Source organism: Kitasatospora sp. NEAU-69 (assembly GCF_057158765.1).
Genome location: NZ_JBWXUE010000028.1, coordinates 55466 through 102626, shown reverse-complemented (window position 1 = coordinate 102626; position 47161 = coordinate 55466). Strand labels below are relative to the sequence as shown.

Below are 47161 nucleotides of genomic sequence, written 5' to 3'. Positions count from 1 at the left end.
TCTACATCGCCCTGGCTACGGCCATCGTCACCATCCGCAGCCTGATACGACGAGCATGGTTCACCCACCGCTGGGACACACGCCCCCACAGCCCCCGCATCCGATGACCTACTGGCGGACGCTCTTAAAACTGCTTGGCCGCGAGGCCGTGCCGGTTCGAGTCCGGCTCCGGGCACCAGCTCCTCCCTGCTCTTCGCACCCCTGCACCGCACCCCTTCGCACCACCTCTGCGCACCGCGCGGGCAGCTGCCCGCGCGGTGCCGACGGCTGTCCGCATCCGGGGCCGGGAACGGGTCCGCAGGCCACGGCGTTTCCTTTACCAACGCATTACCATTGGCGCTGCGGGCGGTGTGGCACCGCCCTGGGAGGAAAAGCATGAGGAGCAGCAACCCGGTCTTCTCGCGGGACGGGTCCTTCACCCGCCGGACCGGCGGCAGCGGCGGCGCCGGGTACGCGGGCTTCGGCGCGGCGCCGCAGTCGGGCGCCCGGTACGGCAGCCCGTACGACCGGCCGGTCGGCGCCGAGGAGTTGGAGGAGCTGTACCGTGCGCCGTCGGCCGGCCCGGCCGCGACCGGCCGGATGACGATGGACGACGTGGTCGCCAGCACCGCGCTGACGCTGCTCACCGTGGTCGCGGCCGGTGCCGTCGCGTGGTTCGCGCTGCCGACGGCCGATTACGGGATCGCGCTGGGGGCCGCGCTGGCGGCCTTCGTGGTCGGCCTGGTGGTGAGCTTCCGACGCAGCGTCAATCCGGCCCTGGTGCTGCTCTACGCGGGCCTGGAGGGGTTCTTCCTCGGTGCGGTCACGAAGCTCTTCAACGAGCTGTGGCCGGGCATCGCGATCCAGGCCGTGCTCGGCACGGCGGCCGTCTTCGCCGGCATGCTGATCGCGTACCGGAGCGGCCGGATCCGGGTCACCGCGCGGTCCACCCGGATCGGACTGGCCGTCGCGGTCGGCTTTCTGCTGCTGATGGCGGTCAACCTGATCGCGACGGCGTTCGGCGCCTCGATGGGCCTGAACTCCGGGCCGCTCGGCGTGCTGGTCGGCCTGGTCGGGATCGGGCTCGGCGCGTTCTTCCTGTCGCTGGACTTCGCGGCGGTGGAGGAGGCGATCCGCGGCGGTGCGCCGCGCCGGGAGTCCTGGCGGGCGGCGTTCGGGCTGACGCTCTCGCTGGTCTGGATCTACCTGGAGATGCTGCGGCTGATCGCGATCCTGCGCGGCGACGACTGAGCCGCTGGACGGCCTGCCCGGGCAGCGGAGCCCGCGGCGGCGCGGCGATAGGCTCGCGCCATGGCTGAACTGTCTTCCCTGGTGGACCCCTCTTCCTTGGTGGAACGCGTCGAGGAGCTGGCGGATCGTTTCCGCGCGATGCCGCAGAGCAAGCTGCTCGGCGGCGTTCCCGGCCACGCCTCGCGGGCGGCGGCCGGGCTGGCGCTGGCCCGCCGACTGGCCGGGCAGGCGCAGCTGTTGGAGGAGGGGCCGCAGGCCGTGATCCGCGAGATCCCCGAGGCCGGGGTGTTCGCGGTCGGCGACCAGCTGGTGGTGGCCGTCCACGACCTCGCGGCCGCGCTGGTTCTCGCCACGCCGGCCGGGCGGCGGGCGGCTGCCGCACCCGGGGCCGAAGACGCGGACACCGCCGCGGCCGGCCTCCTGGCGGAGATGACCACGGCGGTGTCCGCCGTCGCGAAGCTCTGTTCCTGAGCTGTCTTCCTGAGTTGTCTTCCTGAGCCGCTGTTCCCCAACCCCCAGCTCCCCGACCCCGCAGCTCAGGGGCTCTGACGAGCCGGCGTCAGATGCTCGCCACCACGCGGTCGGCCAGCACGTAGACGACCTCCTCGTCGGTCGAGAAGGAGAGCGAGTACGAGCCGGAGAACCGCGAGCCACCGAGCAGTCGCACGTCCTCGTCGGCCCGGACCGCGTCGATCAGGCGGTAGGCGGCCTCGCGGTCGCCGGGGGCCACGCAGAGCGTGGTGCCGTCGGCGAACGCGTAGACGTCCAGCGTGCCGAGCGGGCCCGGGCGGACGTCGGTCAGCGCGATCCGGTCCTCGGCGAGTGCGGTGAGCCGGGCGTCGGTCCACTCGCGGGACGGGGTCTGGCTCGGCACGAAGTCGGGGTGCGAGGGGTGGCGGCGCGGGTCCGGCGCGGCGGCCGGGGCCTCGGCCGGAGCGGCGGCCTGGTCCGGGTCGAGCAGGCCCGCCTCCAGAGCGGTGGCGAGCAGGTCGGCCTCGCGCGGGGCCCGGTGGTTCTCACCGACGCCGGCCGGTTCGCCGGGGGCGCCGGCGCCGCCGGTACCGCCCGCGGCCGGGTGCCCGCCGGCCTGCGGACCGGCGTGCGGACCGGTCAGCGGACCGCTCTCGGTGATCATCTCCTCCAGCGCCGCGCGCAGCGCCTCGCCGAACTCCGGGTCCATCGTGCCCGCGCTGTCGGCGGCGTCCTCCGGGCCGGTCGGCCGGGGGAAGAAGACCGGCCAGCCGTCGGCCGGGCCCAGGCTCGCCAGGCCGCTCAGATCGAGACCGCCCAGCTCCGACTCGGGGAACGGGCCGGCGAACGGCGTGTCCAGCAGCGTCTCGTCCTCGGCGGCCCGGGCCTCCTGCTCGGCCCAGAACGCGCGCGCCTCGCTGATCTCCCGCTCGCGGTCGGCGGCCAGCGCCTCGGTCACCGCGCGCCGTATCGCGTCCTCGTCCACGGGTGCCGTGGCGGGTGGGGCGGTGCGCAGTTCGGCGACCCGGCGGGAGAGGCCGCGTACATGGAACAGCACGGCTGACGACACGGCGATCAGGATCAGCAGAAGCGGGATGTACACGGCGCTCACGGAACGTACTCCTTGCGCGGAGTGGAACAGGGGAACATCTCCACAGTGCCGTATGGGTGGGTGGTGCTGCAGAGGAAGATGTCCGAAATGCCGGTGATGTTCCTCATTGTCCAAAAATCTAAAGGTGTGCTTGTTGTACGCTGCGCAGTTGACTGGTTTCACCATGTGGTCAAAATGCGTCCGAAGCGAATATTTGAGGGCCGGATCGCACCCTGGGTGTGATCCGGCCCTCAATTACGCTCAGTGACGCCAAACGGGTGACTCCCCGTTTGAACGGGCCCGGGGCCTGACGGCAGACCCGGGGCCCACCGCCTCAGCTCAGGCGCTCGATCACCATCGCCATGCCCTGGCCGCCGCCCACGCACATGGTCTCCAGGCCGAACTGCTTGTCGTGCCACTGCAGCGAGTTGATCAGCGTGGTGGTGATCCGGGCGCCGGTCATGCCGAACGGGTGGCCGATCGCGATCGCGCCGCCGTTCACGTTCAGCTTGTCCTCGTCGATGCCCAGGTCCCGGTAGGACGGGATCACCTGGGCCGCGAAGGCCTCGTTGATCTCGACCAGGTCGATGTCGCCGATGCTCAGCCCGGCCCGCTTGAGCGCCTGGCGGGAGGCCTCCACCGGGCCGTAGCCCATGATCTCGGGGGAGAGCGCGGAGACGCCGGTGGAGACGACCCGGGCCAGCGGCGTGATGCCGAGCTCACGGGCCTTGGTGTCGGACATGATCACCAGCGCGGCGGCGCCGTCGTTCAGCGGGCAGCAGTTGCCGGCCGTGACCGTGCCGTCCGGGCGGAAGACCGGCTTGAGGCCCTGCACGCCCTCCAGCGTGACGCCGGCGCGCGGGCCGTCGTCGGCCGAGACGACGGTGCCGTCCGGCGTGGTGACCGGGGTGATCTCGCGCTGCCAGAAGCCGGCCTTGATCGCGGCCTCGGCGAGGTTCTGCGAGCGCACGCCGAACGCGTCCTGGTCGGCCCGGGTGACGCCCTTGAGTGCGGCCAGGTTCTCGGCGGTCTGGCCCATCGCGATGTAGGCGTCCGGCAGCAGGCCGTCCTCGCGCGGGTCGTGCCACTCGCCGCCGCCCTTCGCGGCCCGCTCGGCGGTGCGCGCGATCGCGTCGTCGAAGAGCGGGTTGGTGGTGCCCGGCATGCCGTCCGAGGTGCCGTTGACCGAGCGCGAGACGGTCTCCACGCCGGCCGAGATGAAGACGTCGCCCTCGCCCGCCTTGATCGCGTGCAGCGCCATCCGGGTGGTCTGCAGCGAGGAGGAGCAGTACCGGGTGATGGTGGTGCCGGGCAGGTAGTCCATGCCCATCTGGACGGCGATGATCCGGGCCAGGTTGTGGCCCTGCTCGCCGCCGGGCAGGCCGCAGCCGAGCATCAGGTCGTCGATCTGGCGCGGGTCCAGCTGCGGCACCTTGGCCAGTGCGGCGCCGATGATCTGCGCCGTCAGGTCGTCCGGGCGGACGTCCTTCAGTGACCCCTTGAAGGCCCGGCCGATCGGCGAACGGGCGGCGCTGACGATGACGGCTTCGGGCATGACGGCTCCTCGGTAGTGTCCGGCTGCTACGCAGAGGAAAGTTACTCCCAAGTAGCGCGTGCGTCACCTGTGGTCGCGTGTGAGCTCGCCGACTCGCCCCCGGCAGCCGCCGGCTCGCCCGGCGCTCCCGGCAGTCCGAGCCGCAACCGGTGCTTGACCAGCGCCCACCGGCCGCCGCCGGCGCCGGCCGTCGCGGAGGTGACCTCGGTGCCGGACTGCCCGGCCGCGTGCGCCGCCGCGACCGCCATCGGCAGCATCGCCTCGCGGCGGGCCGGCGGCTCCTGCTCGGCCGCCTCCGGCCAGAGCCCGATCACCGCGCAGAGCGAGGGCAGCACGGCCATCGCGGCCGTCGCGTAGCCCTGCGCGGACGGGTGGAACCGGTCCGAGGCGAACATCTCCGGCCGGGCCGCGAACTCCGGCCCGAGCAGCGAGCCGAGCGAGACGGTCCGCCCGCCGGCCTCCACCACCGCTATGGTCTGCGCCGCCGCGAGCTGGCGGCTGGCCCGCCGGGCCAGCCAGCGCAGCGGCGGGCGCACCGGCTTGATGGTGCCCAGATCCGGGCAGGTGCCGACCACCACCTCGCAGCCGAGCGCGCGCAGGTCGCGGACCGCGTCGCCGAGCTGGCGGACGGCCTGCGCGGCCGGCGTGTGCCCGGTGACGTCATTGGCCCCGATGATCACCACCGCGATGTCCGGCCGGGCCGCCACCGCGAGCCGCACCTGGCGCGCCAGGTCGGTCGAGCGGGCTCCGGAGACCGCCACGTTCACCAGCTGCACCCGCCGCTCGGCGACCGAGGCGAGTCCGGCGGCCAGCAGCGCCCCCGGCGTCTCCCGGCTGCGCCGCACGCCGAGCCCGGCAGCCGTCGAGTCGCCGAGGAAGGCCAGCACCAGCGGCTCCTGGTCCTCGGCCGCCGGATCGGCGAAGCCGTCCCCGTAGATGCCGTCGGCCTTCGGCGGCGCGCCGTCCAGGATTCCGACCGCGCGGACCGCGAGCCGGCTCTCGGTGATCAGCACGCCGGCCAGGCCCACCCCGAGCAGGCCGAGCCCGCCGCCGCCGTACGCCGCCGCTGTGGCGATCCGCCGGGCCGCTCGTGCCCTCGACTGCTGCGCCCCTGGCATCCGGCTGCCCCCTTCGCGTTCATCCGGTCTCCCGCAGGCTGCGGGCCCGTTCCACAGCGTCCATACCAGCGTGCATACCCCTTGACACCTTTGCGCTATCGGGAGGCGTAGGCCATCCGGAGCCATAGGCTGGGGCCACCGAGGAACACCAAGGCCACAGACCGGGAGGACCCCCGTGCGGTACCACAATTCGATCATCGAGCTGGTCGGAAACACACCACTGGTGAAGCTGACCAAGGTCACCGAGGGGATTTCCGCCACGGTGCTGGCCAAGGTCGAGTACTTCAACCCCGGCGGCTCGGTCAAGGACCGCATCGCGATGCGGATGATCGAGGCGGCCGAGGCCTCCGGCGCACTCAAGCCGGGCGGCACCATCGTCGAGCCCACCTCGGGCAACACCGGCGTCGGGCTCGCCATCGTGGCCCAGCAGAAGGGCTACAAGTGCATCTTCGTCTGTCCGGACAAGGTCTCGACTGACAAGATCAACACGCTGCGGGCCTACGGCGCCGAGGTCGTGGTCTGCCCGACCGCGGTCGCGCCCGAGCACCCGGACTCGTACTACAACGTCTCCGACCGCCTGGTCCGGGAGACCCCGAACGCCTGGAAGCCGGACCAGTACTCCAACCCGGAGAACCCCGCCTCGCACTACCACTCGACCGGTCCCGAGCTCTGGGAGCAGACCGAGGGCCGGATCACCCACTTCGTCGCGGGTGTCGGCACCGGCGGCACCATCTCCGGCACCGGCCGCTACCTGAAGGACGCCTCCGCGGGCAAGGTCCAGGTCATCGGCGCCGACCCGGAGGGCTCGGTCTACTCCGGCGGCACCGGCCGCCCGTACCTGGTCGAGGGCGTCGGCGAGGACTTCTGGCCGACCGCCTACGACCGCACGGTGGCCGACGAGATCGTCGCGGTCTCCGACAAGGACTCGTTCCGGATGACCCGCCGCCTCGCCAAGGAGGAGGGCCTGCTGGTCGGCGGCTCCTGCGGGATGGCCGTGGTGGCCGCGCTGGAGGTCGCCAAGCGGCTCGGCCCGGACGACGTGGTCGTCGTGCTGCTGCCGGACGGCGGCCGCGGCTACCTGTCGAAGATCTTCAACGACGACTGGATGGCCGACTACGGCTTCCTGCCGACCGCCGAGGACGAGGCGCACATCGGCGAGGTGCTGGCCCGCAAGGACGCGCTGGAGCACGAGGGCATCCCGCAGTTCGTCCACATGCACCCGAGCGAGACGGTCGGCGAGGCGGTGCAGGTGCTGCGCGACTTCGGCGTCTCGCAGATGCCGGTGGTCTCGCCCGGCGCCGGGCACCCGGACATCATGGCCGGCGAGGTGATCGGCTCGGTCGCCGAGCGCGACCTGCTCTCGGCGCTGTTCACCGGGCGGGCGCAGCTCACCGACCGGCTGGAGCAGCACATGTCGCGCCCGCTGCCGGTGGTCGGCTCCGGTGAGTCGGTGACCGGTCTGATGACCGTGCTGGAGCAGCACGACGCGGCCGTGGTGCTGGTGGAGGGCAAGCCGCAGGGCATCGTCACCCGCCAGGACCTGCTCGCCTTCATGGCCGGCCGGGTCGCGCACTGACGGGTCATGTGCTGAGGAGCCGCGCCCTGAGGGGCTGCGCACTGAGGGACCCCGCGCTGACAGATCCTCAGAGGTTGGTACACCCACGTCACGTGCCCGCATCACCTGGTTAACAACGGTCGGGCACTGTAGTGGTCACGGCAAGACGCCGAGCGAGACGGCAGCGGTGACCGGGAGCGGCTCCCCGGGCGCCGGAACCGTCTGGGACACAGGAGGCCGGCCTTGACCCGGCCCGGTGTCTCCCTCCGGATCCTCACGGGCCGGAGGGGCCCCACGTGGGGGCCGCCGTCGTCCCGCCCCTGTGCCGGCTCAGGCCGGTGCTCAGGGTGCGGCGGCACCCACGGCACCTCGCGCCCCTGGTGGCGCGGCTCCGCAGCTCCCGGGTGGGGGAGCCGGGCGGAGCGGGCAGGGCCGGTCCCGGATCACCGGGGCCGGCCCTTCGCCTGTCGTCGGCCCTTCGCCTGTCGTCGCCGTTGGGTCAGGTCGCTTTTGTCGCCTACCCTCGGCAGCATGACCAGCACCGAGATCAGCGCCGAAGCTTCCGACGCTCCCCGCTACGTCCGCCTCAGCATCGAGCTGATCGCGGAGATCACCGACGAGAACGCCCTGAAGGCCGCCGCCCTGGCCCAGGTCGCCGATGACGAGTACCTGGACGACGAGGAGCGCGCCCAGTCCGTCGAGGCGATCGAGGTGGACCCCTCGGGTTCGCTCGCCCACTTCATCGACCCGGTCGCGCTGCTCGGCGACGTGCCCGGCATCGAGCTGGCCCAGGCCACCTGGGAGTCGGCGCAGACCGAGTTCGACCCCGAAGAGGACAGCTACGAATTCGAGATCGAGTAGGGGCTTCGGCTCTTCGGCTCTTCTGCTCTTCGCAGTACCGCATACCGCCCGCCGCTTGTCGGTTGGGCGGTATGTCCATTTTTGGCACTATCTTTCATCATCTCGTACGATCTGAATCCCTTCGGGGGGAACCCGTTCGCCCGGAAAAGCGTCGCTATATCCGATTTGATACAGCGAAGCCGACAGCAGGGAGACGAGATCGTGACGGCACAGCACGAGCAGCGGCGGCGCGGTGCGGGCGGCAGCATCGGTGGCAGTGGCAGCGGCGGCACCCTGGGCCGGCGCGGCGTGCTCGCCGGCCTGCTGGGCGCCCCGATCCTGTTCGTCGCGGCCTGCAACGGCGGTGGCGGCGGTGGCGGCGGCAAGGGCGCCAGTGACACCGCCACCGCCGACGGCACGGGCGGTCCGGCTGCCGGCGCCACCCCGACGCCGAAGGCCTCCGCCGCCCGAATAACCGTCAGCCCGGCCGACGGCAGCACCGGCGCCCCGTTCAACGCCCCGGTCACCGTCACCGTGGCCGCCGGCACGCTCGGCGCGGTCACCGTCACCGACGCCGCCGGGCAGCAGATCGCCGGCCGGCTCGCGCCCGACGCGCTGAGCTGGACCAGCACTGCACCACTGAGCAGCGGCACCGCCTACACCGTCACGACCGAGGCCGTCGACCGGGACAAGCTGCCGGCGCACGCGGCGGCCTCGTTCCGCACCGCGAGCCCCGCCGCCACCTTCGTCGGCTACTTCACGCCGGAGGACGGCTCCACGGTCGGCGTCGGGATGCCCGTCTCGATCACCTTCAGCAAGCCGGTCACCAACCGCAAGGCCGTCCAGCAGGCGATCAGTGTGGTCGCAGACCCGGGCGTCGAGGTCGCCGGTCACTGGTACTCCAGCACCCGGCTGGACTTCCGCCCGCAGCAGTACTGGGCGGCGGGCACCAAGGTGACGCTGAAGCTGCGGCTGAAGGACGTCGAGGGCGCGAGCGGCGTCTTCGGCACCCAGAACAAGGACGTCGGCTTCACCATCGGCCGGGCCCAGACTTCGGTGGTCGACCTCGCTGCCGGCACCCTCACCGTGACGACCGACGGCCGGACCGGCGCGGTCTACAAGGTGATCGGCGGATCGCCCCAACACCGCACCTGGGCAGGCAAGATGGTGATCTTCGAGCGCTTCCAGCAGACCAGGATGGACTCGTCCACGGTCGGCCTCGGCGACGAGTACGACATCGCGGACGTGCCGCACGCGCAGCGGCTGACCGCCTCCGGCACGTTCATCCATGGCAACTACTGGTCGCCCGCCTCGGCCTACGGCCACGCCAACCTGAGCCACGGCTGCATCGCGCTGCGCGACGTCAAGGGCGCCGGCGACCCGGGCACGGACGGCGCGAGGTTCTACGCGGGCTCGATGGTCGGCGACGTCGTCGAGGTGGTCAACTCCGGTGACCGCACGGTGGATCCGGCCAACGGCCTGAGCGACTGGAACCTGTCCTGGGCGGACTGGAAGGCCGGCAGCGCCTTCTAGGCTTGAGTCTCCACTGAGGGGAGGCCGCAAGGTGGCGGACATGGACGGCGACACCCGTGACACTCACGAAACCCTGCGCACGATCGGCGAACTGGCCCGGCTGACCGGCCTGTCGGTCAAGACGATCCGGTTCTGGTCCGACGCGGGCGTGGTGCCGCCGACCGACCGAACCCCCGCCGGCTACCGGCTCTACGGCACCGATGCCCTCGCCCGCCTCGACCTGGTGCGCACGCTGCGCGAGCTCGGCGTCGACCTCGCCACGATCCAGCGCGTGCTGGACCGCGAGGTCACCGTCGCCGAGGTCGCGACCGCGCACGCCGAGGCACTGGACGTGCAGATCCGCACGCTCCGGCTGCGCCGGGCCGTACTGCGGGCCGTGGCCCGGCGGGGATCCACCCCGGAGGAGATGGAACTCATGCACAAGCTCGCCAAGCTCACCGACCAGGAACGCCGCCGCCTGATCAACGACTTCATCGACGAGGCCTTCGAAGGGCTCGACGTCGGCCCCGAGTTCGTGGCCAAGATGCGCGGTGCGATGCCCGAACTGCCCGACGACCCGACCCCGCAGCAGGCCGACGCCTGGGTCGAGTTGGCCGAACTCGTGCAGGACCCGGACTTCCGCGCCGGGATCCGGCGGGCCGCCGCCTACCAGGCGCAGGAGCGCGCATCGGGCGTGCAGACCGGCACCGGGGCCGACCGGGCGGTGGTGGACCTGGTGCTGCTGCGCACCGGCGAGGCGCGCGGCGCGGGCGTCGAGCCCGCCGCACCGGCCGCCCGGCCGGTCCTGGACGAGCTGGCCGGCGCGTTCGCCGAGCTGTTCCAGCGCGAGGACGGCCCGGAGTTCCGCGGCTGGCTGCTGGAGCGGATGGTGACCGGCAACGACCCGCGCTACGAGCGGTACTGGCAGCTGATCGGGGTGATCAACGGCTGGCCGGCGGCGCCGAGCCTGGCACCGGCCTTCGACTGGCTGATCGCCGCCCTGCGGGCGGGCGGGCCGGCCGCTTGATCGCCACTGACCGCCACTGACCACCGCTGATCGCCACGTCCGAATAGCGCCAGCCGGTCCGCTCGCCGAGCGGCAGGCTGGCGCTATGACCACTTCGCTTTCCGTGCAGACCTACGAGATCCGCCCGATCGCCCCCGAGGTGCTGGCCGAGCTGCGCCGCCTCGACGACTCCGGCCACCGGCCGCGCCCGGTCCGCGCCACCACCGGCGGTGACCCGCTGCGCTGCTGCCTCGCGAAGTCCCACCCGGGTGAGGCGCTGCTGCTGCTCGGCTACGCCCCGCTGCGCCGCTGGGCCGCCGAGACCGGCGCCGACCCGGGCCCGTACGACGAGACCGGCCCGGTCTTCGTCCACGCCGACCCGGCCGACTGCCCGGGCGCCGGCCCCGACTACCCCGTCGCGATGCACGGCAGCGAGCGCGTCTTCCGCGCCTACCACCGCGAGGGCCACATCCTGCGCGGCGTCCTGGTCGCCGAACCCGGCTTCGACCTGGCCGACGAGGTGCTCGCGGCCCTGTTCAGCGACCCCGAGGTCGCGATCGTGCACGTCCGTGCACTGGGCTTCGGCTGCTTCCAGCACGAGGTACGCCGGGCGGGGTGAGGCTTGTCGTCCCGACTCGGCAGACGTACAGTTTCTTGTACGTCGATGGGAGGAAGCCCGTGAGGATAATGAGCTACTCCGAGTCCCGCGCGAAGTATGCCGAGACCCTCGACTCCGTCGCCAACGACCGCGAGGAGGTCGTGATCACCCGAGCCGGCCACGAGCCGGTGGTGATCGTCTCGCTCGCCGACTACGAGTCGTTGAAGGAGACCGCCTACCTGCTCCGGAGTCCGGAGAACGCGCGGCGGCTGGTCACGGCCATCGAGCGCCTGGAGTCAGGTGGCGGGGTCCAGCGCGAGCTCGCCGAATGAAACTCGTCTGGGACGAGCTCGCCTGGGGCGACTACGTCTGGTGGCAGACCGAGGACCGGAAGGTCCTCAAGCGCATCAACGAGTTGATCAAGGACATCGGGCGCAACGGCAACGAGGGGATCGGCAAGCCGGAACCGCTCAAGCACGGGTTCCAGGGCTACTGGTCGCGTCGTATCACCGACGAGCACCGGCTGGTCTACAAGATCGCGGCCGACGAGATCCGCATCGCGGCCTGCCGCTACCACTACGGCAAGTAGCGGCAGCGGCGGCGGCAGGCCGGGTGCTACGTCACCCGTTCGTCCTCGCGACGCCGATCGGGCAGCTGGCGCCGGTGCCGCCGAGGCCGCAGTAGCCGTTCGGGTTCTTGGCGTCGGAGAGGTACTGCTGGTGGTACGGCTCGGCCGGGTAGAACGGGCCGGCGGGGGCGATCTCGGTGGTGATCTCGCCCAGGCCGATCGCCGACAGGTTCGGCTGGAACGCGGTCCGGGAGGCCTCGGCGGTGGCGAGCTGGGCGGCGGAGTGGGTGTAGACGGCGGAGCGGTACTGGGTGCCGACGTCGTTGCCCTGGCGGAAGCCCTGGGTCGGGTCGTGCGCCTCCCAGAACGTCTTCAGCAGCGTCTCGTACGAGATCAGCGCGGGGTCGTAGACGACCCGGACCGCCTCGGTGTGCCCGGTCCGGCCGCTGCACACCTCCTCGTACGTCGGGTTCGGGGTGTGGCCGCCCTGGTAGCCGACCAGCGTGGTCCAGACGCCGGGCAGGCGCCAGAACGTGCGCTCGGCGCCCCAGAAGCAGCCGAGGCCGAAGTCGGCGATCTCCAGGCCGGCGGGGTAGGGGCCGGCCAGCGGGTGGCCGAGCACGGTGTGCGGCTCGGTCAGCGTGAAGGCGGCGGCCGCGCGGCCGGGCAGCGCGGCGTCGGAGGAAACGAGCTCGGTCTTGGCGCGGTGGAAGAGCATGACCAGCACAACGCGCGGCTGGGTTCGTGGATTCCTGACGGGTATTACGCTCGGCGTTATGACTGAGCACGAGCACCCTCAGGGCTTCGAGACCCTCGCCATCCACGCGGGGCAGGAAGCAGACCCCCGGACCGGGGCCGTCGTCCCTCCCATTTACCAGGTGTCCACCTACAAGCAGGACGGTGTTGGCGGCCTGCGCGGCGGCTACGAGTACAGCCGCTCCGCGAACCCGACGCGCACCGCGCTGGAGGAGTGCCTGGCGGCACTGGAGGGCGGGCAGCGAGGCCTGGCCTTCGCCTCCGGCCTGGCCGCCGAGGACACCCTGCTGCGCACCATCCTGCAGCCGGGCGATCACATCGTGATCCCGAACGACGCGTACGGCGGCACCTTCCGGCTCTTCCACAAGGTGCTCAGCCGGTGGGGCGTGCAGTACGACGTCGCCGACACCCAGCACCCGGAGAACGTGCGGGCGGCGCTGAAGCCGAACACCAAGGCGGTCTGGGTCGAGACCCCGAGCAACCCGATGCTCGGCATCACCGACATCGCCGCCGTCGCGCAGATCGCGCACGAGGCGGGTGCGCTGCTCGTCGTGGACAACACCTTCGCCAGCCCGTACCTCCAGCAGCCGCTGGCGCTCGGCGCGGACGTGGTCGTGCACTCGACCACCAAGTACATGGGCGGGCACTCGGACGTGGTCGGCGGCGCGCTGGTCGCCGCCGACGCCGGCCTCGGCGAGGAGCTGGCCTACCACCAGAACGCGATGGGCGCGGTCTCCGGCCCGTTCGACGCCTGGCTGGTGCTGCGCGGGATCAAGACGCTGGGGGTCCGGATGGACCGTCACACCGCCAACGCCGAGCAGATCGTGGCGCTGCTGGCCCGGCACCCGAAGGTCACCGAGATCTTCTACCCGGGTCTGGCCTCGCACGCCAACCACGAGGTGGCCGCGAAGCAGATGAAGGCCTTCGGCGGCATGGTCTCGTTCCGGGTGGCCGGCGGCGAGCAGGCGGCGGTCGAGGTCTGCAACCGGGCGAAGCTGTTCACGCTCGGTGAGTCGCTGGGCGGCGTGGAGTCGCTGATCGAGCACCCGGGCCGGATGACGCACGCCTCGGTCGCGGGCTCGCTGCTGGAGGTGCCCGCCGACCTGGTGCGCGTCTCGGTCGGCATCGAGTCGGCCGACGACCTGGTTGCCGACCTGGCCCAGGCGCTCGACTGATCGAGCCGTCCTGCAGTGCCGCTGAAGTGCTGCTGCAGTGCCGCTGCGGTGGCGCTGAAGTGAGACGGGGCGCTCCGGTCCACCGGAGCGCCCTACGCTTGGCCCCATGCAGAGCCAGAGCTGGCCGATCACCCTTGACGACGTCCGTGGCGCGCAGAAGATGCTCGCCGGGATCGCCCGGGTCACGCCGATGGAGACCAGCCGCCACCTCTCGGCGCTGATCGGCGCGCCGGTCCACCTCAAGTGCGAGAACCTGCAGCGCACCGGGTCGTTCAAGCTGCGCGGCGCGTACGTGCGGATCGCCGGGCTCTCCCCGGTGCAGCGGGCCGGCGGGGTGGTCGCCGCCAGTGCCGGCAACCACGCGCAGGGCGTCGCGCTGGCGGCCGCGCTGCTCGGCGTGCGCTCCACCGTCTTCATGCCGCGCGCCGCACCGCTGCCCAAGGTCGCGGCCACCCGGGACTACGGCGCCGAGGTCCGGCTGCACGGCGCGACGGTGGACGAGGCGCTGGAGGCGGCGCAGCGGTTCGCCGAGCAGAGCGGGGCGGTCTTCATCCACCCCTTCGACCACTGGGACGTCGTGACCGGGCAGGCCACCGTCGGGCTGGAGATCCTGGAGCAGTGCCCCGAGGTGCGCACCATCCTGGTCGGGGTCGGCGGTGGCGGGCTGCTGGCGGGGATCGCGGCCGCCGTGAAACCGCTGCGCCCGGACGTCCGGGTGATCGGCGTGCAGGCGGCCGGCGCCGCCGCGTACGTCCCCTCGCTGGCGGCCGGGCGGCCGGTGTCGCTGCCGTCCTTCCACACCATGGCCGACGGGATCATGGTCGGCCGGCCCGGGGACATCCCGTTCGAGCTGGTCAACACGCTCGCCGACGGGGTGCGCACGGTGACCGAGGACTCGCTGTCGCGGGCCCTGCTGCTCGGCCTGGAGCGGCTCAAGCTGGTGGTCGAGCCGGCCGGTGCGAGCCCGATCGCGGCGCTGCTGGAGCATCCGCCGGAGAGCTTCGAGGGCCCGGTGGTCGCGGTGCTCTCCGGTGGCAACATCGACCCGCAGCTGATGCAGCGGGTGCTGCGGCACGGCCTGGCGGCCGCCGGGCGCTACCTCTCGCTGCGGATCCGGCTGACCGACCGCCCCGGCGCGCTGGCCACGCTGCTCGGCGTGCTCTCGGCGGCGGACGCCAACGTGCTGGACGTCGCGCACGTGCGGACCGATCCCGCGCTCGGGCTGGCCGAGGTCGAGGTGGACCTGCACCTGGAGACCAAGGGGCCGGAGCACTGCCTGGCGGTGGTCGGGGAGTTGGGCGAGGCGGGGTACGTGGTGTCGCGCTAGGGCTTGTCGCCCTGGGTTCACGTAATTCCAGTGGCTGGCCGGCGCGAATGAGGACAGAGTGGGAGCTGCGAAGTGTCCTGATTCCGTTCGCATTCGACCCCGGGAGATGAGGCAGGCCCATGCCGCCAGCCATCCAAGCCGAGAACCTGGTCAAGACGTTCGGCGACGTCAGAGCTCTGGACGGGGTGAGCCTGGACGTCCCCGAGGGCACGGTGCTGGGGCTGCTCGGCCCGAACGGCGCCGGCAAGACCACCACCGTGCGGGTGCTGACCACGCTGCTGCGCCCGGACTCGGGCAGCGCCGTGGTCGCCGGAGTGGACGTGCTGAAGCACCCGAACCGGGTGCGCAGCCTGATCGGTCTGTCCGGTCAGTACGCGGCGGTGGACGAGTACCTGACGGGCCGTGAGAATCTCCAAATGGTCGGCGAGCTCTACCAGATGAGCCCGCGGGACGCCAAGGCGCGGGCCCGCGAGCTGCTGGAGTGGTTCAACCTGACCGAGGCCGCCGACCGCACCGCCAAGACGTACTCCGGTGGCATGCGGCGCCGGCTCGACCTGGCCGCCGCGCTGGTCGTCCGCCCGCCGGTGATGTTCCTGGACGAGCCGACCACCGGCCTCGACCCGCGCAACCGGCTCGCGCTCTGGGAGGTCATCGAGACGCTGGTCGAGCAGGGCACCACGCTGCTGCTCACCACGCAGTACCTGGAGGAGGCGGACCGGCTCGCGCACGACATCGCCGTGGTGGACCACGGCAAGGTGATCGCGCGCGGCACCGCCGACCAGCTCAAGGCGCAGATCGGCGGCGAGCGGGTCGAGGTCGTGGTGCAGGACCGCGAGCTGATCGCGTCCGCCGTCGAGGCGCTGAAGGCGTACGCCGTCGGCGAGCCGAGCGTGGAGAAGAACACCCGCAAGATCACCATCCCGGTCTCCGGCGGCGCCAAGGTGCTGGCGGACGTGATCCGGGAGCTGGACGCGCGGGAGATCGAGATCGACGACATAGGCCTGCGCAGGCCGACCCTGGACGACGTCTTCCTGTCGCTGACCGGCCACGCCACCTTCGACGAGAACGGCTCGGGGGACGGCGCCGGCCCGGGCGCAGGCGAGGACGCGGACCCGGACGCCGATGCGAAGAGCGCGAAGAGCGCGAAGAAGGGGGCTGCCCGATGAGCGCCGGCACCGCTACCGAGCACGCGATCGGCGCCGCGGTACCGCGCCAGCGACACGGGATCGCCGCGACCGTGCACGACTCCTGGGTCGTGGCCAAGCGCAATCTGCGCCGGATGACCCGGATCCCCGAGATCGTCGTCTTCGGGCTGATGCAGCCCGTGATGTTCGTGCTGCTCTTCTCGTACGTGATGGGCGGCGCGATCAAGATCCCGGGCGCCGGGTCCAGCTCGTCCGTCTACACGCAGTTCCTGATGGCGGGCATCTTCGCGCAGACCGTCACCTTCGCGGTGGCGGGTGCCTCGGCGGGGATCGCGGAGGACATGACCAAGGGGCTGGTCGACCGGTTCCGCTCGCTGCCGATGACCCGCTCGGCCGTGCTGGTCGGGCGGACCGTCGCCGACCTGGTGCAGACCGCGTTCACGCTGCTGGTGCTCGCCCTGGTCGCGCTGGCGGTGGGCTGGCGGATCCACAACGGCGTCCCCAAGGCGCTCGGGGCGTTCCTGCTGCTCCTGCTGCTCGGCTACGCGTTCTCCTGGATCGGCGCGCTGATCGGGCTCTCGGTGCGCAGTCCGGAGGCGGCCACCTCGGCCGGGCTGATCTGGCTCTTCCCGCTGACCTTCATCTCCAACGCGTTCGTGCCGGTCAGCAGCATGCCGGGCTGGCTGCAGGGGATCGCGTACTGGAACCCGTTCAGCTCGACGGTGCAGGCCTGCCGCAGCCTGTTCGGCAACCAGGTCGGGCCGGTCGCGGACGTCTGGCCGATGCAGCACGCGGTGCTGGCCTCGGTGGGCTCCTCGCTGATCGTGATGGCGGTCTTCTCCTGGCTGTCGGTGCGCAAGTACCGGTCGGCCGTCGGGTAGCTCGTACGGCCGGGTGAGACGGACGGGGCCCCGGTGACGCCTGGTGCCGTGCCGGTCAGTCCTCGTACGGCTTGACCTCGAGGATCCGGACGCTGGCCTTCTTGCCGTTCGGCAGCTCGTACTGCGCGTCCTCGCCGATCTTGCGGCCGTCGATCGCGCGGCCGAGCGGCGACTGCGGCGAGTACACGTCGAGGCTGCCGTCGGCCACCTCGCGGGAGCCGAGCAGGAAGACCATCTTGTCGTCGGCGTCGCCGTCGAACGCCACGGTCACCACCATGCCGGGGGCCACCACGCCGGAGTCCTCGGGGGCCTCGCCGACCTTGGCGCGCTCGAGCAGCTGGGTGAGCTGGCGGATCCGCAGCTCCATCTTGCCCTGCTCCTCGCGGGCGGCGTGGTAGCCGGCGTTCTCCTTGAGGTCACCCTCCTCGCGCGCGGCCTCGATCTTCTGCGTGATCTCGGCGCGCATGGGGCCGGTCAGGTTCGCCAGCTCGTCCTTGAGCTTGTCATAGCCGGACTGAGTGAGCCAGGTCACGTTCTCGCTGGTCTGGGTCACAGGGGGCTCCTCGTCGGTGCTGGGTGCTGCAGAGGGTGGGTCACTGCTGGTCATCAAAGCTGGACATCAAAGAAATGCCCGCAACCGAGCCGTCCGGCGCGGGAGGGGCGAAACCACGAGCCTAACAATGTCCGGCCGTGGACGGGAGTCTCGTTGGTGGCGCGTTAACGGCCCGTTTGATGAGGACTGCCCGCTCAGCGGCCCGGTCATGCCTGCGGAGCTCGGCCGGGCGGGTGGCGAACGGCTGCCCGAACGGGTTACTTCGTGGGCGTACAGCCCAGCAGCTCGGCCGTGGTGCCGAGGGCGGTGGTGTGGATCGTGACGATCTTGATGAAGCTGCTGCCCGCGGTCGGCACCTGGACGTCCAGCTGGCCGACCACCGAGCCGTCGGCGGCCTGCGAGCGGATCGTGCAGACGCCGCCGGTGCCGGAGTCCTTGGTGACCGAGAGCTCCGCCTGCACCTCGCTGGCCGAGACGGGCTGGAAGGTCGGGACGGTGCCGTTCAGCTTGGTCTCGCGCAGCAGGTACGAGCCGCCGAGCCAGGCGATCAGGCCGATCACCACGGCCGCGCACGCGGCACCGATGATCTTGAGCCGGCGGTCCGCCTCGCGGTCGGTGCGGCCGCCGTAGCGCCCCTCGGGGAGCGTACGGGTCTCGGCGGGCGTGCTGCCGGTGGCGGTCATCGCTGGATCAGTCCTTCCCGAAAGGCCGCCGCGGTGGCTGTGCCGGTCCGCCCGCTGGAGCGGGGAATGCGCGGGCCTTCCAGTCCGTCACTATAGGGGGACGATGCTGTGCCCATGCTGAGCCCTGACATTCCCGGAAGGAACCAGGCGTTGACTGAGCAGTTGCGACTGATGGCGGTGCACGCGCACCCGGACGACGAGTCCAGCAAGGGTGCCGCCACCATGGCCATGTACGTCGCCCAGGGCGTGGAGGTGCTGGTTGCGACCTGCACCGGCGGGGAGCGCGGCTCTGTGCTCAACCCGAAGCTCCAGGGCGACCCGTTTATCGAGGCGAACATCCACCAGGTCCGCACCAAGGAGATGGACGCGGCGCGGGCGATCCTCGGTGTCGAGCAGGCCTGGCTCGGCTTCGTCGACTCCGGCCTGCCGGAGGGCGACCCACTGCCGCCGCTGCCCGAGGGCTGCTTCGCGCTGGAGGACCCGGAGGCGGCCGCCGAGCCACTGGTCCGGCTGATCCGCGAGTTCAAGCCGCAGGTGATCACCACCTACGACGAGAACGGCGGCTACCCGCACCCCGACCACATCATGACGCACAAGATCACCATGATCGCCTTCGACGCCGCCGGGGACCCGGACCGGTACCCGGAGTCGGGCGAGCCATGGCAGCCGTCGAAGCTCTACTACAACCACGGCTTCCCGATGGGCCGGATCCGCGCCCTGCACGCCTACCTCACCGAGAACGGGCAGGAGTCCCCGTACGGCGAGTGGATCGCGGGCTGGGAGAAGAGCGGCCGCAAGGAGCGCGAGATCACCACCCGGGTGGAGTGCGCCGACTGGTTCGAGACCCGGGACCGCGCGCTGATCGCGCACGCCACCCAGATCGACCCGGACGGCCCGTGGTTCCGGGTGCCGCTGGACATCCAGCGCGAGGTCTGGCCGACCGAGGACTACGAGCTGGCCCGCTCGCTGGTCGGCACCGACCTCCCGGAGGACGACCTGTTCGCCGGTCTGCGCGCGGCCAGCATGGCGGGCGACGCCGCGAAGTAGCCGCCGGTGTCGGCCCGGCTCCGTCCGGGCCGCACAACCGCTGGTGGGGCGGGTCGTGCGCGACACGCCCCACCCCGGGTCCCCGGTCCGAACGGAGCCGGGTCACCATGGGGGGATGAGCACTTCTGTGAACCTCACCCACGCCGCCGCCAGCCTGGCCCTGGACGAGAGCAAGGTCACCCCCGGCCTGCTGGGATTCGTCGTCTTCGCCGTCCTCGGCGTGGCCACCTGGTTCCTGCTGAAGTCGATGAACTCGCGGTTCAAGCGGATCGACTTCGCCGAGGAGCCCGAGAGCCCCAAGGAGTAGCGTCCCGGCGGGAGCTGAGTGAGCTACGCCATCCGGGGGTCCGTTTCGCATACTGGGCGGCTAAGCTGCGCGCCTGGGAACCGACGCTCGATTCGCTGACGTCCCGTACAGGAGCACGACCGAATCACCAGCATCGGCGCCCATCACGAGCGACTGATGCGGGTCCGGACGGCCACCGGGCTCGCGAAACCGGACAGGACGGTTGCGCGGCGCCTCAGGGTCCGGACTGGCGGACCGATGGCGGAATGAGGACAGGCGACGTGAGCGACATGCAGGCGGACACCCCCGGGCCCCGGCGGAGCGCTCGTGGCGCCGCGAACCAGGCCCCGGCGAGCGGTGGCCGGGCGGCGAACCGCGGCCGGGCCGCGGTGCCGGGCCCGCGCGACGCCGCGCCGGGTGGCCGGCGTGCCGCCAGTGCCGCGGGTGCCACCGGTTCGGCCTCGGGTCCGGTCACGGGTGGGCGGGCCGCGGCTCGCAAGGGCGCGAAGAAGCCGAAGCGCAAGGGTCTGCGGATCCTGGGCTACACGACGGCCGGTGCGGTGCTGCTGACCGCCGGCGTCGGCGGCTACTTCTACTCGGAGCTCTCCGGCAACATCAAGAGCTCGGCGCTGTTCGCCGGCACCAGCGGTGACGCGGGCCACGAGAAGCCGGACGCGTTCGGCCGCACGCCGATCAACATCATGATCATCGGATCGGACCAGCGCGACAATCCGCAGGACTGCCAGATCGGCGGTGACTGCGGTCCGGGCGCGAACGCGGACGTCGAGATGGTGATGCACGTCTCGGCCGACCGCAGCAACGCGACCGTGATGAGCATCCCGCGCGACGTCATGGCCGAACTGCCCGGCTGCGTGGACTCGGTGCACCACACCTCGATGAAGCCGCAGCGCGGCCAGATCAACAGCACCCTGGACTACGGCCCGGGCTGCACCGTGGCGGCCGTCCACCAGCTGACCGGCATACCCCTCGACCACTTCATGATGGTCGACTTCTCCGGCGTGGTGAAGATGTCGGACGCGATCGGCGGCGTGCCGATCTGCGTCTCCAACGACGTCTACGACCCGTACTCGCACCTGAAGCTGAAGAAGGGCACGCACACCCTCAAGGGCATGGCGGCGCTCCAGTTCGTCCGCACCCGGCACGGCTTCGGTGACGGCAGCGACCTGGGCCGCGCGGTCGCCCAGCACATGTTCATCGGCTCGATGGTCCGTCAGCTCAAGAGCGCCGGCACCCTGACCAACCCGGCCGCCGTCCTCGGGCTGGCGAACGCGGCCACCCAGGCGCTGACGGTGGACAACACCCTGAACAGCGTGCCGCAGCTGGTCGGCCTGGCCGATGACCTGAACAAGGTCAAGCCGGACCGGATCACCTTCACCACGATGCAGAACACCCCGGACACGCTCAAGGGCGAGGACGGACGCGTGCTGGTCGCGCCGGCTGCGAAGAACCTGTTCAACGCGATCATCAACGACCAGTCGCTGACCACCGACAGCGGCGACAAGTCCTCCGCGGCGGCCTCGGCCACCTCGACCAGCGACCCGAACGGCGGGGCCCCCGCCCCGGCCGCCCCGACCACGGCCGCCGCCGCACCCGCCGCGGGCGCCGGCGCCGGTGCGCCGAAGGCGGACATCGTGGTCCACGTCGAGAACGGCAGCGGCACCCCGGGCCGGGCCGGCGAGATCGCCACCGCGCTCAAGGCCGCCGGCTACAACCCGGGCACCGCCGCCGGCAACGCCACCGCCTCGGCCGCCACCAGCGAGGTCACCTACACCGCCGGCCGCCAAGCCGACGCGCAGGAGGTCGCCGCCTCGGTCGGCCTGCCCGCCAGCGCCGTCGTCCCCGGCCGCGGCACCGGCATCACGCTCGTCATCGGCAGCGACTGGACCAGCGGCACCACCTTCGGCGCCGCCGCTGCCGGATCGCCCGCCGCGGGCGGCTCCCCGGCCGCCCCCGCGCCGGTCAACACCCAGGCCGCGCTCAGCAACACCGACGCGCAGACCGCCAACGACGACAGCAAGTGCGCCCAGGTCAGCACCGACCGCACCGTCGAGCTCAACGGCGTCGGCATGAACCCGACCCAGGCCTACGCCAAGAGCCCCGACGTCCCCGACTCGGCGCAGTAGCAAGGCGATTCCGCACGCGGAACGACAGCACCGGGGTGGGCCGCTCGGCCCACCCCGGTGCTGTCGTTCTGTTCTGAGGAGTACTCAGGTGTTCTCAGGTGCGGTAGGTCAGGAGACGTTGACCGCGGTGTCGTCGATCACGAAGCTGGTCTGCGCCGAGGAGGAGTCCTCGGCGCCGGTGAACGTGAGGGTGACGGCCTGGCCGGCGAACGAGGAGATGTCGAACGACTCCTGGACGTAGCCGGTGTTGGCGTTCAGGTTGGAGTAGGTGGCCAGGGTGGTGCCGTTGGCCGTCACCTTGAGGGTGTCGGCAGCGGTGGTGCCGGTCTTGGCGGTGTCGATGTGCAGCCAGAAGCTGGCCGTTCCCTTGCAGCCGGCCGGGATGGTGACGGTCTGCGACAGGGTGTCGGTGTGGGCGGCGCCGTAGCCGTCCAGCCAGGCGTCCCAGCTGCCGGAGTGGGCGGGCTCGGACGAGGTGTCACTGTTGATGACGCCGGTGCTGGCGGTCCAGGGGGCCGCGTTGCCGGTCTCGAAGCCGGGGTTGCCGAGCAGTTGGGCCGATGTGCAGCCGGTGTTCCCGCCGGTGCCGCCGTTGCTGAACACCTCGTTGTACGGGGTGGCCCACTTGTCGTTGTCGGTCATCGTCGTGGTCAGCCCGAGCGCGCCCTCGATGACCCGGGCGGTGCTGTAGTGGTCGTACCGGTTCGGGTCCTGGTACCCGGCCTTGACGGTGCCCTGTGATCCGATCAGGACGGTGGCGACCTGGTTGGTCTGTCCGGGGCCGAAGCCGCCGGGGGAGTTGGCGCCGTCCTCGTCCCAGGTGAGGACGAGCAGCGACTTCTGCTGCGTCCACGCGGGGGACTTGAAGAGCGTGGGAAGGGTCTGGCTCAGCCAGGTGTCTCCGGACGCGATGCCGCAGCCTTCCATGTCATTGCAGGAGTCGGCGTCGGCCCAGACGAACGCGGGGGTCGTCGCCGTCGAGGTCAGGTCGGTGTCGAGCAGTTGCGGCAGCGGCTGCCAGTGCGCCTGGCAGTAGGCGTTGTCGCTCTGCATCTTGGGGTCGTAGTAGAACGGGACGTCGTCGCTCTCGTAGTTGCCGCTGTTGCTGGTCTGGCAGTTGCTGGTCTGGCTCTGGACGTACTGCTTCCAGCTCTTGCCGGCCGCGTCGAGGTTGTCGTTCAGCCCGTTGTTCGTCGCGGCGCAGGCCGGGGTGGTGATGCAGTCGGCTCCCGGCGTGCTCTTGCTGCTGCGCCCGAAGGAGTTGCCGAACGCGATCGCCTCGTAGTTCGGGTCTGAACTGTGCGTGTTGGCGTGGTAGTTCGTGAGCAGCGAGCCCATCGGGAGCAGCGTGTTGTTGACGTACGGGGCTGCGGAGTTGCCGATGATGCCGGCGCCGCCGTCGACGGTGTTCGAGCTCGCGGAGTAGTTGTTGTTCTCCATCATGACGACGAAGACGTGGTCGTACCCGGGCACCGTGGAGGTCGGGACGGTCAGGGCCGGGGCGGTGGCCGCGGTGTCGAGGGTCAGCGAGAGGTCGTCGGCCATGCCGTCGTTCTGCGTCCCGGTCATGGTGAAGTCGACCGCGGTCAGGATCGAGCGGGTGCCGGCCGGAACCGTGGCGGTCGCGCTGCGCTGCAGGAACTCGGTGGTGTTCGAGCGGTCGGCGGCCAGCACCGGGCCGATGGACGAGGTGCCCAGCGAGGTGCCGGACGCGCCGAGGTAGGTGATCTTCACCGCGGCCGCGTCGTTGTAGCTGCCGACGCCGCCGAGCCAGCCCGAGACGGTGGAGTGCACGCCGCCCGCGTCGATCGCGGTGGCTGCCGAGGAGACGTCCGTGGTCTGCGTCATCTCCGAGGAACCGCGCGAGCCGCCCTGGAAGTAAGCGGCGCCCTTGGTCGGCGAGCCGGGGGTGGTCGTGTTGGCGCCGTTCGTCGCGTTGTAGCAGTTGATCACCGGGTCGCCGGAGGTGATCTGCCAGCCCGGCAGGGTGGTCTCCTCCCAGCCGCCGGGGCTGCACTGGGAGGTCTCCGCGCCGGAGTTGAGCAGGAGGTTGGCGCTGGTGGTGGCGGCGCCGGCGGTGGCGCCGGTGGTCGCGGCGCCGGCCGGGGCGATGGCCGGGGCGGACAGCGCCGCGCCCAGCAGCACGGCCGTCACCGCCCGGCTCGTCCAAGGGGTGACTGATCTGAGCCTGCCGTACATCGAGTTCCTCCGAGGAAGCGGGATCCGAACCACAGGGCGTCCGTACGCACAATTGGGCTAGCCCAATTGCGATGAGGATCGCGGTGACGGGCGGACGGCGCACGACCGGGATCTGCCCGGCAGACGACGGCTGGGCGAACGGCGTGCCGCGCGCGGCGTGTTGTGGCCCTCAGGTCCGGACCTGAGGCAGCGCCACGGCGTCGCGTGACCCGGCTCGGCTACCGTTGGCGGGGTGACCACACGCCCGGCCGAGACCAGCGCCGCACCGTCCGCCGCGCTGCGGCCCGCCCGCGAGGGCCTGCCCGAACACGGCGAAGCGCCCAAGTACTTCCAGGTGAAGCACAAGATCTCAACGGTCCTGGACGCGCTGAGCCAGGGCGCCACGGTGCCCACCGAACGAGATCTGGCCGAGCGCTTCAACGTCTCGCGGATGACCGTGCGCCAGGCCATCAGGGAGCTGCGCCTGGAGGGCAGGCTGCAGCGCCGCGGCCGTTCGACCGTCGTCGCGGGCCCCAAGTTCGTCCAGCCGCTCATCCTCGCCAGTTACACCGAGGGAGTCCGCAGGCAGGGCCGACGCCCCGGCCGGCAGTTGGTCACCCTCGAACAGCTCCCCGCCGGAGCCGACCTCGCCGAGCTCCTCCAGATCCCGGTGGGCGCCGCCGTGGTGCACCTCGAACGCCTGCTGCTCGCCGACGACGAGCGGATCGGCGTGGAGAGCAGCTACCTCCCGGTGCAGCGCTTCCCGACCCTCGCCACGCATTTCGATCCGGCCACCTCCCTCTACGCGTTCCTGCGGGCAGCCGGGGTGCAGTTCGCCGAAGCCGACGAACGGATCGAGACCGTCCTCGCCTCCCCCCGCGAGGTGCAGCTGATCGGTACCAGCCCCGCCCTGCCGATGCTGCTGATCAACCGCGTCTCCCGTGACCGGGACGGCCACCCCATCGAGTGCGTCCGGTCCCTCTATCGCGGCGACCGCTTCAGCTTCACCACCCGCCTGACACCGGAAGAGCCTTAGGGCCTGTCCGGCGGATCGGCCTCGCGGGTCCGTTCTGCGCGGTGGAGCGGAGTCACGGGCCCGGCGTCAGCTGCCGGCGGCCGGCGATCTGCTCGAAGATCAGGTTGGTTCGGGTCTGGGCCACCGCGGGGTGGGTGGTGAGGTGGTCGACCACGAAGTCGCGCAGGGCGTCGGGGTGGGCGAGGGCGACGTGCAGGAGGTAGTCGTCGGAGCCGGCCATGTGGAAGACGGCGACGACGCCGGGCAGGTCGGGGGCGGCGGCCCGGAAGCTCTCGTTCTGCTCCCGGGTGTGGGCCCGGAGCCGGACCGAGATCATCGCCTGGAGCGGAAGCCCGATCGCGGCAGGGGCTATCTCGGCTCGGAACGCGCGGATGACGCCGCGCTCGCGCAGCGCGCGGACCCGGGCCAGGCAGGTCGAGGGGGCGATGCCCACAGCGTCCGCGAGTGCGTTGTTCGGGATGCGGGCGTCGTCGGCGAGGATCCGCAGGATCGCCCGGTCCACGTCGTCGAGGGGCGCCTGCCGGGGGTGAGGATTGTTCGGCACGAGGTCCAGGGTCGCTCCCCGAACCGATGATATGCAAGGAATCCCTGGCTGATTCCGAATCTTCTGCGGATTGCTTCCCTTCATACCGCCAGAGGTTCCATCCTGACTGCCATGATCCGAACCGAGACCCTGCCCGCCTTCGCGGCCCACGACGAGCCCAGTGGGCTGGAGCCGGACGCCCGCGAGTTCGCGATACCGGCGGGTGGGCTGGATCAGGATCAGCGGCTGCGCGCTCTCAACCGGATGGACGAGTACCTCACCAGGAAGCGCCGGCACCTGCTCGGTTTCCAGGCCACGCAGGAGATGGGCGGCAGCGCCTTCGACCTCGGCCGGTTCATGCAGCACAACATCAACAACCTCGGCGACCCGTTCCAGAGCGGCGGTTACAAGCCGAACACCAAGGTCATCGAGCGCGCCGTGCTCGACTACTACGCCGACCTGTGGCACGCGGACGGGCCGCACCACCCGGACGACCCCGAGTCGTACTGGGGCTATGTGCTCTCCATGGGCTCGACCGAGGGCAACATGTACGCGCTCTGGAACGCCCGGGACTACCTGAGCGGCAAGCCGCTGATCCAGCCGACGGCCGGGACCTCGACCGGCACATCGACCGGCGCATCGGCGGGCGCATCGGCGGGCCAGGCGGTCGGGCCGGTCAACCCCAACGCCCGCCGCCCGGTGGCCTTCTACTCCGAGGACACCCACTACTCCTTCGCCAAGGCCGTCTGCGTGCTGGGCGTCGAGACCTTCCACGCCGTCGGCACCGAGCAGTACCCCGGCGAGTGCCCGCTGGTCGGGCCTGCGGGGGAGCCGCGCGACTGGCCCGTCGAGGTGCCCTCGCGCAGCGGCCCCTCGGGGCACTCCTGGGACGGCACCGGCGAGATCGACACCGACGCCCTGGCGCTGCTGGTGGAGTTCTTCGCCGCGAAGGGCCACCCGATCTTCGTCAGCCTCAACCTCGGCAGCACCTTCAAGGGCGCCCATGACGACGTGCGCGGGGTCTGCGAGCGCCTGCTGCCGATCTTCGAGCAGCACGGGCTGATCCAGGGCGAGGTGGTCCACGGCAGGGACCGGGTCACCGGTGCGCCGCTGGTGGACCTGCGCCGGCGATTCTGGATCCACGTGGACGGTGCCCTCGGGGCCGGCTACGTGCCGTTCATGCGGATGGCCGGCGCGGCCGCCCCGGACGACGGCACGGCGGGCTTCGGCTGGACCCCCGACACCGAGCTCCCGGAGTTCGACTTCGGCATCACCCTGCCCACCCGGGAGTTCGGCGAGCTCGACATGGTCTCCTCGATCGCCATGAGCGGCCACAAGTGGCCCGGCGCGCCCTGGCCGTGCGGCATCTACATGACGAAGGTCAAGTACCAGGTCGCACCCCCGTCCCAGCCCGAGTACACCGGCGCGCCCGACACCACCTTCGCCGGCTCCCGCAACGGCTTCTCGCCGCTGGTCCTCTGGGACCACCTCTCCCGCTACTCCCACCAGGACCAGGTGGACCGGATCCGCCGCTCCCAGCAGCTGGCCGCCTACCTGGAGCAGCAACTGCGCCTGCTGGAGCTGGAGAAGGACGTCGACCTGTGGCCGGCCCGCACCCCGGGCGCCATCACCGTGCGGTTCCGCAAGCCCAGCCCCGAGCTGGTGGCCAAGTGGTCCCTCTCCTCGCAGGACGTGCTGACCGTCCCGGGCGACGAGAGCACCCGCCGCAGCTACGTGCACGTCTTCCTGATGTCCTCGGTCGACCGGGCGAAGCTGGACGCGCTGCTGGCGGACCTCGGCAACGACCCCGTCATCCTCGGTGCGGCGCCCGCTTCGCAGCGGTCAATCAGCTAGGGCCCGGACAGGCCCTAGGCCGTGCTCAGCCCGGGGGGAGAGTCATCTCGGCCCAGATGGTCTTGCCGGTGAGGCTGTGCCGGGTACCCCACCGGTGAGCCATCTGGGCGACGAGCATCAGGCCGCGGCCACCCTCCTCCCAGTCACGGGCGCGGCGCAGGTGCGGGGCGGTGTTGCTGGCATCCGAGACCTCGCAGATCAGGACCTGGTCGCGGATCAGGCGCAAGGTGATCGGCGGGGCCGCGTAGCGGATCGCGTTGGTCACCAGTTCGCTGACGATCAGCTCCGCCGGATAGATCTGATCGCCTGCGCCCCACTCGGACAGCCGTTGTGAGACCGCCTTGCGGGCGGTGGCGACCGCGGACGGGTCGGGCGGGATCTCCCAGGTGACGACGTGGTCGTCGTCCAAGGCGCAGGTGCGCGCGATGACCAGGGCGACGTCGTCGCGGGGGCGCCCCGCCACCAAGTCGGCGACGACCGCGTCGCAGGCGTCCTCCAGCGATGGCCCGGTGCGTGCGAGTACCTGGCACAGCCGTTGGTAGCCCTCGTCGACGTCGCGCTCGCGGGTCTCGATCAAGCCGTTGGAGAAGAGCGCCACCAGGCTGCCTTCCGCCAGCTTCACCTCGATCGCCTCGAAGGGCAGCCCGCTGCCGACGCCGAGCGGCGGGCCGATCGACATCCGGGCCGGTTCCGGTGTGCCGTCCGGCGGCACGATCACCGGCGGCGGATGCCCGGCGCTGGCCATCGTGCACGTCCCGGACACCGGATCGTAGACGGCGTAGCAGCAGGTGGCTCCTATCTCGCCGACCTCCCCGGCGGCCCCGGTCTCCTCCGACAGCCGCACCACGAGGTCGTCCAGGCTGGTCAGCAGCTCGTCCGGCGGCAGGTCCACGTCCGAGAGCGTGCGCACGGCGGTGCGCAGCCGGCCCATGGTCGCGGTGGCACGGATGCCGTGGCCCACGACGTCGCCGACGACCAGGGCGATCCGGGCACCGGAGAGCGGGATCAGGTCGAACCAGTCACCGCCGATCCCGGAGCGGCTCGACGCCGGGATGTACCTGGAAGCGGCCTCCATCGCCGCCTGCTCCGGCATGCGCTGCGGCAGCAGGCTGCGTTGCAGGGAGAGCGCGGTCTCACGCTCACGGGTGTACCTGCGGGCGTTGTCGATCGCGACGGCGGCTCTGGCGGCCAGTTCTTCGGCCAGGAGGAGATCGTCCTGCCCGAACCGTTCCATGCGCTCGGTGCGGCTGCGGCGGTAGAACACGGCGACGCCGAGCGTCACCCCGCGGGCGCGCAGGGGCACCGCCACCATCGAGTGGTACCCCTGGTCCCGGATGATCGCGGCGCGGCGACTGTCCACGGCCATCCAGTGGACGAATTCGGGATCCTCGGCGTTGCAGAGCACGCCGGCGCCCGCTGCGAGTGCACGCGCCGGCGGTGAGAACTCCGGATAGCTGTCGGTGGTACCGATCTCCAGCACGGTCGGCAGCCGCGTGCCCGGGGCGAAGCGGTGCGCGATCCGCCGGAGCATCACACTGCCGGAGAGCTCGCCGTCGCTCGGTTCGATGTCGGCTTCGAGAGCGGTGAGCAGGTCGACGCTCGCGAAATCCGCGAACTCGGGGACCGTCACCTCCAGCAGCTCGCGCGCGGTTCGGCCGAGATCCAGCGTGCTGCCGATCCTGCTGCCGGCCTCATTGAGCAGCACCAGGCGCTTGCGCGCCCAGAACTGCTCGGTCATGTCGTGCGCGACGAGGGCGACACCGTGCACCACGTCGTCGGGGTCCTTCAGGGGAGCGAAGTCGACGGACCACGCATGGATCCGTCGCTCGCCCCCGGTTCGCTGGTAACTCTCCAGGTGCACCGGCTCGCCGTCCTCCAGCGCGCGGCGCAGTCCGTCGGCGAGCTTGACGGCCTGCGGCTGGGTGGTGATGTCGAGGATGCCCAGGCCACGCACCGCGCTGTCCGGCAGGCCGACGACCGGAACCATGGCCTGGTTGGAGCGGCGGTACCCGAGCTGCGCGTCGTACAGCGAGACCGAGCAGCGCGGCAACTGGTCGAAGGCCCACCGCGCGAGATCCTCGTCCTCGGGCCGGGGATCCGACCCCGTCAGCGCGCAGACGACGCGCCAGCTGTCCTGCCCGTCATCCGCTGCCTCCTCGCCCGGCACGCGATGCGCGACCACGGTCACGTCCACGCGTCGCCCGTCGCGGTGCCGCAAGGCGAGCGGGCCACTCAACCGTTCCGGGTTCGCGGCCAGCGCCCGTTGCACGTCGTCATGCGTGACGGGCTCGACCAGCAGCTCCACCGCAGGCCGACCCACGACCTCGTCGGCGGGACGGCCCAGTAACCGCTCGGCGTTGGCGTTCCAGCGTGTCACGCACCCGTGACCATCGACGATCGCCACCACCGCGCCCGCTTCGCTGCCGCCCCATGGGGTCGGCCGGCCCTCTGGAAGGCGCCCATCCTGTTTCGTCACGGCATGATCACTCACAGAATCCGGGAGCACCAGCCTAGCCCGGCCGCTCGACCAGCAACAACAGCACCGAGCCGAAGCTCGGCAGTTCCGGTGCCAAGCGATGAGCGGTGAGAGGCTGGCGCATGTGAACCGCTTGGGTAGCGCGACCTCGCCTTGTCTGTTGCCGCACGCCGAGAATCCGGTCGACTGGTGGTCTAGATTGATGGCGCGAACGGCCACGGAGAGGACTTGCACGTCGCCTTCGTCCAGGACGGCCGGCGAACTGCGGACTCCCTGGCCGTGCAGGTCAAGGGCGGAGTCTCGACGCGCACCCGGCGAGGACATCGCGTCCAAGTAGGGGACCACGGGGAGTGGGAGTCAGTGCTGGACGATTCGACCTCCGAGGCATTCCTTCAGAGCATGCGGAACTACCTGGCCCGAGAGCGCGAGGGTGTCGGCAGATGGGCGGACATGGCGGATGTCGAGTTCGCGCCGAACGATGCGCATCAGGAGCAGATGCTTCGCCTGGATCTCATCCCGTCGGTCGGCAACGTCATCCTTGACAGGGCGGAAGCGCACTGGCTTATGGGGTGCTTCAAGTCCACCGGATGGTGGCGTCGACCGGTTGAAGACAGCGGGCGGCTCGTGAGGGGCCCCCGGGACGGGCTACCAGCGAACTCGCGGACCGAGTAGCCCGCAGTCATCGCACCTCCTTGATGATCACTCAGTTCCGGCAAGGCTTCGACGGAGGCGCTCGACCGCGGGGGCGGACGCCTGCTGACCGTATAGCGGAGCCCGGTTTGCGCCTCCGCCTACCGGAGGCGTCGTACGCGTCTGTGGAGCGGGTCCGGCGGGGCTGCTGCTACCGCTCCGCACGGCGCAGGAACTGCCAGCCCAGTACGGCCAGGGCGAGCGTCTGCACGAGAGAAGCGGCCGCGAGCAGGGGCTGAACGGTGGGAGAGCGCCAGAACGCGGTCGTGCAGACCATTGGCAGGACCAGGTACGTGAACAGGTCCACAGCGGTCTGAAGCCGCTTGCGCGTGGTGTGGCCCGCAACCTTGCGGTGGTAGACCTCCCAGCCGAACACCGTGCCGTGGGTGGAGGCGAGTTCCCCCAGGCGCGGTCCCAGTTGGTCGCGGACATAGCAGCCGATTGCCGAGATCTTCTCGTCGTTGACCAGGTAGGTCCAGCCCAGGACCAGGCAGATCGCGGGGACGGAGAGCAGCAGACGGGACTGTCCACTCTGGACGGTGGTAGTGCGAGTACCGCCAGGGGCCGCCCCTGACCCGGCCGCGTTTGTAGGAAGGACCCGGGGCCACCAGGATGGTGTGGGTGATCAGGTCGCGCCAGGTGAGCTGGTGGTGCCGGAGCGCCTCATCGACGAACGAGGTCCTGTCACAGGTGAGCCAGGTCTCCATTTCCAGCTCGCTGGGGCGCGTCACGTGCAGGAACGACTGCCAGCGCTGGTGGGCGATCTGTCGCGCGGTCAGTTCTTCCTGGTACTCCTGGGTCTCGCGGATCAGTCGGTACTCTTCGCGCCTGACTTCCAACCACCGGGAAGCGGCAGCGTGCCCGGACCAGGCAGCACCGAGCACGGCCAGAAACGCCCACAGGGGCTGAGGTTGGGTGGCACCCGAGACCGCCGTGCCGCACGCGGCCAGGGCTGCGGCGCCGAGAACGGCGAGGGCCGCCACGGTCAGGGCCTTCGTCCTGCCCGGGGTCTGCTCCTGGCGGTACCGGTCGAACAGGGTGCCGTCGTTGTGGCGGTTCCGGGTGTCCTCGGCGAGGTATCGGATCAGCCAGTTGACCCGTTCCACGCCGATCCGGCTCTCCCGGTAGAGGTCCGCGATCTCGGCCGCGAGGCTGCCGCGGATCTGAGCGGTGTGGGCAAGCCAGGTGTCCGGGGTGAACCCGTAAGGCGTGCGAACGCTGAAGTAGTGATCGAACGAATGGCGGATGCCCTTGGTGAACCCGCCCTCGGCGGATGCGGGATCGCGCGGGTGTGGGATGCGGGGCCCGGATGCGCCCGGCCGGGATTCCCGGCCCCACCACCGGAGCCCGCAACGGGCCGCGATCAGGCCCGCGCCGAGCGCCACCAGTAACTCGATGACCGCCTGGGTCGGATCAGCGATCAGCGCCAGGGTCCAGAGGAGCACACTGCTGAGAACGAACAGGACAGCCCGGATCGGGAGCGCCGCCTGGGCGGCGGCAGCGGTGCTCGGGCGGGGCGGAACGGCCCGCGCCCCGATGGGGGTGGGCGCGAAGTAGGCCCAGACCCGCCGGGCCCGCTCGTTGCCGAAGCGCTCCGCCCCGGCACGTTCGAGGGTCTCCGCCCAGAGGTCGTCCTTCAACCCTCCGGTGAGCATGAGGTCGAGGTGGCGGAGGATCGCGTCGTGCTGGCGGCGCGGCAGGTCCTGCAGCTGCTTCAGCACGGAGCCGGTTTCGCCGTTGGCGGTGCTGAGTACCGCCAGCAGGTCGAAAGTGACGCGCAGGGCTTCCTTCCATTCGTCCTCGGCGTAGGCCTGCACGAGCCCGGAGGTGTAGCGCAGCCGCTGGACCTCTTCGGTGCTGAGGTCGTGGTGGGTGCGAGCGCTGAGCATGGCGAGCACCCAGTGGAAGCGCACCTCCGCACCGTCGTACCCGTGGACGATCGCATCAGTGATCATCTCGCGGGCGCGGCTGGGGACGCCGTCCTGTAAGAGCTGAACGCCCACCCGGTACTTCTCCTGCGGCGAGGCGTCCGGGTGGATGAAGTAGACGTTGGAGTCGTGGACGGTCTCGGCCTGGAACCCGATGGTGGAGTTGTGCGCGGCGTTGCTGAGGCTCATGCCAGGTCACCGGCCGCGGCGATCATGGCAGCCAGCTCGGCCACCAGCGCGGGGCACTCCGCTACCAGTCCGCGCAGCCTCCTGAGCATCATGACCGTCCGCTTCGACGATTCAGGGGTGTTCCCAACGGCCGACCGGAGGGCGGAGTCCAGATCGGTCAGGGCCTCCCGGTAGGTGTCCTCGTCGAGGGTGCCCTCGGCACGGTGCCGCACCAGCTGCTCGCGGAAGCCGTTCAGTTCCGCGATCAGGTCCGTCGGGCCGGATGCCTTCGGGACCGCGTTGATGTGGACGCTGCTGCCCGTGACCGAGCCGGCCATGATGCCGACGGTGCTTTGGTGCGCGGTGTTGCTGACGTGTCGGTCGAGCCGGTCGGTCGAGTGGACCCTGTCGTCCCGGGGCATCGCGGTCTCCTCCTGTTCTCCCAGCAGTTCCACCGCCAAGCGGGTGGCGAAGGCTGCCGCGTTCGCCGCGGCCTTCGGCTGCCAGTTGCGGTCGTCCACGCTGTTCTTCGTGCCGTCTGCCCGGTCGCTGATCCCCCGGATGATGGCCACCGGCGCCCCGTTGAGATGGCCGGCCTGTGCCACACCGGCTGCCTCCATCTCGATGGCGAGTGCGTCGTTGTAGTGCTGCCGGATCCACCTCGCCTCGGCCGAGATCCTCGAGTTCTGGACGATCTCGCCAGCGGCAATCGCCCCGAAGCGCACCTGCGGCGCGTCCTCGTGACCGGATGCGGGGTCCGCCCAGTCGTTCAAGCGAGCCAGGTGCGAGGCGAGCTGGCTGATGCCGTGCGGGGCTTCCCACACCCGAGGGCGGGCTTTGAGTCCGTCGTCCTCGCTGGTCCCGCCGTGGTAGGCGTACACGTGTGACGCCATCACCACGTCGCCCAGCCTGGTGGTGTCCCAGAGGGCGCCGGCGACCCCGACGAACAGCACGGCCACCGGCGAGAATTCCTGAATCGCGCGTTCGGCGATCACCGCGGCGGACTGGTTCCCCTTGCTCGTCAGGCCGAGCGCGACGTTGCGCGACGTGCCCCGCACGGTTCCCACTTCGAACCGGGTGCCACGCTCATGGCGGCGCACTTGCGGATTGGCCAGCCTCTGGCGCACGGCCTGGTACTCAAGATTGAGGGCGGTGAGAATCACCACCGGGCCATTCGACATCTACTCCTCTTCCCCTCTCGTGTTCTCTTCCGTCGCGGATGGTGCGGGGCGGATCAGCGGTGGGAACAGCACGGTTTTCGGACCGGCCCGGTACAGCCGTGCGGGCCGTCCTCCCGTGGTCCTGCGGTCCGTGCCGGCGGGGACGATGAATCCCTTCGTGGCTTGGACCTTCCGGTAGAAGTTGCGGGTGTCGAGTTCGGTGCCCCAGACGGCCTCGTACACCTGTTGCAGCTCTGCGATGGTGAAGTTCTCCCTGCAGAAGGCTGTGGCCAGCGCCGAGAACTCGAGTTTGGTGCGCGCGTGTTCGATCCCGTCCGTGGCGATTCGACGGTGGTCGAAGGCGAGCTCCACCTCGCCGGACAGGACGGCCTCCGCAGGAACCCACGAGGCATCGGTGGCATCCGTTCCCGCGACCGGGTCGGGCAGTCCCGGTGCGATCGCCAGGTGGGCCACGGATACGACTCGACCTCGCGGATCGCGGCCCGAGTCCCCGTACACGGCCAGCTGTTCAAGGTGCACCGAGTCGGCGGCCAGCGCCGTTTCCTCGCTCAGTTCGCGGTGGGCGGCGTCCAGAATCTCCTCACCATCGTGATTCAGGAATCCTCCGGGCAAGGCGGGCATGCCCTGGAAGGGATCTTCGCCCCGCTCCACCAGGAGGACGTACAGGCGACTCTCCCGCAGCGTCAGGATCACGAGATCGACCGTCAGCAGTACAGAAGGTGGTGACCACACGTCATCTTGCATGTCTTGCAAGGTACTTCAGTTACTGTCACTCACACAAGAAGGGGGTGATGGGGATTGCTGTGCTGCCCGACTCCGCAGCCGCGGTGCGTGCAGCGGGGCTGCACAGATCGACCGGGTGGCACCGACCCCGCCAGTCCGTTCCGGATTCCCGGTTCTCGCGGCCGGTGCTGCGATACTGCCCACATGGTGAACCGCCTGGCCGATGCCACCTCCCCGTACCTGCAGCAGCACGCCGACAATCCCGTGGACTGGTGGCCCTGGGGGCCGGAGGCGTTCGCCGAGGCGGAGCGGCGCGGGGTGCCGGTGCTGCTGTCGGTCGGGTATGCGGCGTGTCACTGGTGTCATGTGATGGCGCACGAGAGCTTCGAGGACGCCGGGCTCGCGGAGTACCTGAACGGGCAGTTCGTCGCGGTCAAGGTGGACCGGGAGGAGCGGCCCGATGTGGACGCCGTGTACATGGAGGCGGTGCAGGCGGCGACCGGGCAGGGTGGGTGGCCGATGACGGTGTTCCTCACTCCGGGCAAGGAGCCGTTCTACTTCGGGACGTACTTCCCGCCCGAGCCGCGGCACGGGATGCCGTCCTTCCGGCAGGTGCTGGAGGGGGTGACGGCTGCGTGGCGGGAGCGGCCGGAGGAGGTGGCCGAGGTGGCGGGGCGGATCCGGGCGGAGCTGGCCGAGCGGGCGGGGGTGTACGGGGCCGGAGCCGGGCTGGCGGCGCCTGGGGAGGCGGAGTTGCAGCAGGCGCTGGTGGCGTTGAGCGAGGGGTACGACCCGGCGCTCGGCGGGTTCGGTGGGGCGCCGAAGTTTCCGCCGTCGATGGTGCTGGAGTTCCTGTTGCGCCACCATGCGCGGACCGGGTCCATGGTCGCGCTGGAGATGGTGACGGGGACGGCCCAGGCGATGGCCCGGGGTGGGATCTACGACCAGCTCGGCGGCGGGTTCGCCCGGTACTCGGTGGATGCCGAGTGGGTGGTGCCGCACTTCGAGAAGATGCTGTACGACAACGCGCTGCTGATCCGGGTCTACCTGCACCTGTGGCGGGCCACCGGGGACGAGCAGGCGCGCCGGATCGCGCTGGAGACGGCGGACTTCCTGGTGCGCGAACTGCGCACGCCCGAGGGCGGGTTCGCGTCCGCGCTGGATGCGGACAGCCTGGACGAGGAGACCGGCACGTCGGTCGAGGGCGCCTACTACGCCTGGACGCCGGAGCAGTTGACGCGGGCGCTGGGGGAGACGGAGGGTGCGCTCGCGGCCGAGCTGTTCTCGGTGACCGAGCGGGGCACCTTCGAACACGGCCGTTCCGTCCTGCAGTTGTTGCACCTGCCGCAGGACGAGCTGCCGTACCGGCGGATCCGTGAGCGGTTGCTGGCGGCGCGCGCCGAGCGTCCGGCGCCGGCTCGGGACGACAAGGTGGTGGCCGCCTGGAACGGCCTGGCGATCGCGGCGCTCGCCGAGACCGGCGCGCTGCTGGAGCGCCCGGATCTGGTGGAGGCCGCGACGGCCGCCGCCGACCTGCTGCTCGCCGTCCATCTCACCGCGGACGGAAGGCTGTTGCGCACCTCGCGGGACGGCCGGGCGGGCGCGAACGCGGGCGTCCTGGAGGACTACGCGGACACCGCCGAGGGATTCCTGGCGCTGTACGCGGTGACGGGGGAGGAGTCCTGGCTGCAGCTGGCCGGCGGGCTGCTCGACCTGGTTCTCGAGCGCTTCGCTGACGAGAAGTCAGGGAGTCTGTATGACACGGCCGATGACGCGGAGGAGCTGATCCGGCGACCGCAGGACCCGACCGACAACGCGACGCCGTCCGGCTGGACGGCCGCCGCGCAGGCGCTGCTCAGCTACGCCGCTTACACCGGTTCGGACCGCCACCGCACCGCCGCCGAGCGGGCGTTGGGCGTGGTGGGCGCGCTCGGGGCGCGGGCGCCGCGGTTCGTCGGCTGGGGGCTGGCGGCGGCCGAGGCGCTGGTGGACGGCCCGCGCGAGGTCGCGGTGGTCGGCCCGGCGGGCGACCCGCGGACCGCCGAGCTGCACCGCACCGCGCTGCTGGGCACGGCGCCCGGCGCGGTGGTGGCGCTGGGTGAGGTGGGTGGGACGGCCGAGGGATCGCAGGTGCCGCTGCTCGCGGACCGTCCGCTGATCGGCGGGGCGGCCACCGCGTACGTCTGCCGGCACTTCAGCTGCGAGGCGCCGACCACCGAGGCCGCCGTGCTGGCCGAGAAGCTCGGCGTGCACCGGCCGTAGCGGCTCCGGCGGCCTGCCCGGCCATGCGGGCCTGGCGGCCCGCGCGGCCTGCCCGGCCATGCGGGCCTGGCGGCCCGAAAAGCAGGTGCAGGCTGGGGTGGTGATGGGACAGCATCGCGAGATGACCTGGACCTTCAGCGAATCCCTCGACGAGTTCCGCGACCAGGCGGGCGAGTTCCTCGCCGCCGATCCGGCCGGGAACACCGTGCTGTTGACCATCACGGACCGGTTGGCCGCGGGCGGCCCGGCCGGCGCCGACCCCGGGCTCGCGCCGACCTTCGGCTGGTGGCGAGCGGCCCCCGGCGGGCCGGTGACGGGTGCCTGGGCGCAGACCCGTCCGCAGCCGTTGCGGCTGGGCCGGATGCCGGTCGAGGCCGCGGCCGAGCTCGCGACCCTGCTGGACCCGGCGGACGTCACCTCGCTGGGCGGCAGGGTCGCTGCCGCCGAGGCCTTTGCCGAGGTCTGGGCCCGGCGCACCGGAACCGTCGCCGGGATCAAGGAACGGCTGCGCCTCTACCGCCTCGGTGAGCTGGAGGTCCCCCAGGCCAACGGCGGGATCCGGCCGGCCGGGCCGGAGGATCTGGCGCTGGTGGCCGACTGGTTCGCCGCCTTCATGGACGACGTGAACGCCGAGGTCCCCGACGTGGGACCGCTGGCCCGTCGGCGAGTGGCCCGCGGCGAGGTCTACCTCTGGGAGGACGACGGCCGACCGGTCTCGATGGCCGGCGCCTCCCCGGTGCTCGCCGGGATGTCCCGGATCGGCCCGGTCTACACGCCGCCGGAGCTGCGCGGTCACGGCTACGGCAGCGCGATGAGCGCCGGGATCTCGCGGGTGGCGCAGGAGTGGGGCGCGGCCGAGGTGCTGCTCTACGCCGATCTGGCGAACGTCAAGGCCAACGCCATCTACCAGAAGATCGGCTACCAGGCGGTCGAGGACACCGTCGTGCTGGACTTCCTGCCGGCGTAGTCCCAAGAGGGCCAGGGCCAGGGCCAGGGCTGGGGGATCGGGTCAGTCCCAGTCCCAGCTGACGCCGACCAGGCTCGGGGCCAGGCCGGTGGCGACCAGGTGCACGCAGTGGTGGCCGTCCAGGGTGAGTTCCTCGGTCTCGGACGGCGCCGTGCCGGGTGCGCGGCTGCTGAACCGGCGGCAGCGCACCGGCAGCGCGTCGGGGTGGAAGGTGACCTGCAGGACGTACTGTCCGGCGCCGGAGTTGAAGCCCCGGACGTACTCGGTGCTCGGCTCGGGCGAGGGCGCGTCGTCGAAGCCGTAGCCGAGCAGGTGTGTCTCACCGGTGCGCAGTCGCCGGTCCAACAGCAGTTCTGCGATGAGTAGTTGGGAGTCCTGGTCGCGCCGGATCCGGCCCGGGCGGCAGTTCTCCTCGGCCCGCACCACGACTTGCCCGATGTCGCTGCCGGGATCGCCCTGGTAGATCGCCAAGTACCGGTCCGTGCCGTCCCAGTGGGCCCGCACCGCGTGCTGTGAGTCGCGCCGCAGCAGCCGGCGGTCGGCGCCGATCCGGATCCGCTCGATGTGCGCGACGGTGTGCAGGCCGGTGTCCGGCGGGCCGGGCAGCTCGGCGAGCAGGCCGTCCACGGCGGCGGCCGGCGCGATCAGGTCGCGGTAGGGGCGGGTGGGGACCGCTCGGGCATCGGCGCCGCCCGTGCCGCTGCCGTTACCGGTGCCGTTGCCGGCGCCCGGGCCGGTGTCGGCAGCGCTGCGGCGCGGGCCGAGCAGCCGGGTCAGCGAGTGCGCGGGCAGCTCCAGCACGTCCTCCAGCGCTCTGACCGCGCGCAGGGACTCGACTCTCTCCGGGCGCCGCCGGCCCTGCTGCCAGTAGCTCAGACTGGTCACCCCGACCCGCACCCCGCGCTGCGCGAGGTGCTGCTGCACCCGGTGCAGCGCGAGTCCGCGCGCACCGATGGCGGTCCGCAGCGCGAGGTGGAACGGCCCGGTGCGCAGAACCGTCGCCAGGTCGGGCTGTACGGAGCGCTCGTGGTGGCGCTCGTGGTGGCGCTGGTCGGATCGCTCGGGGCCGAGCGGCATGTCAACCTCCCTGCCAGGCCTGCTCATCAGGCGTGATGGTGGTGAATGTTCACACGTCGGCGCCCTCTTGTCATCCATCCGGACAGTCGCCCGGAGAGCAGCGGCCGTAGCCGTTCACACCTGGCGCCGCCCGTTCACAGAGGTGTCCTCGGCGTCCGGAGGGCCGTTGACCAGGGGCTGTCAACGGGCCGATGCTTCCTCACACCCCGCCGCCGGTCGCTCCGGCGCCGGGATCCGCGTGTCCCCCACTTCCCTTCCCTGCCTTCTCGCAAGGAGGAAACGCCATGTCCTCTTCCGGTACGGGCCGCTCCCGACCGCGCCTGCACAGAGCGCTCGCGGTCGCGGCGCTCGTGGTGCTCGGCCCTGCGCTGACCGCCGAGACCAGCTCACCCGCCTCCGCCGCCCCACTCGCTTCACCCGCCTCGGCCGGCGCCCGCCCGGCCGCTCCCTCGACCGCCGCGAGCAGTGATGCCACCGGCAGCTGGCGCACGCTCAACATCTCCATGCAGCAACAGCAGAACACCAACTGGTGCTGGGCCGCGAGCGGTGACACCGTCGCCTCGTACTTCGGCTACAACTACAGCCAGAACGAGTTCTGCAACGCCGCCTTCGGCCGCTCGATCGAATCGGCCTGCCCCAACAACCAGGCCTCGCTCGACAACGTGCAGAACGCGCTGAGCTGGATCGGCATCAACCCGGGCGACTACGTGACCGGGTACCTCGACTACGGCACCGTGCAGAACGAGATCAACAACAACCGCCCGGTCGAGACCCGGATCGAATGGTCCTCCGGCGGCGGGCACATGGAGCTGCTGTACGGCTACGACCTCAGCAACAACTGGGTGTACTGGGGCGATCCCTGGCCCTCCGACTACCGCTACAACTGGGCGGACTACAACTACTACGTCAGCAACGGCTCGTTCTCCTGGACCCACTCGCTGTACCGGATCGGAGCGTGAGGAGGCAGCCATGACGAAGCGTCAGATGATGTCGGCAGTAGTGCTCTCGGCTGCGGCTGCGGCCGCGCTTGCCCTCGCCGCCCCGGCCCAGGCCCAGGGTGATACCGCTGCGGCGTCCGTGTCCGCGCCCGCCGCCGTCGCGCCGAGCGAGCTCGGTGCCGCCCGGGCCGCCGTCCAGGCCCCGGCGGTGCTCGACCAGCTCGGCCACTTCTTCGCCCGCAAGGGCGTGCCGCCGACCCGGAGCATCCAGCTGAGCGCGGCCGCCGAGGCCCAGGCGGCGAGCCAGGAGGCGCCGCGGCTGACCGGTGACACCGTGCCGGTCTACACGCTGGACCCCGGATTCGTGGCGGGCGCCAAGGGCGCCGCGATCGCCCGGGTCGACTTCGCGGCCACCGAGGTGGTCTCCGCGGACGGGCAGACCGCCTCGGTCTGGACCGTTCCCGCCCCTGCCGGCGGCAGTGGGAGTAGCTGGCGGGTGGTGAACATCGCCTCCGGCAGCGACGAGACCGACTACGCGGCGCGCGGCGCGGCGAGCGGCGGCGGCACGGTCTTCCGTGAGCCGCAGGTCAACGGGTGGTACGTGCTGCGCGGTGGCCGGGTGCTGCCGCTGGACGCCGAGGCGCGCAGCTCGGTCGGCGCGGGCGGCTTGAGCGTGGCGGCGTACCAGAAGCTGGTGCACCAGCGGTACGGCGACAAGCTGCCCGGCTCGGCCTATGACAAGGCCGGCCTCGGCGGCGGCTTCACCGCGAACGCCGCGCCGAACGCCGCGCCGAACGCCGCGCCGAACGCTGCCTCCGTCGCCGCGCCCGCGCCCGTCGGCCAGGGCCTCCCGGTCCCGGCGCTGACGGCCGCCGCCGCACTCGGGGTGACCGCGCTGGCGGCGGCGGGGCTGGCCGCCCGCCGTCGGCGCGTCCGGGGCTAGGGCCTGTCGTCAAACCCCCTTCTGCTCGGCGACGCCATGCACGCACTCTCTCCACACCGGGCACAGGCCCAAGTATGTCCAGTATGGGGGCCTGCCCCCGGCACGCCGAGAGCACGCACCTGACGCCGCCAAGCCGCCCTCCGGGCGACGAAGGGGCTTTGACGACAGGCCCTGGCCCCCCGGACGGGAGAAAAGGGAGAAGACGAGCGCCCCCGCGGGCCCGGAAAATCGCCGGATCCGCGGGGGCGCTCGGCCTGTCCGGACACGCCGGGGTGCACACGCCGGTTGGTCTCAAGTTTCCGATGTGACGCAGTACACCGTTGGCGGCACCGGGAGTTGAGGAAACATTGATGCGTTGTTCGCTCGCCTACGACTACGCCCTGTCACTGTCGGTGGATACGATGTGCCACTGGGTCAGGAATGGGGAAGGGTGGCGATGGCCTTGAAGGACGCTCGTGATCTGCAGCTCTGGGGTGGGGTTGCCGTGGTCGGTGCGGCCCTGGCCGTGGTCGCCGCCTACCTGACCGACGGCGCCCCACTCGTCTGGGCCGTCGCCTCGGTGGAGGTGCTGCTGGTCATGGTCTACGTCGCCCGCCGGTTCCAGTACCTGGTCCACCGCTCGCCCCAGCCGGCCGGCCATCACGGCTCCCGCTCGGACTCGGCGCACTGCGAACGCTGCCGACGGGTGCGCGAGCTGCGCGAGGAGGAGACCGCCGCCCGGCGCACCGCCCGGCGGCCGTCGACCGACGTCCTCTCAACCGGTGGTGTTGTACGCGATCATCGAGATGCCCACGTACTGAACGATGAACGCGCCCAGCGTGAAGGCATGGAAGACCTCGTGGAACCCGAACAGGCGTGGTGACGGGTTCGGGCGCTTGAGCCCGTAGATCACGCCGCCGATGCTGTAGAGCACGCCGCCGATGATGATCAGCGTCAGGACGGCGGGCCCGCCCCGGTGCAGGAAGTCGGGCAGGAAGAAGACCGCGGCCCAGCCCAGCGCGAGGTAGCAGGGCGTGTAGAGCCAGCGCGGCGCGCCGACCCAGAAGATCCGGAACGCGATACCGGCCAGCGCGCCGCCCCAGACCAGCCAGAGCAGTACCTGCTGCCGTCCGCCGTGCACCAGCAGGATGGTGAACGGCGTGTAGGACCCCGCGATGATCAGGAAGATGTTCGCGTGGTCGAGCCGGCGCAGGATCGCGTCGCCGCGCGGGCCCCAGTCGAACCGGTGGTAGACGCCGCTGACGCCGAAGAGCAGCCAGGCGCTCACCGAGTACACCGCGCACGCGATGCGCGCCTGGGGTGAGCCGGCCAGGCAGATCAGCACGATGCCGGCCGCGACCGAGGCCGGGAACATGCCGGCGTGCAGCCACCCCCGCCAGGCCGGTTTGGCCTCAACGGCCTCAATGGCCTCCTGCGGGGCCGCCACTCCTACCGCCGCGCCGTTGGTCTGGACCTGATGGGCGTGCTGATCCGCAGTCATGGCGCTCATGCTACCTACGCATGCGTAGGTTACTCCTAAGTAGAAAGTGGCTCTCGTCACTTTTGGACATAGTGGAGTGGTCGGGTGTGATCGCGAAGGGATTCGGACCCGCCTCAACTGCCCGCCGAAGTGCCAGTTTTTGGCCATTGAGTAGCAAAACTTGCGGCAAAAACGCCAAGACGCCGTGTTGGGCCTTGAAGGGCGGAGCTACGGTGTAACCACCCTCAACCCCCGGACGCCTGTTCCTGGTCGATCAGGCGCGAAACGGAGCGATCGTGTCGTACGAGAACTCTGCCGTCAGCGCAGCCGCCCCCACCCGCCACCACCGCCTGCTGGCCTGGGTCAGCGAGATCGCGGAGCTGACGCAGCCGGACCGCGTCGTCTGGTGTGATGGTTCCGAGGAGGAGTACCAGCGCCTCGCCGACCAGTTGGTCGAGGCCGGGACCTTCAAGAAGCTGAACCCCGAGAAGCGCCCGAACTCGTACTACGCCGCCTCCGACCCGAGCGATGTGGCGCGCGTCGAGGACCGCACCTTCATCTGCTCCGAGAAGGAGGAGGACGCGGGCCCGACCAACCACTGGAAGGCCCCCGCCGAGATGCGGGACATCTTCTCCGGTGCGAACGGCCTGTTCCGCGGCGCGATGAAGGGCCGCACGATGTACGTCGTGCCGTTCTCCATGGGCCCGGTCGGCTCCCCGCTGGCCGCCTACGGTGTCGAGCTGACCGACTCCGCCTACGTCGCCGTGTCGATGCGCGTGATGACCCGCATGGGCCAGGCCGTGCTCGACCAGCTCGGCGAGGACGGCGAGTTCGTCAAGGCCGTGCACACGCTCGGCGCCCCGCTCGCCGCCGGCGAGGCGGACGTGCCGTGGCCGTGCAACACCACCAAGTACATCTCGCACTTCCCCGAGACCCGCGAGATCTGGTCCTTCGGCTCCGGCTACGGCGGCAACGCGCTGCTCGGCAAGAAGTGCTACGCCCTGCGCATCGCCTCCACGATGGCCCGCGACGAGGGCTGGCTGGCCGAGCACATGCTCGTCCTGAAGCTCACCGCGCCGAACCAGGACGTCAAGTACATCGCGGCGGCCTTCCCGAGCGCCTGCGGCAAGACGAACCTGGCCATGCTCCAGCCGACGATCCCGGGCTGGAAGGTCGAGACGATCGGCGACGACATCGCCTGGATGCGCTTCGGCGCCGACGGCCAGCTCTACGCGATCAACCCGGAGGCCGGCTTCTTCGGCGTCGCCCCCGGCACCGGCGTGGACACCAACGCCAACGCGATCGAGACGCTCTGGGGCAACACCGTCTTCACTAACGTCGCGCTGACCGACGACGGTGACGTCTGGTGGGAGGGCCTGACCGAGGAGCCGCCGGCCCACCTGATCGACTGGCGCGGCAACGACTGGACGCCGGAGAGCGGCACCCCGGCCGCCCACCCGAACGCGCGGTTCGCCGTCCCGGCCGCGCAGTGCCCGACCATCGCCCCCGAGTGGGAGGACCAGGCGGGTGTGCCGATCTCGGCCATCCTGTTCGGCGGCCGCCGGGCCACCGCGGTCCCGCTGGTCACCGAGTCCTTCGACTGGCAGCATGGCGTCTTCCTGGGCTCGAACATCGCCTCGGAGAAGACCGCCGCCGCCGAGGGCACGGTCGGCGAGCTGCGCCGCGACCCGTTCGCGATGCTGCCCTTCTGCGGCTACAACATGGGCGACTACTTCGCGCACTGGCTGAAGCTGGGCGCGCAGGCCGACGCCACCAAGCTGCCGAAGATCTACTACGTCAACTGGTTCCGCAAGAACGCCGCGGGCAAGTTCGTCTGGCCGGGCTACGGCGAGAACAGCCGCGTGCTGAAGTGGATCGTCGAGCGCCTGCAGGGCACCGGCCAGGGCGTCGAGACCCCGATCGGCGTGCTGCCGACCAAGGACGCGCTCGACCTCTCCGGCCTCGACCTCACCGCCGAGGACCTGGAGCTGCTGCTCTCGGTGGACACCGACATCTGGCGCCAGGAGGCCGCGCTCATCCCGGCCCACCTGGAGCTGTTCGGCACCCACACCCCCGAGGCGCTCTGGGACGAGTACAAGGCGCTCGTCAAGCGCCTGGGCTGACCCGGCTGACCCGCACGGGTCCCGAAAGACCAGGTCCGGCCGCCGCTGCGGAGTGGCGCGGCGGCCGGACCGTAGTCCTGCAGAACGGAAAAGGTGCTTCACCCGTCATGGGTGGAGCACCTTTTCCGGCTTTCCGGTCAAGCACCTGCTACGGCTGCACGTACCCCGAGAGGAAGTCGCCGATCCGGGTCACCGCGTCCTCGATCTCCTCCGGGCGCGGCAGCGTGACCAGCCGGAAGTGGTCCGGCTCGGGCCAGTTGAAGCCGGTGCCCTGGACGATCAGGATCCGCTGCGCGCGCAGCAGGTCCAGCACCATCTGGGCGTCGTCCCTGATCTTGTACACCGACGGGTCGAGCCGCGGGAACGCGTACAGCGCGCCCTTCGGCTTCACGCAGCTCACCCCGGGGATCTCGTTGAGCAGCCGGTAAGCGGCGTCCCGGGACTCGCGCAGCCGACCGCCCGGCAGCACCAGGTCCTTGATCGACTGCCGCCCGCCGAGCGCGGCGGCCACCGCGTGCTGGGCCGGCATGTTGGCGCACAGCCGCATGCTGGCCAGCACGTTCAGGCCCTCGATGTAGCTGCGGGCGCGCTGCCGGTCGCCGGAGAGCACCATCCAGCCGGAGCGGAAGCCGGCCACCCGGTAGGCCTTGGACATCCCGTTGAACGTGACGCAGAACAGGTCCGGCGCCAGGGTGGCGAGCGGGGTGTGCTCGACGTCGTCGTAGAGGATCTTGTCGTAGATCTCGTCCGCGTAGATCACCAGCTTGTGCCGGCGGGCCAGCTCCGCGAGCCCCTCCAGCACCTCGCGCGGGTAGACCGCGCCGGTCGGGTTGTTCGGGTTGATCACCACGATGGCCCGGGTCCGGTCGGTCACCTTCGACTCGATGTCGGCGAGGTCCGGGTACCACTCGGACTGCTCGTCGCACCGGTAGTGCACGGCGGTGCCGCCGGCCAGGCTGACCGAGGCGGTCCACAGCGGGTAGTCCGGCGCGGGGACGAGCACCTCGTCGCCGTCGTCCAGCAGCGCGGTCATCGCGAGCTGGATCAGCTCGGAGACGCCGTTGCCGAGGAAGACGTCGTCCACGCTCAGGCCGTGCAGCCCGCGCTCCTCGTACTGCATGACGACGGCGCGGCGCGCGGCGAGCAGGCCCTTGGAGTCGCCGTAGCCGTGCGCGGAGGAGAGGTTGCGCAGGATGTCCTGCAGGATCTCGGGCGGCGCCTCGAAGCCGAACGCGGCGGGGTTGCCGGTGTTCAGCTTGAGGATGCGGTGGCCCTGCTCCTCCAGCCGCATCGCCTCGTCGAGAACCGGGCCGCGGATGTCGTAACAGACATTGGCGAGCTTGCTGGACTGGATCACCTGCATGAGCTCACTGTACGGCGAGCGGCCGGGCGACCGTGGCGTGTTGTTGCGCACGCCACGGTCGACCGGGTCGCTGCGGCCCCGGGGCGTCGGTGTCAGACCGGCGGCAGGCAGTAGACCGTCGGGCCGTAGGTGGCGAACAGGCGCTGGCCGTCGGTGGCCAGGTACCAGTCGTTCAGGCTCTGGCCGTTCTTGAACGTCCAGCGCAGCTTGGCCGCCTTGATGTCGATGGCGTAGACGCCCTCGTCGTACTGGCCCGGCACGAAGAGCGTGTCCTGCACCAGGACCGGCGGGCCCATCGCGGACGGCGTCTTCGGCAGCGCGCAGGTCCACAGCTGCTTTCCGGTGGCCGCGTCCCAGGCGAACGCGGCCGCACTGCCGTCGCTGCCGTAGACCACGCCGTTCGCCACGCAGACCGGGGTGAACATGGTCTGCACGCCGCTCGGGATCGCGAGCTTCCACACCTGGGTGCCGTCGCTCACCTTGACGGCCTGCAGCCCGGTGCCGTCCACCAGGCAGTAGGCCCGGGTGGCGTCCACCGTCGCGTCGAAGGCGGCCTTGGCGCCGGTGGCGGCGAACCAGGCCTGGTGGCCGTCCTTGCCGCTGCGGCAGACCAGGTTCTCCTGGTCGTCCGTGTAGTAGAGGTTCCCGTTCGCGGTCAGGCTGGAGATCATCGGGTCGGTGCCGGCCTTGCGCGGCTGGAACCAGGTCGCCTTGTCGGTGGCGATCGAGAACGCGATCACGCCGTCGGTCCCGGTGGTGCTGACCACGCCGGCCGGGCTGGTCGAGGCGAGCAGGTAGACGGACTGGTCGTCGGCGCCGAGGACCTGCTGGAAGGAGACCCAGTCGCCGTTCGGCGCGGTCTTCGTGGACGCCCAGTTCTGCTGGCCGCTGGCCGAGTCGAAGCCGACCACGGTGTTGTCGTTGGTGGTGTAGACGCGGCCGCCGGCGACCGCCGCGAACTGCGCGTTGACGTCCCGCCGGGCCCACTTCTCCTTGCCGGTGGTGACGTCCAGCGCGACCAGCGCCTCGCCGGGCGGGTGCAGCACGCCGGCCGAGAGCAGCGGGGGGATCGCCGCGAGCCGGCCCTGGGCGGCGTACGTCCAGAGCGGGGTCGGCGGCACGCCGTCGGGGCGGGTCGCGGTGGGCACGGGCAGCGGCGCGGCCGAGGCGCTCGCGGCGCTCGAACCGGCGGGGGCGGGGGTGGTGGCCGCGGTGGCCTGGCCGCTGGTGCTGCTCGTGCTGCTCGCGGCGGTCTTGGCGCTCTTGCCGCCGCCGCTGCTCAGCGCCCAGCCGGCGCCGCCGGCCGCGGCGAGCGCGACCAGGCCGCCGCCGATCAGCAGGCCGCGCCGGGGCGGCCGGGCCGGCTGACCCGGCTGATCCGTGGCGGGCGGCTGACTCGCGGGCGGCTGCGGAGTGGCCGGGCCGGCGCTGCCGAGCCTGACCGTCTCACCGGTGGCCGGACCGCTGCCGCCCGACCCGGCGCCCAGCCGCATCGTGCCCTCGGCGACGGGTGCGACGGGTGCGGACGGTGTCGCCGCTGCGACCGCGGCGGAGTCCAGCGTGGTCGCCGGGTGCGCGCTCGCGCTGCCCCGGGCCGGCGTCTCCATGTCCATCACCCGCGCCGCGTGCCGGGCCAGCGCGGAGGCCACCGGCGCCGGCAGCCAGCCGTCGCGCAGCACGGCCTCGGCGCCGTCGGGCACGAGCAGCTCGGCGAGCTCCTCGGGGGTCGGCC

General features: G+C 71.2%; 40 protein-coding genes and 1 pseudogene (1 of these 41 only partly in view). 25 read left to right on the top strand and 16 right to left on the bottom strand.

Annotation, left to right across the window (positions count from 1 at the left end):
- From AC060L_RS28320 to AC060L_RS28310, 3 genes and pseudogenes are all read left to right on the top strand, one after another.
- Positions 1–107, top strand: a pseudogene (locus tag AC060L_RS28320) (IS5/IS1182 family transposase); the annotation flags it as partial.
- Positions 108–375: 268 nt separating this feature from the next.
- Positions 376–1230 (top strand): Bax inhibitor-1/YccA family protein, encoded by an 855-nt coding sequence (locus tag AC060L_RS28315; RefSeq protein WP_483801785.1) that lies wholly within the window; start codon positions 376–378, stop codon positions 1228–1230.
- A gap of 60 nt (positions 1231–1290) precedes the next feature.
- Complete coding sequence (locus tag AC060L_RS28310) at positions 1291–1701, top strand: hypothetical protein (RefSeq protein ID WP_483801784.1); 411 nt, start codon at positions 1291–1293, stop codon at positions 1699–1701.
- Positions 1702–1789: 88 nt separating this feature from the next.
- Here AC060L_RS28310 and AC060L_RS28305 read toward each other — a convergent pair whose 3' ends face one another.
- The 3 genes from AC060L_RS28305 to AC060L_RS28295 form a co-directional block, all read right to left on the bottom strand.
- Complete coding sequence (locus AC060L_RS28305) at positions 1790–2812, bottom strand: hypothetical protein (RefSeq protein WP_483801783.1); 1023 nt, start codon at positions 2810–2812, stop codon at positions 1790–1792.
- Between the two features lie 313 nt (positions 2813–3125).
- Positions 3126–4346, bottom strand: a complete 1221-nt coding sequence (locus AC060L_RS28300) for an acetyl-CoA C-acetyltransferase (protein WP_483801782.1) — start codon at positions 4344–4346, stop codon at positions 3126–3128.
- Between the two features lie 41 nt (positions 4347–4387).
- Complete coding sequence (locus AC060L_RS28295; RefSeq protein WP_483801781.1) at positions 4388–5464, bottom strand: SGNH/GDSL hydrolase family protein; 1077 nt, start codon at positions 5462–5464, stop codon at positions 4388–4390.
- A 175-nt stretch (positions 5465–5639) separates the two neighbouring features.
- Between AC060L_RS28295 and AC060L_RS28290 the strand changes: the two genes are divergently transcribed.
- The 7 genes from AC060L_RS28290 to AC060L_RS28260 all read left to right on the top strand — a co-directional run bounded on the left by AC060L_RS28290 (position 5640) and on the right by AC060L_RS28260 (position 11564).
- Entirely contained in the window at positions 5640–7040 is a 1401-nt protein-coding gene (locus tag AC060L_RS28290; protein WP_483801780.1) for a cystathionine beta-synthase, read from the top strand.
- A 510-nt stretch (positions 7041–7550) separates the two neighbouring features.
- Entirely contained in the window at positions 7551–7880 is a 330-nt protein-coding gene (locus tag AC060L_RS28285) for a hypothetical protein (protein WP_483801779.1), read from the top strand.
- 246 nt (positions 7881–8126) lie between these two features.
- Positions 8127–9392 (top strand): L,D-transpeptidase family protein, encoded by a 1266-nt coding sequence (locus AC060L_RS28280; RefSeq protein ID WP_483801791.1) that lies wholly within the window; start codon positions 8127–8129, stop codon positions 9390–9392.
- 40 nt (positions 9393–9432) lie between these two features.
- A complete protein-coding gene (locus tag AC060L_RS28275; RefSeq protein WP_483801778.1) occupies positions 9433–10398 on the top strand; it encodes a helix-turn-helix domain-containing protein in 966 nt (321 codons plus the stop codon).
- Between the two features lie 85 nt (positions 10399–10483).
- Positions 10484–10996, top strand: a complete 513-nt coding sequence (locus AC060L_RS28270) for a DUF1203 domain-containing protein (RefSeq protein ID WP_483801777.1) — start codon at positions 10484–10486, stop codon at positions 10994–10996.
- A 59-nt stretch (positions 10997–11055) separates the two neighbouring features.
- Positions 11056–11307: a type II toxin-antitoxin system Phd/YefM family antitoxin gene (locus AC060L_RS28265; RefSeq protein ID WP_483801776.1), complete on the top strand. Its 252-nt coding sequence runs from the start codon at positions 11056–11058 to the stop codon at positions 11305–11307.
- Entirely contained in the window at positions 11304–11564 is a 261-nt protein-coding gene (locus AC060L_RS28260) for a Txe/YoeB family addiction module toxin (RefSeq protein ID WP_483801775.1), read from the top strand. Before AC060L_RS28265 ends, AC060L_RS28260 begins: the two co-directional genes overlap by 4 nt.
- A gap of 31 nt (positions 11565–11595) precedes the next feature.
- Here AC060L_RS28260 and msrA read toward each other — a convergent pair whose 3' ends face one another.
- Positions 11596–12261 carry a peptide-methionine (S)-S-oxide reductase MsrA gene (gene msrA / locus AC060L_RS28255; RefSeq protein ID WP_483801774.1) on the bottom strand — a complete coding sequence of 222 codons (666 nt, stop codon included), beginning with the start codon at positions 12259–12261 and terminating at the stop codon, positions 11596–11598.
- Between the two features lie 58 nt (positions 12262–12319).
- Here msrA and AC060L_RS28250 point away from each other — a divergent pair, with 58 nt between their 5' ends.
- From AC060L_RS28250 to AC060L_RS28235, 4 genes are all read left to right on the top strand, one after another.
- A complete protein-coding gene (locus tag AC060L_RS28250; protein WP_483801773.1) occupies positions 12320–13474 on the top strand; it encodes a cystathionine gamma-synthase in 1155 nt (384 codons plus the stop codon).
- 106 nt (positions 13475–13580) lie between these two features.
- Positions 13581–14801 carry a threonine ammonia-lyase gene (ilvA, locus tag AC060L_RS28245; protein ID WP_483801772.1) on the top strand — a complete coding sequence of 407 codons (1221 nt, stop codon included), beginning with the start codon at positions 13581–13583 and terminating at the stop codon, positions 14799–14801.
- Between the two features lie 119 nt (positions 14802–14920).
- Positions 14921–15967 carry an ATP-binding cassette domain-containing protein gene (locus AC060L_RS28240; RefSeq protein WP_483801771.1) on the top strand — a complete coding sequence of 349 codons (1047 nt, stop codon included), beginning with the start codon at positions 14921–14923 and terminating at the stop codon, positions 15965–15967.
- Positions 15964–16827, top strand: a complete 864-nt coding sequence (locus AC060L_RS28235) for an ABC transporter permease (RefSeq protein ID WP_483801770.1) — start codon at positions 15964–15966, stop codon at positions 16825–16827. Before AC060L_RS28240 ends, AC060L_RS28235 begins: the two co-directional genes overlap by 4 nt.
- Positions 16828–16882: 55 nt before the next feature.
- On the opposite strand, the gene greA is transcribed toward AC060L_RS28235, so the two are convergent.
- Positions 16883–17380, bottom strand: a complete 498-nt coding sequence (gene greA, locus AC060L_RS28230; protein ID WP_483801769.1) for a transcription elongation factor GreA — start codon at positions 17378–17380, stop codon at positions 16883–16885.
- Between the two features lie 257 nt (positions 17381–17637).
- Positions 17638–18063, bottom strand: coding sequence for a DUF4307 domain-containing protein (locus tag AC060L_RS28225; RefSeq protein WP_483801768.1), 426 nt, complete (start codon positions 18061–18063; stop codon positions 17638–17640).
- Positions 18064–18213: 150 nt separating this feature from the next.
- On the opposite strand from AC060L_RS28225, the gene mca reads away from it, so the two are divergent.
- From mca to AC060L_RS28210, 3 genes are all read left to right on the top strand, one after another.
- A complete protein-coding gene (gene mca, locus AC060L_RS28220) occupies positions 18214–19110 on the top strand; it encodes a mycothiol conjugate amidase Mca (protein ID WP_483801767.1) in 897 nt (298 codons plus the stop codon).
- 115 nt (positions 19111–19225) lie between these two features.
- Positions 19226–19417: a hypothetical protein gene (locus tag AC060L_RS28215; RefSeq protein ID WP_483801766.1), complete on the top strand. Its 192-nt coding sequence runs from the start codon at positions 19226–19228 to the stop codon at positions 19415–19417.
- Between the two features lie 269 nt (positions 19418–19686).
- Positions 19687–21540 carry an LCP family protein gene (locus tag AC060L_RS28210; RefSeq protein ID WP_483801790.1) on the top strand — a complete coding sequence of 618 codons (1854 nt, stop codon included), beginning with the start codon at positions 19687–19689 and terminating at the stop codon, positions 21538–21540.
- A gap of 108 nt (positions 21541–21648) precedes the next feature.
- Here AC060L_RS28210 and AC060L_RS28205 read toward each other — a convergent pair whose 3' ends face one another.
- Positions 21649–23694 (bottom strand): alkaline phosphatase family protein, encoded by a 2046-nt coding sequence (locus AC060L_RS28205; RefSeq protein ID WP_483801765.1) that lies wholly within the window; start codon positions 23692–23694, stop codon positions 21649–21651.
- A gap of 277 nt (positions 23695–23971) precedes the next feature.
- On the opposite strand from AC060L_RS28205, the gene AC060L_RS28200 reads away from it, so the two are divergent.
- A complete protein-coding gene (locus tag AC060L_RS28200; RefSeq protein WP_483801764.1) occupies positions 23972–24754 on the top strand; it encodes a GntR family transcriptional regulator in 783 nt (260 codons plus the stop codon).
- A 52-nt stretch (positions 24755–24806) separates the two neighbouring features.
- On the opposite strand, the gene AC060L_RS28195 is transcribed toward AC060L_RS28200, so the two are convergent.
- A complete protein-coding gene (locus AC060L_RS28195) occupies positions 24807–25298 on the bottom strand; it encodes an Lrp/AsnC family transcriptional regulator (RefSeq protein ID WP_483801763.1) in 492 nt (163 codons plus the stop codon).
- 111 nt (positions 25299–25409) lie between these two features.
- On the opposite strand from AC060L_RS28195, the gene AC060L_RS28190 reads away from it, so the two are divergent.
- A complete protein-coding gene (locus tag AC060L_RS28190) occupies positions 25410–27131 on the top strand; it encodes a PLP-dependent aminotransferase family protein (protein ID WP_483801762.1) in 1722 nt (573 codons plus the stop codon).
- A gap of 25 nt (positions 27132–27156) precedes the next feature.
- Here the strand turns inward: AC060L_RS28190 and AC060L_RS28185 are convergent, their stop codons facing one another.
- From AC060L_RS28185 to AC060L_RS28170, 4 genes are all read right to left on the bottom strand, one after another.
- Positions 27157–29931, bottom strand: coding sequence for a SpoIIE family protein phosphatase (locus tag AC060L_RS28185; RefSeq protein ID WP_483801789.1), 2775 nt, complete (start codon positions 29929–29931; stop codon positions 27157–27159).
- A 467-nt stretch (positions 29932–30398) separates the two neighbouring features.
- Positions 30399–32414 carry a hypothetical protein gene (locus AC060L_RS28180; RefSeq protein WP_483801761.1) on the bottom strand — a complete coding sequence of 672 codons (2016 nt, stop codon included), beginning with the start codon at positions 32412–32414 and terminating at the stop codon, positions 30399–30401.
- Positions 32411–33574 (bottom strand): 5'-methylthioadenosine/S-adenosylhomocysteine nucleosidase family protein, encoded by a 1164-nt coding sequence (locus AC060L_RS28175; RefSeq protein WP_483801760.1) that lies wholly within the window; start codon positions 33572–33574, stop codon positions 32411–32413. The genes AC060L_RS28180 and AC060L_RS28175 overlap by 4 nt, the downstream gene beginning before the upstream one ends.
- Complete coding sequence (locus tag AC060L_RS28170) at positions 33575–34318, bottom strand: NUDIX hydrolase (RefSeq protein ID WP_483801759.1); 744 nt, start codon at positions 34316–34318, stop codon at positions 33575–33577.
- 183 nt (positions 34319–34501) lie between these two features.
- On the opposite strand from AC060L_RS28170, the gene AC060L_RS28165 reads away from it, so the two are divergent.
- Positions 34502–36559, top strand: coding sequence for a thioredoxin domain-containing protein (locus AC060L_RS28165; protein ID WP_483801758.1), 2058 nt, complete (start codon positions 34502–34504; stop codon positions 36557–36559).
- 121 nt (positions 36560–36680) lie between these two features.
- The gene (locus tag AC060L_RS28160; protein ID WP_483801757.1) at positions 36681–37526 is read left to right on the top strand and encodes a GNAT family N-acetyltransferase; all 846 of its coding nucleotides are present in this window, start codon (positions 36681–36683) and stop codon (positions 37524–37526) included.
- A 42-nt stretch (positions 37527–37568) separates the two neighbouring features.
- Here the strand turns inward: AC060L_RS28160 and AC060L_RS28155 are convergent, their stop codons facing one another.
- Positions 37569–38603, bottom strand: a complete 1035-nt coding sequence (locus AC060L_RS28155) for a hypothetical protein (protein ID WP_483801756.1) — start codon at positions 38601–38603, stop codon at positions 37569–37571.
- Between the two features lie 284 nt (positions 38604–38887).
- Between AC060L_RS28155 and AC060L_RS28150 the strand changes: the two genes are divergently transcribed.
- The 3 genes from AC060L_RS28150 (at position 38888) to AC060L_RS28140 (ending at position 41346) form a co-directional block, all read left to right on the top strand.
- The gene (locus tag AC060L_RS28150) at positions 38888–39562 is read left to right on the top strand and encodes a papain-like cysteine protease family protein (RefSeq protein WP_483801755.1); all 675 of its coding nucleotides are present in this window, start codon (positions 38888–38890) and stop codon (positions 39560–39562) included.
- Positions 39563–39572: 10 nt separating this feature from the next.
- The gene (locus tag AC060L_RS28145) at positions 39573–40484 is read left to right on the top strand and encodes a hypothetical protein (RefSeq protein WP_483801754.1); all 912 of its coding nucleotides are present in this window, start codon (positions 39573–39575) and stop codon (positions 40482–40484) included.
- A 403-nt stretch (positions 40485–40887) separates the two neighbouring features.
- Positions 40888–41346: a hypothetical protein gene (locus AC060L_RS28140; RefSeq protein WP_483801753.1), complete on the top strand. Its 459-nt coding sequence runs from the start codon at positions 40888–40890 to the stop codon at positions 41344–41346.
- On the opposite strand, the gene trhA is transcribed toward AC060L_RS28140, so the two are convergent.
- Complete coding sequence (trhA, locus tag AC060L_RS28135; protein WP_483801752.1) at positions 41239–41964, bottom strand: PAQR family membrane homeostasis protein TrhA; 726 nt, start codon at positions 41962–41964, stop codon at positions 41239–41241. The genes AC060L_RS28140 and trhA overlap by 108 nt on opposite strands.
- Positions 41965–42239: 275 nt before the next feature.
- Here trhA and AC060L_RS28130 point away from each other — a divergent pair, with 275 nt between their 5' ends.
- Complete coding sequence (locus AC060L_RS28130; RefSeq protein WP_483801751.1) at positions 42240–44066, top strand: phosphoenolpyruvate carboxykinase (GTP); 1827 nt, start codon at positions 42240–42242, stop codon at positions 44064–44066.
- A gap of 148 nt (positions 44067–44214) precedes the next feature.
- Here the strand turns inward: AC060L_RS28130 and AC060L_RS28125 are convergent, their stop codons facing one another.
- Both AC060L_RS28125 and AC060L_RS28120 read right to left on the bottom strand, forming a co-directional pair.
- Positions 44215–45429, bottom strand: coding sequence for a pyridoxal phosphate-dependent aminotransferase (locus AC060L_RS28125; RefSeq protein WP_483801750.1), 1215 nt, complete (start codon positions 45427–45429; stop codon positions 44215–44217).
- Between the two features lie 92 nt (positions 45430–45521).
- Positions 45522–47161 carry the 3' portion of a protein kinase domain-containing protein gene (locus AC060L_RS28120; RefSeq protein WP_483801749.1) on the bottom strand. Its footprint extends 760 nt past the window's final position, so the window shows 1640 of its 2400 coding nt (coding positions 761–2400); its start codon lies beyond the right edge, outside the window — the gene reads right to left on this strand; it ends in the stop codon at positions 45522–45524.

Coding starts and splice junctions, on each gene's coding strand:
- AC060L_RS28315 (WP_483801785.1), top strand. CDS start 376: ATGAGGAGCAGCAACCCGGTCTTCTCGCGGGACGGGTCCTTCACCCGC.
- AC060L_RS28310 (WP_483801784.1), top strand. CDS start 1,291: ATGGCTGAACTGTCTTCCCTGGTGGACCCCTCTTCCTTGGTGGAACGC.
- AC060L_RS28300 (WP_483801782.1), bottom strand. CDS start 4,346: ATGCCCGAAGCCGTCATCGTCAGCGCCGCCCGTTCGCCGATCGGCCGG.
- AC060L_RS28295 (WP_483801781.1), bottom strand. CDS start 5,464: ATGCCAGGGGCGCAGCAGTCGAGGGCACGAGCGGCCCGGCGGATCGCC.
- AC060L_RS28285 (WP_483801779.1), top strand. CDS start 7,551: ATGACCAGCACCGAGATCAGCGCCGAAGCTTCCGACGCTCCCCGCTAC.
- AC060L_RS28275 (WP_483801778.1), top strand. CDS start 9,433: ATGGACGGCGACACCCGTGACACTCACGAAACCCTGCGCACGATCGGC.
- AC060L_RS28270 (WP_483801777.1), top strand. CDS start 10,484: ATGACCACTTCGCTTTCCGTGCAGACCTACGAGATCCGCCCGATCGCC.
- AC060L_RS28260 (WP_483801775.1), top strand. CDS start 11,304: ATGAAACTCGTCTGGGACGAGCTCGCCTGGGGCGACTACGTCTGGTGG.
- msrA (WP_483801774.1), bottom strand. CDS start 12,261: ATGCTCTTCCACCGCGCCAAGACCGAGCTCGTTTCCTCCGACGCCGCG.
- AC060L_RS28250 (WP_483801773.1), top strand. CDS start 12,320: ATGACTGAGCACGAGCACCCTCAGGGCTTCGAGACCCTCGCCATCCAC.
- ilvA (WP_483801772.1), top strand. CDS start 13,581: ATGCAGAGCCAGAGCTGGCCGATCACCCTTGACGACGTCCGTGGCGCG.
- AC060L_RS28240 (WP_483801771.1), top strand. CDS start 14,921: ATGCCGCCAGCCATCCAAGCCGAGAACCTGGTCAAGACGTTCGGCGAC.
- AC060L_RS28235 (WP_483801770.1), top strand. CDS start 15,964: ATGAGCGCCGGCACCGCTACCGAGCACGCGATCGGCGCCGCGGTACCG.
- AC060L_RS28225 (WP_483801768.1), bottom strand. CDS start 18,063: ATGACCGCCACCGGCAGCACGCCCGCCGAGACCCGTACGCTCCCCGAG.
- AC060L_RS28215 (WP_483801766.1), top strand. CDS start 19,226: ATGAGCACTTCTGTGAACCTCACCCACGCCGCCGCCAGCCTGGCCCTG.
- AC060L_RS28210 (WP_483801790.1), top strand. CDS start 19,687: ATGCAGGCGGACACCCCCGGGCCCCGGCGGAGCGCTCGTGGCGCCGCG.
- AC060L_RS28190 (WP_483801762.1), top strand. CDS start 25,410: ATGATCCGAACCGAGACCCTGCCCGCCTTCGCGGCCCACGACGAGCCC.
- AC060L_RS28185 (WP_483801789.1), bottom strand. CDS start 29,931: ATGTCCTCGCCGGGTGCGCGTCGAGACTCCGCCCTTGACCTGCACGGC.
- AC060L_RS28180 (WP_483801761.1), bottom strand. CDS start 32,414: ATGAGCCTCAGCAACGCCGCGCACAACTCCACCATCGGGTTCCAGGCC.
- AC060L_RS28175 (WP_483801760.1), bottom strand. CDS start 33,574: ATGTCGAATGGCCCGGTGGTGATTCTCACCGCCCTCAATCTTGAGTAC.
- AC060L_RS28170 (WP_483801759.1), bottom strand. CDS start 34,318: ATGCAAGATGACGTGTGGTCACCACCTTCTGTACTGCTGACGGTCGAT.
- AC060L_RS28165 (WP_483801758.1), top strand. CDS start 34,502: ATGGTGAACCGCCTGGCCGATGCCACCTCCCCGTACCTGCAGCAGCAC.
- AC060L_RS28160 (WP_483801757.1), top strand. CDS start 36,681: ATGACCTGGACCTTCAGCGAATCCCTCGACGAGTTCCGCGACCAGGCG.
- AC060L_RS28155 (WP_483801756.1), bottom strand. CDS start 38,603: ATGCCGCTCGGCCCCGAGCGATCCGACCAGCGCCACCACGAGCGCCAC.
- AC060L_RS28150 (WP_483801755.1), top strand. CDS start 38,888: ATGTCCTCTTCCGGTACGGGCCGCTCCCGACCGCGCCTGCACAGAGCG.
- AC060L_RS28145 (WP_483801754.1), top strand. CDS start 39,573: ATGACGAAGCGTCAGATGATGTCGGCAGTAGTGCTCTCGGCTGCGGCT.
- trhA (WP_483801752.1), bottom strand. CDS start 41,964: ATGACTGCGGATCAGCACGCCCATCAGGTCCAGACCAACGGCGCGGCG.
- AC060L_RS28125 (WP_483801750.1), bottom strand. CDS start 45,429: ATGCAGGTGATCCAGTCCAGCAAGCTCGCCAATGTCTGTTACGACATC.